This is a genomic window from Leptospira yasudae, from assembly GCF_003545925.1.
Taxonomy (GTDB): Bacteria; Spirochaetota; Leptospiria; order Leptospirales; family Leptospiraceae; genus Leptospira; species Leptospira yasudae.
In genome coordinates this window covers 171,887-222,500 of record NZ_QHCU01000006.1, presented here as the reverse complement: position 1 = coordinate 222,500, position 50,614 = coordinate 171,887, and the positions used below count along the sequence as shown (strand labels likewise).

The window sequence follows — 50,614 nt, the reverse complement described above, 5'->3', positions numbered from 1 at the left end:
GGAAAATTGATGGAACTTTGGTTAGACGAAGCATTAGAGCTTAAAAACGGACGCGCATTAAAGATTAAGGTAAAGGAGTTTCTGCATTCCAGAACCACTCCTTTCCAAAAGATCGACGTATTTGAATCGGTAGGTTTCGGAAGAATGTTCACTCTCGACGGAGTGGTCATGATGACCGAAGCCGACGAGTTCGCTTATCACGAGATGATCGTTCACGTTCCTATGATGAGCCACCCGAACCCGGAAAAGGTTCTGGTGATCGGAGGAGGAGACGGGGGAACGGTTCGTGAAGTCCTCAAACATCCTTCCGTAAAGGAAGTTCACCTTTGCGAGATCGACAAAGGCGTCATCGACGTATGTTACGAGTATTTTCCCGAAATCGCGAACGCGATGAAGGATCCTCGCGTAAAACACGCTTACGAAGACGGCGCGAAATACGTGAAGGACTATCAGAATTACTTCGATTGCATTATGGTCGATTCATCGGATCCCGTAGGCCCGGCGGAAGTTCTTTTTAAAAGACCTTTCTACGAAACGATGGCCAACTGTTTGAAAGAAGGCGGGATTTGTACGACGCAAGGGGAAAGTTTTTACTATCACGGACCGATCATCCGCGAGTTGTTCAACTTCATTCCTGAAATTTTCAAACACTGCGGTTACTATTACACGGTGGTTCCGACATATCCTTCCGGGATCATCGGATTTACCTATTGCTCCAAAGGTCCGGACCCTTACACGGTGGTTCCCGATCCTAAGAGAGTTCCGCAAGGATTGAAGTATTATTCTGCAGAAATGCACAAGGCTGCATTCGTGCTTCCTCAGTTCGCGCAGAAACATATCGTTCGCAAATAAACGTCTTACCGGGGAGGGAATATGAATTTCCAAAGTAAATTCCTGACCCGGAGCCAATCTCTCCGATCGCTTCTTTGTGTCGGACTTGATCCCGACTACTGTAAACTTCCCGAAACGATCAAACGAAGTCCCGAACCTCTCGTGCATTTTTGCAGGGAGATCATCGACGCGACGGCTCCGTATGCGGTCGCATATAAACCGAACATCGCGTTCTTTGAAGTCTTCGGTTCTTCGGGCATCCGTCAGTTCGAGAAAGTGATCGGACATCTCAAAAGCAATTATCCGCATATCCCGATCGTAGCCGACATCAAACGAGGAGATCTGGATAATACCGCGAGACAATACGCGCGTTATTACTTCGGAGATCTGCAGGTGGACAGCCTAACGTTGTCTCCTTATATGGGCCTTGATTCTCTTCGTCCTTTTTTAGAATATCAAGATCATCTCGTATTCTGGTTGTGTTTGACTTCCAATCCCGACGCCAATCAGTTTCAGAAAAAACGATTCTCCGAAACCGGACGCACTTTGTATGAAGAAGTCGCGTATGTAGCGAGTTCGATTTCTCCTTTGAACTTGGGCTTTGTCGTAGGCGCGACCAATCCGACCGAACTCGGAAATCTTCGCAGACAAAACCCGGATCGAGTTTTTTTGATTCCGGGTTTCGGGGCGCAAGGAGCCAAACTCGAAGACTTATTGCCCGTTTGCGGCCGTTCTTCCTTGATCAATTCGTCCAGAGGGATTCACTTCGCGTCGAACGGACTCGACTTCGCGACGCGCGCGGGTCAAGAAGCGGAGAAGATTCACAAGATGATGCAGTCTCAACTCGCTCATCTTTCCTAACCTCGAACCGTTTCTTCAAGATCTCTCTTCCCATCGCATTCAAAAATTTTAAAATTCCACCCGCAAAGAGTTGGATTTCATTCGATTGATGATAGGATACGTTGAATCCTGCGGCGAGGTCGGCGTGATGAAATCTTTTTCTTTTCGAGGACGATCGATCCTTCTTATATCGTTCGTTTTTTGTTTTGTCATTTTTTATCCGAATGGATCTCTCGTTGCGGAAGATGTAAGGGAGAATCCAAGTTGTCCTCCGGCGGATCGAGGGGATCTTGTTTTGAACCTGCATCTGTTTTGCAAAGAGAAGAAGATCGAAATTCTTACCGTAAATTTGAACAAGGACAAGATTCGAATTTTAGGAATCGAAAAAGAATCCAAACGTTCCACGACCGTTAAGATCGAAATCTCCGAAAAAGAATTCGGAAGAATCTTTTCCGGTTCTATGGAATACCGACTCGTGGAGCGTTCTTCCGGTCCGGGGCTGTATTGCCAGCCGTATGTAAAAACGTATCGAATTCCGAAACGGTATCAGCGCTGCGTTCGTACGATCGAGATCCCAGACCCTCAATTGGAATAAGCAGATCGTGTTTTTCCGATGCAACGATCTCAAAAGACCGTGAGAAGAGATCGTTTGCGATCGCGATCTCTTTTGATTGAACCGAAGGGTCTTTTTAAAACGAAGTCGAACCCGCGGTCGATTCCTCTTTTTTGGGAGGTTCGGTTGTTTCATCTCCGCCGCCGAAATGGAAGCCGAGTCCAATCATACCGGAATAATCGTTGTAATTGATTTTCATTTCGCGACTGTAATAACGATTGATTGCGGAACCCTCGGCTTCCGTAAAAACGAAAAACCGGTCGAAGTTGAGTTTAAAACCCAAACGGGCAAATCCCCGATACGAAGCGAATCTGTCGAACCCGGTGGTTCCGGCTCCGATCGAGATATACGGGTCGAACGTCTTGCCCGGTCTCATGTGAAACGTCGGCCCGATGTCCAAAAAGGTCATGGAAAAATTATTTCTTTCCTGAAACCGATTATCCTCGAGCGCGCCGTTGAAAAAAATCTGATTGGAGATGTCCCGCATATTGCTGTTGATGTTATAACCCGCCTGAAGAAGCAGAATAGGAAAGGAATCCTCCCAACGATCCGGAATGTTTAGGGAAAAGATTTTACGAGTGAGTCCGAATTCGAATCCGAAATATCGCGGATTGTATTCCGCCGAAACTCGATAGTTGTTCGTTTGACCTCTATTTTCATTGTATCGCGCTTCGTTTGCCTCGCCTAAGCCTCCGCCCGCTTTTAAACTCCAAGGGGCATACTGCGAATTCGATTCCGTTTCCCCTTCGGCAAAAACGGTCGCGCCGGGGTATAAGGCGCAAGCCAGAAACATTAGTAAAATTGAATATTTTTCTTTCATACAGAACTCACTTTGTTGATTGATGCCGCTAGGACCGAAAGGGTTTCAAAAAAAGTTTCAATCAAAAGCTTGTTTTTCGAGATGAATCCGTTGCAGATGATAATTTAGGAACGATATAAGTTGGTAGTTGTTCGTTTCGCCTTTGTTTTCCCTGTATTCGGTTTCTCCTATCCTCCGGCCTTCAGTGACCAAGGCGCAAATTGAGCGTCGGGCTTAGAATTCCATTGTGCGAAAAGGGAAGGGCCGGTAAACATTGTACAAGCAAGTTAAATTAGTAAAATGGAATATTCCTTTTTCATTGATCGGTTTCTCCTTTAACGGTGCCGCTGGGGCTGTAAGAAGTTCCGAACCTTTCCCATTCCCAAAAAACGGATTCTATCAGAGGATAAAATTCTGAAATATCCGGCTTGAAATCCGCTTGATCGCAGTGAACTTGATACTTTATGCGGCATTGAATAAGAATTGATTCGAAACCATCCGATCCCTTTTAACTTGCTTCCGAAAAAATGTCTTCCTCCGAAGCGGAATCGGATAGAATCAATTTTTATCAACGTTCTCTTGAATACGGGTAAGACCCGCGAGGAAAGAGTAAGTTTCCAGGCAAACAGAAGAAGCGCCTGGCTTGTGATTTCTCCTCGATGGAAATCGTTAAAAAATCAACGACGGAAATTTCGATTTCGAAAACTCTGGAAACCGATTTCAAATATTGAAGGTCGGGGATCGAATTGGAACTTGCTCTTTGGGAAAGTCTTTCTAAGCTCATTCCGCTCTATGGCGGTCCGGGTCTCGCAGTTGTTTCCTTCGCCGCCGCGACTATCTTCCCGTTCAGCTCCGAAGCGGCGCTCGCACTCGCGATTGTATCCGGACTTCCCCCGCTCGAAGCGGTGATTTGGGCTTCGTTCGGAAATTGTGGGGCCTGCCTTTTCAATTACGGACTCGGTTACGGATCGGAAACGTTTGTTCACAAAAGGCTCGATTCTTCTCCTCTATTTCATACGCTTTTCGAAAGAATGCAAAGCATGGGATGGCCGATTCTATTCCTATCGTTCTTACCGGTGATCGGCGATCCAATCACGATCCTTTCCGGCTTTTTTAAACAAAGATTGCTTTTGTTCGTGAGTGTAGTGTTCACTCTACGGATCGTTCGTTACATTCTTCTCGCGTACTTCTTCTTAAAAGTGTAATCATATTTTTGTAATCCCATACACTTGTTTGTTACGGACTTACAAGCGAACAAATTGTCATCTGTCAAAAACTTTTTTTCACATCCGAACGGGTCCGCGCTGTCTATAATACCAAAATGAAAAAAGAATCTCTTGCGATAGTCGGAACGGGAATATCGGGAATGGGCTGCGCTTATTTTTTACAAAAGGATTTCGAGCTTACAATCTATGAAAAGGATTCGTATATCGGAGGTCATACTAATACCGTAGACGTCGACGAGGACGGTAAAACGATTCCGATCGACACCGGATTTATCGTGTTCAATCACGTGACCTATCCGAATTTAAAACGTCTTTTCGAGGAGCTGCAGGTTCCCACGAAAAAGACTTCGATGTCTTTCAGTGTGCAACACGTCGCAAAAGGACTTGAGTTTTGCGGTTCAGGAATCGGCGGACTTTTTGCGCAGAAAAGAAACTTTTTGAACCCGCGATTCTTGCGACTTTTGTACAATATAAACCGATTTAACAACGAAGCGCCTCGAATTTTAGAAGATTCAAAATATCTACATTACGCTTTGGACGAATACATTGAAGCGGAAGGGTATCATCGGGATCTTCTGGAATATTATCTCGTTCCGATGAGTTCCGCGGTCTGGTCCACGCCCGACGATCGAATGGAAATCTTTCCCGCATACGCGCTGGTTCGTTTTTTTCTGAATCACGGGTTTATGGGTTTAAATACGCAGCATCAATGGTATACGGTTCACGGCGGATCGAAGGAATACGTAAAACGTCTGACCGCGCCGTTTCTAGATCGGATTTATACGAAAACGGCGGTTCGCTCGGTTGAACCCGAGGGTAAGAAGGTTCGCATAACACTGAATAACGGGCAATCGAATCTTTTTGATAAGGCGATTCTCGCGACGCATGCCGACACTTCGTTAAAGCTTTTGAAAAAACCTTCTTCTTTGCAAAAAGAACTTCTCAAAGAATTTGAATACCAGAAGAATATCGCGACCCTGCACACGGACCGAAGTTTTATGCCGAAAAAGAAACTCGCCTGGTCTTCCTGGAATTACCGGATGCAGAACGTGGAAGGAAGGATGAAAGCGTTCACCGTTTATTGGATGAATTGTCTGCAGGGTGTGAGCGACAAAAAGGATTATTTCGTATCCATCAACGATCCGGGGACCGTCGATCCTAAAAAGGTCATTCAAGAAATTGAATATCATCATCCTCTCTTCACTGTCGGTTCTTTTCGGGCACAGGCGCGTCTTCCCGAACTCAACAGAGAAGGAAATGTTTTCTTTTGCGGGAGTTATTTTCGGAACGGATTCCACGAAGACGGACTTTGGTCGGCGAGAATGTTGAGCGAAACCCTTTTGAACCGGAGCGTTTGGGATTGAATTCCTGCATCTTTCAGGCAAAGGTGATGCACGATCGACGCTTCCCGAAGCGAAATCGTTTCCAATACGGTATTTTTACGTTTGCACTCGATCTGGACGAACTCGAGGAATTGAATTCGAAGTTTCGTTGTTTCGGTTTTGAAAAACGGGCCTTATTCCGTTTTTCAAAGGCGGATCATCTCGATTTCGGAAAGAGGAACGTCAAAGAAAATATATTAGAATATTTGCAATCGAATGGAATCACGGACCCGATTGCTAAAGTGATTTTGGTTACGAATCTAAGAGTAACGGGATACGTCTTCAATCCGGTGTCGTTTTATTTTTTTTACGGACCGGAGGATTCTCCCGTTTGTGCGGTGGCGGAAGTGGGAAATACGTTCGGAGAACAAAAACCGTTCCTGCTCGGAAAGGAAACTTGGAAGGACGGCGCTTTTCGGATGAAAACCGGAAAGTTCTTTTATGTTTCTCCCTTTGTCGGATTAAAGTCCGAATTCGAATTCGTTCTGAAACCGACGAACGACGGGTTGAACATTCGAATCGACGCCTTGGAAGAAGGACAGACCGTGATGGTGACCACATACGTCGGAAAAAAGCTGGAGTTTAACGATTGGAATCTGATCTTTCTATTCTTCCGTTATCCGCTGGTTACGGTTCAAGTGATCGCTTTGATTCATTGGCAGGCCTTCAAGTTATATCTGAAAGGTCTTCCTTATATTCGAAAAGATGAAAATATAAATTTGCAAAAAGGAGTTCACATTGGAAAGAACCACTGAATCCGAAATCAAGTTTCCAGATTCGGGAATCGAAATCCCTTCCTCCGAATCGAATTCTTTTAAATTTTATAGGGGCGTGTTTTTCAAAGCGCTTTCCAAAATGCGAAAGGGTTCGATCCGATTGGTCCTTCCGAACGGGGAAAAAGCGTATCTAGGCAATCCCGAAAGCGACGATCCGACCGAGTTTCACAAAGGGATCATTCACATTCACAATCCGGTTTTTTTTAAAAAGACCGTGTTAAACGGGGACCTCGGTTTTTCCGAATCGTATATGGACGGGGATTGGGACACGGACGATATACGGGGGATCATTTCCTGGTTTCTGTACAATTTGGAGGATTCTCCTTCCGTGAGCGGAAGCAGGAATCGCTTCGCACATTTGAGTTGGACCAATCTCGGAAGCAGACTTCTGCATCTCTTTCGAAGAAACTCGATCGCGGGAAGTAAAAAGAATATCGTGGAACATTACGATCTTGGAAACGATTTTTATAATAAGTTTCTCGATCCTACGATGACGTATTCCTGCGCTTATTTTAAAACGATGGAAGAATCTTTGGAAAAGGCGCAACTTGCAAAGCTTGAAATCCTTTGTAAGAAACTTCGATTGCAAGAATCCGATCATCTTTTGGAAATCGGAACGGGATGGGCCGGGTTGTCGACCTATGCCGCGAAACAGTACGGCTGCAAGGTGACGACCTATACGATTTCGGAAGAACAATATCGTTATGCGAACGAAAAAATCCGCAAAGAACATCTATCAGATCGTATCGAGGTTCGTCTTGCGGATTACCGCAAAGTGGAAGGGCAGTACGATAAACTTGTAACGGTCGAGATGTTGGAGGCAGTGGGGCATGAATATTTCGAGGACTTCTTCGCGATGTGCAATCGCGTTTTGAAGAAGGACGGAATCATGGCGCATCAGATCATCACGTCTCCCGATTCGCGCTATGAATCCTTCCGCAAAGGAGTGGATTTCATTCAGAAACATATCTTTCCGGGTTCTCTTTTGCCCTCGATCGCGAGAATCAACCAAGCGATCAATCGAACGAGCGACTTTCATCTGCATTCTTTGGAGGATATCGGAATCAAATACGATCATACTCTGATGACTTGGTTGAAAGGGTTCGATTCCAATATCGCTCTGATCCGCGACATGGGTTTTGACGAATCCTTTATCCGTAAATGGAGATATTACTTTTCTTATTGCGCGGCCGCCTTTTCGATGAGAAATATCAGCGTCGTTCAAGTCGTTTATACAAGACCGAACAACTTGAGTCTGCGCTCTTAATCGATCGGATCAGAGGAACTCGGTGGAAAAAGAAACAACCTCGATGAATGCGGATCATACTGGAACGAAACGGAAACCGATTTTCCATTTTCTCAAACACTTTTCCCCGAAGAACGTGATGGACATCATCAAGAGGGAACTGAAATCGGGAATCACACCCGAAAAGATTTCTTTGAGTATCGTCGTAGGTGCGGGAATCGGCGTCTTTCCTCTGATCGGAACGACGATGACTTTGTGCGGGATTGCGGGCGTTCTGCTTCGTTTGAATCCTGTTTCGATTCAGCTCGCCAATTATCTCGTGTATCCTCTGCAGATTCTTTTGATCTTTCCGTTTTTAAAAACGGGATCGGCCGCTACGGGAACCTCTCTCAATTTGGATTGGGCGGAAACTATTTCCGTGGATAACGTTTCCGCAATCGCAAAAGGAATCTTCGACGTCGCGGGTTTTGCCGTATTGGGTTGGTTGATCTGGGTGCCGGGAATTTCGCTGGTTCTATATTTTCTGCTTCTGCCTTTTATGAAGAAGGCGAGCAAATTGTTTCAATCCAAAAAAGATCGATAACGTTTTCGAAAGGATGCTGCATTAAAATGATATTACAAATTCTTACTTTGATGTTAAGCGCATGGGGCGTGGTCGCCGTTTTGATGTCGCTTCTTTGGTGGATCGGTAAAAAGGCGAAGAATTATGCGATCGTCGACGTGGGCTGGGGACTTTGTATTTCGACCGCCGCGATCGTTTATTATTGGTTAGGCGACGGATTTCCGCTCCGCACCGCGCAGATCACTTCGATCGTCGCGTTTTGGGGTTGGAGACTTTCTCTTTTTATCCTGGTCACGCGCGTTTTCAAAGGTCACGAAGACGCTCGTTACACCGCCTTTCGCGCGGATTACGGCGACCAAGTCGATCGCAAGTTCTTTACCAATATCTTTCAGTTTCAGGGAATTCTCGCGGTGTTGTTGAGTATTCCGTTCGTGTTCCCGAACTTAAACGATAATCCGAATCCAAGCGATTTTGAACTCGCGGGGCTTGCGCTTTTCGTTTTGGCGGTGATCGGAGAATCGTGGGCGGATTTTCAGTTGAACGAATTTAAAAAGAATCCGAGCAACCAAGGAAAAGTCTGCGACGTCGGACTCTGGAAGTATTCCCGTCATCCGAATTATTTCTTTGAGTGGTTGATCTGGGTCGCTTTCGGTTTGTTTGCGCTCGGTTCTCCGTTCGGGTGGATCGGTTTGATTTCTCCGATCGTTATGTTGATTCTTTTGACCAAAGTCACGGGCGTTCCGTTGAACGAGGTCGGTCAGTTGAAATCCAAAGGCGATCTTTATCGGGAATACATGCGGAAGACGAACGCATTCTTCCCCTGGTTCCCGAAGGCTTGATCGAGTCGAAATGATCGTCTCGCGTTCGGTCTTTTTTAGTCCGATTCGTATTTCGATGGATCGGATTGGAACGGACGGATGAGTAAAGTAGAATTAGAAAAATTGAATCTTTTAAATAGGAATGGAGCCTCGCAATGAAGTGGATGTATGATCTGATGGAAAAGGATGTTTTTCCCGATTGGCTGATCCGTTTTCAAATTCGCCGACTTCTGAAACAAAGACTCGAGCAGGAAGATCAGGGTTCTCTGGAAGCCGATCAGAAACGATTGATTTCCTACGTGGAAACGCTTAAAAAATCCCCGATCGCCGTTCATACTTCCGCGGCAAACGAACAACACTACGAGGTTCCGGCCGATTTTTTTAAGCTCGTAATGGGAAAACACATGAAATACAGTTCGGGTTATTGGGAAAATCCGAACGTTTCTTTTGATGAATCCGAGCGAAGAATGCTCGAGATCACTTGTCAACGGGCCAAGATCGAAAACGGTATGAGTGTATTGGATCTCGGCTGCGGTTGGGGTTCTCTATCGTTGTATCTCGCGGAAAACTTTCCGAAATCATCGATTACCGGCGTTTCCAATTCCAAAAGCCAGAAGAAATATATAGACGAACAGGCAAAGAAACGCGGTCTGAAAAACCTAACGATTCTTACCGCCGATATGAACGAGTTTCGGATTTCGAAAAAGTTCGATCGTCTCGTTTCGGTGGAAATGCTGGAACACATGAAGAACTACGAAAAGCTCTTCGAGAAGTTCGCTTCCTTTCTCAAGCCGAAGGGTTACTTCTTCGTTCATATTTTTACGCATCACAAATATGCGTATGCGTTCGAAGTCGTGGACGATACGGACTGGATGTCCAAATATTTCTTTACCGGCGGTCAAATGCCTTCTCACGATCTGTTTTTATACTTTCAAAAAGATTTTCAAATTCGGGATCAGTGGGTCGTCAACGGGAAACACTACGCGCTCACTTCCGAAGCGTGGCTGAAGGGAATGGTTCGGAACCGCGATGAAATCTTGGAAATCTTTTCCAAAACGTACGGGAAGAATCAGGCCTTAAAGTGGTTCGTTTATTGGAAGGTGTTCTTTCTTGCCTGTGCCGAACTCTGGAAATACAAGAATGGAGAAGAATGGATCGTCTCCCATTATCTGTTCTCGAAACGTTAGACGAAATAAGAAGAGTTTGACTCCGAGTCGTACGATCGCTTGAATTTCAGGAAGTCAAAAGCGATTATACGCACGATTTTTAATCGTTCCGACAAATCCTCTCGAACAATGAAGGATGTTTTTGAAAGCAATGGGCTTTCAGAAAACCCATCGGATTCCGCGGATTTTAGTAATTCAGTTTGAGAATCTTGATTTCCTTTTCTTCGAAACGAATCGTATCCTTGAGGGTCTGGAACTTTTCGGCGGAAAAAGGATTTTGATGATTTCGAATCTCCGTCTTCAACTTTAGAATTTCCTCATAGAGTCCGAGGATTTCCAAAGTGTTTTCGTTCGCTTCCTTGCGATAGAGTTCGCGCACCATCGAAATCAATCGCGTCGGGATATCGGCGTGAACCACTTCGATCCAACTCAAATCTTCGATCTCGCGGAACATCCAATTCTGAAGATACAGAGCCACGAGTCTTTCCATTCTCATGATCTCTTCTTTCGTGCTGCGGGGAGAAATACTTTTATAAAAACGATATCGTTTTCTGAGATGTTTACCGGCGGCCACCGAATCGATGGGCTGGTTCTTGAGTTTCGTCCATTCTCCCATTAAGGAAGGGAAGGATTCTTTGCCGTAGAAAGGTTCGCCAAGTTCACAGATGTGGACCGCCGAAGGTTCGAATACTCTGAGTCTTGCAAGAAATGAATCCGTGTCCGCCGTGACGAGATGCACCGGTGCGATCTCTTCCAATGGACTTAGAATCGCGTTGATCTCTCTCAAAAACGTGCTTTTGAGTTGATCGCTCGGATCGGCCAAAAGAAAAAAATTATAGTCGGACGAATCTCTGAAATCTCCCCTTTGTCTGGATCCGTAAAAAAGGACCTCAAACGGTTTTAGGGAAAATACGGTTTGCAGATTTTGTTTGATCGACTCCATCTTCCCTCTCTATTCAAAAAATAATTTCATTCGTGATAAATTCTCTAGAATCGCGTCGTATGCCCGGTCTCTTTCTTCCGGATTTCGAAACGGTAAGGATTTGATATGGTTGAGATCGTTGTAGATAATCTCGATGGCGTTGGAAGAGGGGCTCTTTTTGATCGTGGATATATAATCCAGGTTGATGATTTCAGAATCTCCCAGCTTCAACCACATACCAGATCCTTGCAAAGGATAGGATACGGACCTGTACCGAATCGGTCAAGAAGACTAAAAAATTCTGAGACCTTTGCGGATATTTTCATGAAATTCTTTTCCAAGGGCGGCCGGGGATTCTCCCGAATCGTTTTTGGAAAGAGTTTCAAAGACGAAAATGAAGGATTCTTTCTGCCATTCCCAGCGGATATAATATTTCCCGTTATGAATTCCGGTTAAAACGCTGGCCCTTGAGTCGTTGGGCATGGAAAAATATTGATATTGCTTATTCTTAAGCGAACCGAGTTCGTCGGCGGTCAGGATATGTTTGAAATCGATCTGATTGTCTTCGGTATAGGAGGAAGCGCGAATTCGATCGAATTTGTGCGCCGACGAATGGATCGAAAAGTCGTAAAAAAGTCCTCTCGCAAACAACCTGCCCGATTCGTAAAGGGTGATCCCTTCGGAAGTATCATAAACCACGTCGTAATTGAGCCGGAGGTAACGGGGAGTTTCCGCCGAGGAAGCCGTTCCCTTGCTTTCCTGAGTTTTGCATTGCAACGTAACCGCAAAGAAGATCACGAACAAGATCGCGAGAAACAGGCCGATCCAGGTTTCCGAAACGGCTTGGCGGAGGGATTCTCCCGTGAAAAACGCACTTCGCTTAATAACTGATTTCATAGAGTTCGTCCTGATAGTTCCGGAATACGTACGAATGATCCGTCTTTTCCGCGAGATAATCGGTCGGAAGAGGAACCTTGCCCCCGCCTCCGGTCAAGTCGACCACGTAGAGAGGAACGGAAAGCCCCGAAATTCTTCCCCGAATCTGCTTCATGATTTCGACGCCCTTGGAGATCTCGACCCGGAATCCGCCGCTTCCCCAAACCTCGTCGCACTGATGGAGGTAGTAGGGTTTGATCCCGATCGCGGTCAATCCGTAGAACAAGTCCTTCAGAGTTTCGGCGGAATCGTTGATCCCTTTGAGCAGAACTCCTTGGTTCAAGACCATCACGTTTCCTTCCTGGATCAGAAGCGCGATTCTTTCCTTTACCAAAGGCGTGATTTCTTTCGGATGATTGAAATGCGTTACGAGATAAATCGGAAAGTGCTTTTTCAACACAGCGCATAACGAAGCGTCGATGCGCATCGGAAGCGTCACAGGATATCGGGAATGAATCCGTACCTGATTGATATGCGAAATGGATTTTAATTCTCCCAAGAGATAATCCAATTTATCGTCCGAAAGATTGAGAGGATCTCCTCCCGATAAAATCACTTCCTTGATTTCCGGGTGCGATCGAAAGTAAGCAAGAGCCTGATCCCATTCTTCTTTGCCCGGAGTGTGAAAGGATTTACTGACCTTTCGTTTGCGCGTGCAGAATCTGCAATACACGGCGCATACGTGCGATAAGTACCAAAGAGCGCGATCGGGATAACGGTGCGTAACGCCTTTGACGGGCATGTGCGATTCTTCGGCGAGAGGGTCCTGTCTTTCAAAACCGTTTCGGATTAATTCTTCCTTGTGCGGAACGATCTGCAAACGGATCGGACAATTCGGATCTTTTGGATCCGCGAGACGTAAGTAATACGGAGTAACCGAAAATTCGAAGAACTCGGAACAAGCGTCGAAGGAAAGTTTTTCCGTCTGCGTCAACTCGAGATGTTCGGACAACTCGCTTTGTGTTTTGATGCGATTTTGAATCTGCCACTTCCAATGCAGCCATTGAGGAGAAGTTGTTTCCGAGCCGAAGGAAGGAGATAAAAGATTTGTGAATGAAGAATTAGACAGAGGTTTGACCCCGAGAAACGGTTCTACTGAAATCCTGCGATGAGAACTCCTTGCGTCAACCAAGAAGTGAAATCCCTTCTTTCTAAAAAAAACCGGAAGTAGGACTTTCGAAACCTCTTCCGGCAATCGTTTTCTATTGCATCTCCGATTGGGAAATTCTCACTTTTTTAGGAGATTCAGGACAAGAATGAGAAGAATCCGAAGTGGAGATTCTGTTTACATTCGTGGATGAAATTCTTTTTGCCCAAAGAACGTCCATCCGTGAACGGGGAGACTTACTCCCTCGATACAGAATTGAATGTGTCCTTAAACAGCCGTCGGAGGAGGTAGAGAAAGGTAACGAAAGGAAAGAGAACCTCTACCGGATATGATTTCGATTTTTGGAACGGAATGGGTAGGTAAGAATTTACCGGAGAAAGAATCGATTCTTAAGAAATCGACAAGCCCTTTATCGTCGTCTCCCGAAGAGAGATTTTTGGTAAAGGGATTGGAAACCTGTTGAATGGTTCTGGATTGGGCCTTGACTCGAACGACCGGTTTGTAGGATTCCAATCGGCTTTCCGCAAAACTATCCGCAAGAAAACATCCTGCGACCAGTAACGCGACGACTGCGAGTATAGCACGGCCCATATCGATTTATTAGATCCCGAGAATGCCGAAAATCAATCGTTTTCTGCGAAAAAAATCCCGGGATTTTTTCGTTTTTTATCCTATTTTTTGACTTCCACTTCCACAGTAGGAAGGGTTCCTCTCAAATACCCGCTTTTGAGGATCGTCTTTTGTCCGTCTTCGCTCGTAACATACGTGATGAAGTCGTCGATCTTTTGTCCGTGATCGGAAAGATAAAAGAGATACAATCCGCGGGAAAGTTCGTATTTTCGATTATATACGTTTTCGATGCTCGGAACCACGAACGGTTCCTTTCCACTCAAGGAATATTCCAGCGCGCGAACGCGTCCCTTATTTTCGAAGAGGGCGCTTCCCATTCCCATAAACCCGATCGTGTTTTGGTTTCCGTCGATTGCGGCGGCCATTGCGTCGTTGTCCGCGACCACCTTGGCGGTCTTTGCGTAACCGACGTTCTTTCTCGCTTCAAAGTTCTTCATTCCCAAATCCTTTTGTTTCAGGACGTGGGTTTCAAAGTAAGCGGCCGTTCCCGATTTATCGTTTCGAATTACCACGTCGATCTTCCCCGGTTTCCCACCGACCTTGGACCAATCGGTAATTTCTCCCGCGAATATTTTAGAAGCGTTTTCCAGGCTGATCTTGCGAACCGGATTGGATGGATGAACGATGATTGCGATTCCGTCGTAGGCGACCGCGAGGGATTCGAACTTTCCTTTGGAATCGAATTCCTTCAGTTCGGTTTCGGTCAGAGGTCTGCTCGCCGCGGCGATATCCGTTTTACCTTGAAATAACTTTTCGATTCCTTCGATCGAACCTCCGCCGTGAACTACGACTTGGACTCCGGAGTTTTTGCGGGAATATTCCAATCCGATCATCTGCAACATTACGTGCATCGTTTCCGAACCCGTGACGGTGATTGTTTCTTTCGGTTTGCAATTTCCTGTAAATGCCGCAGCAAGGATGACCGCGGATAGAATTATGGATCTTAATTTCATACGTCTGCTTTTACGTTCCTATGGAATTCTCCGGGAGCTTGCCGTTTGCATCCAAAAAGTCTATTACAATTCGCGCGTGAATTATTACAAATTGATACGGCCGTCCGGGCGCGTTCGAAGCAATCCAGTCGAACGCTTCCAAACTCAAATTTTGCTTCCGGATGGGTCCCCGTTCGATCGATTGCGGATCGTTCTAAAAGCTCAGCCGAACCAGTGGCCGGGTTGGATTTGGGTTTGAGACATTTCTTAGATTCGGGTTGCGGTTTCCGGTTTATTTTTCCGCTTTGTTTTCTTAGCGTCGGTTTGTGATTTCTGGTGTGTTTCTAATTGTTTTCCAATCGGTTCTTATTTCTTAGCTTCGCTTGATGAGTTTGAGTTTCTTAGCGTCGCTAAGAGCCAATCGCTTTTCGCTCCGCGGCTTTTGGCCACAACGCTCCCTATGGGTCGCGTTGTGGGTTCTTTTTCTTGACAGGGGGCCAGTTTGAAAAGAAATAGAAGGAGGTAAATTATTCTTAGGAAATTCCATGACTCTTGGCATCACAGAAGTAAAAAAAGGTATGGTTCTCAAAGTGGAAGGGGATCTTTATTCGGTAGTCAAAACCGAATTCGTAAACCCGGGAAAGGGTTCTGCGTTTATCAGAACCAAACTCAAGAATCTCACCAGAAACAGCTCGATCGAACGCACCTTCAAGGCGGCGGAAAAACTGGAAAGCGTCGAGTTGGAAAAAAGAAACATGACCATCTGCTACACGGAAGGCGACGACATCATCTTCATGGATTCCAACGACTTCGAACAGATGCCGGTGTCTAAAGAATATGTGGAAGATATTCTTCCGTTCCTAAAGGAAGAAACCGCGATGGAAGTTACGTTCTACGAAGGCAAACCGATCGGAGTCATTCCTCCGAACTTCTCCATCTTGCAAGTTACCTATGCGGAAGAAGGTCTCAAAGGGGACACTTCCGGTACGGCTCAAAAAAGAGTCACCGTCGAAACCGGCGGAGAAATCAACGTTCCGATTTTCGTAAAGCAGGGCGACGTTATAAAGATAGACCTGCGCGATCTCACTTACGTAGAAAGGGTCAACAAATAACAATCTGCGGAGGTATCTATGGCAACGATAGTAAGACAAAACGGACAAGCTCCGATTCAGGAAAAGAACGAAGTAAAATCCTTTCTCAAAGAGAGAGGAATCGACTACGATCATTGGGCGGTTCCGGCTAACGCGGCAAATCTTACCGATAAGGAAGTGTTGGCCGATACGGAAAAAGAAGAACTTCTGAAAAAACTGGACGATCGTTTTGAAACTCTCAAGGCCAAAGAAGGTTATCAATCCCGCGATTTGATCGTGCTTCATCCGAACGTTTCCGGTTTGAACGAGATGCTCGCGAAATTCGACCGAGTTCATTATCACACGGACGAAGAGGTTCGATACATCGTGGACGGATCGGGGGTATTCGGTTTCGCGTTAAAGGGCGAGAAGTTTCTCGTTCACGTTTATAAGGACGACTTCATCTCCGTTCCAAGAAACACGAACCACTGGTTTTATCTCGACGATAAAAAAAGAATCAAAGCGGTTCGTTACTTTCAGGATATGAGCGGCTGGGTTCCGAACTACGTGGAAGAAACGAACACTCTGGACTGATATGTCCGTTAAAAAACAATTGGAGCGGCTCTCGGAATTGGGAGCCGTCTATCACAAAAACGGATGGATGCCCGGAACCGCCGGGAATCTTTCCATTCGTGTTCCGGAAGAATCCGGGTTTTGGGTCAGCGGTAGCGGACTCGACAAAAATCTTCTCAACAAACGCAATTTTCTCTACGTGGATTTGGAATCGGGAAAACCGGTGGATTCCAAAAATTCCAAGGCGACCAAAGGATTAAAACCGAGCGCAGAAACCTCGATCCATCGCGCCGTATATCGCGCGCTAGACGGGGTTGCCTGCGGTCTGCATGTTCACACCCTTGAATCGAATTTAATCCGCGCGAACACTTCCAAAAACGAACCTATAGCTCTGCTTGAACTTCCCGCAATCGAAATCCTGAAGGCGTACGGAATCTGGGAGGAGAATCCCAAGGTTTACGTTCCCGTAATATACAATTTTCCGAATGTACAAGACATTTCCGATTGTTTGGAAAAGTATCTCAAGGAATACAAACCCAGAGTCCCATTCTGCATCATAGAAAAACACGGGATTACCGTTTGGGGTAAGGATACGGTTCAGGCGAATCGGAATCTGGAAGCGACGGACTTTATCCTCAAATACATGGTATCTTGGAAAAATCTTTCCTATCCGGGAGAAACGAAAAATCTGCCTACCGACGCATCGGAACTGGATCGTCAGGAAGTATTCTCCACCGAATTTCCGGTTTATCCCGCGACTTTCTCTTAAGGGGAGAATTCTTTGTCCTCCGAAAAAGAATCAAAGCCCATCCTTGTAGCCGGGGCCGGCTCGGGAATCGGAAAATCCGTATTAGAAAACTTGAATTTACTTTCGAGGGACGCGATCGGGATTTCCCGAACCGGCGCCGTGTGGAAAAACGCAGGCAACGGGAGTCCGTTCGAATACGGAAAGAATTTTCAATGCAATCTTTCCAGGCAATCCGAGGTTCTCGAGTTCGTGGGCGCTCTGAAGTCCCAGGTGAATTCCTTGTCCGGCGTCTATTTCACCTTCGGAAGCGGACTTTTTAAATCCGTGGATCAAATCGCATTAGAAGAATGGAATGCACATTTCGTTCTCAATCTGAATTCTCTCTTTTTGCTCACCAAAGAGATTCTACCGCTGTTGCGGGCCGGTTCCTTTTTGTGTTATCTTTCTTCCACCGCGGGCTATCAGGGTTTTCCGAACTCGACTGCGTATTGTGCGAGCCGTCATGCGATCGCGGGTTTTGCAAAGGCTCTGCGGGAAGAATTAAAATCACAGGGAATTCGGGTCATTACGGTTTATCCCGGAGCGGTTTATACGGATATCTGGAAGGGAAGAGAGGGATTCGAACAGGACGACATGATCCCCGTGGACGATTTCGGGAAATGGCTCGCTACTTTGGCGACTCTTCCCGATGCGGTCTATCCGGACGAGATCCGATTATTGCCGCGCAAAGGAATTTTGTAAAACTGGAATATTCAGTTTTTATGATGTATTAACGGTAGTTTTACCGTAAATACCGTTTTTCCCGGCTCGGATTCGTAGGAAATCGTTCCCTTATGTTTTTCGACGATTTTCAGGCAAATATCCAAGCCGAGTCCGCTTCCTTCTCCCGGAGGTTTGGTCGTAAAGAACGGATCGAAGATTTTCTCTCGCAAAGAATCCGGAATCCCCGGTCCCGAGTCTTCCACTTGAACCACCGCAAAACCGTTCTCTTTGTTCCCGCTGATATTGAGCTTACCGGAATAATTCATCGCTTGCACGGCGTTCATGATGAGGTTCGTCCAGAGATGGAGCAGGTCGTCCCGGTAAATCGGAATTTTCGGAAGTTCCTCGAAGTTCACGGAAAGATCCACTCCGTGGCGGAACAGGTTTTGATAAAGAGCGAGAACGATTTCCACATTCTCCCGTAAATTCGATTCTTCTAATACGCTTTTGCTTTCAAAATGCGCCAAGCTTTTCAAAGCGTACAGAATTTTGGAGGACCGTTCGACTGCGGTTTGGATCGTCTGAGAATTTCTTTCCGGTCCCAAAAGATCCGTGATCAATTCCAAAATCGGAATCGCTTCCTTGTGTTTGAGAAGTTCGATATATTCCTCTTCTCTTCCGTAAAGACCGCATTCGAGCGCGACCTCGCAGAGTTCGTTGGAAGGCGACGAGATGCCGAGTTCTTCCAGATTCGCCCGGACTTCTTTTATCCTTTTCCTTCTTTCCAAACCCAAGACAAGGTCGGAGTGAGTTCCCGCGACGTCGATTAACGAGGAAATCTGATCGCGTATCCGTTCGGGTAATTTTTTCAAAAGGCGGAAATAGTCCTTCGATTTTTCCCGAAAGGATTTGGTGTAGTGTTGAATGTTTTGGTTGGAAGCGAGAATGGCGCCTAACGGGTTGTTGATTTCGTGTGCGATTCCCGAAACGAGTTGTCCTAAGTCCGCGAGCTTTGCGGTTTGAACGAGTTGCGCCTGCGTCTTGGTGAGAGTGTCGATGATCTGTTCGAGTTCCTTTTTTTGATCCTCGATCATCTGATTCTTTTTGGTGATTTCCTCGTTGGCGGTTTTGAGATTCGCGATTTCGTTTTCCGCATTGTAAACGTCCGTCAAATCCGCGCCCGCCGTGATGATGTAATTCGTTCTCCCGTTTTTATCCTTGATCTCCCGGTTTTCCCATTGGATCACCTTCCGTTCTTTGAATTTACCGATCCATTGTTCCTGGGTTTTCGGAAGAAACTTTCCTCGGATCATTCTAAGATACACTTTCTTGATCGATTCTTTCTTGTGCGGTTCCACGAAGATGTCCCAGAACGCGTGGCCTTTGACCTCGTCCGAACGGTAACCGAACGCGTTTTCGCAGGCCTTGTTGAATCGAAGAATTCTTCCTTCGCGGTCGAGGGCGACGAATAGAACCCGTGTCGAATCCAAAATCATATTCAGGAAGTTCTTTTCCTCGATGGCTCGTTCCTCGCCTAACTTGCGTTCCGTGATATTTCTCAGGGAAAGAATCCAGAAATCGCTCCGTTCCGACTGATTGGAAAAATTTCTGAGAATAACTTCGTAATACCGAAGTTCTCCTTTGATGAACAGCCTCAGATCGGGGATCGAGTCGATTTCGTTTCGTTTGTATTTCTCGATAAGATAGTTCAAATCGGGATACACTTCCTTCAAAGTGATTCCTGCGGTGTTCAATTGTCCTAGGAAGAGATTGATCGCCGCTTCGTTGTAATCGAGAATAATATTTGTTTTATCTAATATAAGAATTCCGTCTTGGATCAGATTGAAAACCTTGTCCCTGGCGACTGGAATCAGATCCATCATTTTGAAGTAAAAAAGACCGTAAGCCCATACGAGGGAAGTCACGCATCCGGTGATCGGAAAAACGTCCAAATGAGGATTGATGAACGGGAATAAACCGGCGACGGTCATCAATCCTCCGAGAAACGGAAAAAGGATTCCCACTAAAAGGAGAAACATCTGTGCTTTGCGGAATCCGGTCAGCGTAAAGAACTTCCAGATAAGAATCCCTATGACTGCGGTTTGCGATCCGAGATAATAAACGATGAACAACTTCATCCAAGGGCCGTAATCGTATGTGAGAGCTTTCCAAGAAGTATCGGTAAGAAACCGAACGTTCGTCCGGATCAGTTCTGGCCGATAACCGGACCACAAAAGCAGTTCGTTGGAAATCGGAAATAGAACTAGGAATACACTCAAAGGGAAACGAAAGAGGAAGTTTAGAGAAGTGATTCTCGGGATAAAGAAGGAAATTCCGATCACGATGATATCGTTGCCGATAAACTGAAAGTCGTCCCAGAATAAGATCCACTTTTCGTTTCGAGAAAGAATCTCGAAAAAACTGCCTAAGGAATATAGGGCGAAACCGCATATAACGAAAAGGAATTCTTTGCTTCCCTGTACTTTAAGATTTTTGTATGTGATGTATAGATTAAACGAGAAGACTAGGAACGAAAAACCGGAATAGAACGCAAACGGGGACCAGGAGAGATCCATTGTTTCGTGCAGAGGCGGTAGATTCATTGGCGTTTCGCTCCGGGCAGGCAGAGTGCAACCTTCTCCGGATCGGTTGTAGCCTAAGCCAATTTAGACGAAGTGAAAAGTAGAAAAACGATTTCGGTTTAAAAATCGGAATTTTTTATTTTGTTTTTCGACTCTTCCGCCCATTCCATAAAACTTTTAGCGGTCGCGATGCCGAAGTCGAGAGTGATCAGGCTCAACATCTTGTTTACCTTCGGATTTTCATGCTGATCCAAAAAGTTTCGGATGTTCGCATATATTTCGGTGAGGCGTTGCACTTCTTCTTTCGTATGTTGCAGATGTCCTATAAGTATTTCCTTTTCGACATGATTGCCGAAAAAAAGCTTTAAAAGAAGTTCGTTGCGATACGGAAAATTTTCGACCGGTTTTTCCAACCACTCCTTAAGTTCTTTTTTTCCCTTGGGGGTTATCTTATAGATCGTCGATTCCGGACCGGTTCGTTTTTTCTCTTTGGACGACTTAAGACATCCTTCTTTTTCGAGCTGTTTGAGAATCGGATAAATTTGTCCGAAACTTTCCTGCCAGAAAAATCCGATGGTTTGTTCGATCGTTTTTTTGACTTCATAAGCGTTTTTGGGGCTTTGTGCGACGATACCCAAGAGCGCATAACGCGTTTTATTGATACGGGCCATTATTCGGGATTTTGAACCTTATTATTAGATAAGTTTTGCGATTTCTGATTTAACAATTGAGAATTGAGTTTTTCCGGAAATTTCATGGAAAACCGAGACGGCAAAAATAAGTCACGCAATCTATAGAATGAAAAATGTATCTTTCAGATACTATCTGGTAGATAGAGAGATCAAGCAAAATTTATGATTCTGTTGGATCGGATCTGCGTGCGAAGCTCGACGATTTTTTGAATGTGAGCAAGTGGTCGCATTTAAGATTCGATTTGTCGCCGTTTTGCGGAAGGTCGGAATGATTTGCGGGCGACTTCTCCATCGATCAAGTACGTTGAATAACGGAGAAGGAGTTCCTTTGGGATCTAAAGGATCGGAAAGAAGGGTATGTACTAGTTGAGTTGTCGCGAGGACTTTGCAGGTTCAGTGCAATCGGATGTCGTGCATGTACGACGGAGGAAAAGAAAAAGCCGGGTTATACCCCGACTTCTTCCGCCGTTTCCGATTCTTCTTCGTCGTTCATCAATTCCTTGAGTTCGTTGTATGCTTTTTCTTTTTCCTGAACTCCGGTCTTTTTGATCGCTTTACGAAGCACGTTTTCCCACTGTTTTGCAGGGAGATTTGCTTGAATGTCTTCCAGTAATTCCAAGATCGAGATGTCGTCTCCCGTGTTGAAGATTTCGGTCGCGTCATAACGAAAGAGAGCGGACAACTCGTCGATGTACTCTCCTACGCTAGTTCCTTTTCCGGAGGCGAGCCTCTTTTCTTGAAGCTGTGTCTTTTTTTCTGCCTTGCGGAGGTCTCTTTCTCTTCTTTCCAGTTCGGTGCGTTTCATAGAAAAACCCTCAAGTATAGCTGATAAGCCAGTTTTTTACGGGGGCTTTTCATGTATAGGAGATTCCCGGGAAGCCTCCGAGACCGGTTGTAAAAACGCTTGTTATAAAATCCATTCTCTCTGTACTATAGACGGACCGAACAATCGTTATGGTTCATAGAATCGATATAGGAAGAGAAAATAGGAGAATTTGAAATGGCAACGAGTGCAATCGCAGAAACAAAATCGAAAACAAACGGAAATTATACGGGAAGCGGGTTCCAAGTCTCGCAAAACCCGGCTACGTTGGAAGAAATCGGAAAAGTTCCGAACACGGATCTGGCAAAAATGCCCGAGATTTTCAATAAAGCCCGCGAGGCCCAAAGAAAGTGGGCGCAGACAAAATTCGCCACCCGCAAAAAGCACATTCTCAAAATGAGAGATTATATCGTGGAACACGCGGAAGAACTGGCGGACATCGTAAGCAAGGACAACGGCAAATCCAGAATGGACGCGCTTGCTACGGAAGTTCTTCCTGCCGCTCTTGCGGCGGATTGGTATGCGAAGAATGCAAGACATCATCTTCAGCCGAAAAAACTTCCGATGTCTACATTCTTATTTTTTAATAAGAAGAACGAACTGCATCGCGTTCCTCTCGGCGTCGTCGGAATCATCAGTCCGTGGAATTATCCTCTTTCGATTCCTTTCGGCGAAATCGCGATGGGACTTATGGCGGGGAACGCGATTCTTTTGAAGGTCGCACAGGCTACGATTCTCGTGGGGCAAGCGATCGATAAGATCGTCGCCGCCGGAGAATTACCCGAAGGTCTTTTCTATCATATCGTTGGTTCGGGCGGAGCGGTTTCCAAATCCTTCTTTGAAAACAAGATCGATAAGATTTTCTTTACCGGTTCGGTTGCGACCGGAAAAACTTTGATGGCGGCCGCGGCTTCCACCTTAACTCCCTTGTCTTTGGAGTTGGGCGGCAAGGATCCGATGATCGTTCTGGAAGATGCAGATCTTGAACGCGCTGCGAACGGAGCGGCATGGGCCGGTTATCAAAACGCGGGTCAATCCTGCGGCGGCGTGGAACGCGTGTATGTGCAGGATAAAGTATATGATAAATTCGTAAACTTGCTCGCGGCCAAAACCAGAGCGATCCGTCACGGGGCCGACCAAGACTTCGAGGTGGACATGGGTTCGATGACCACGGAAGAACAGCTCAACACGGTCAAACGTCAGGTGGACGGCGCGGTGAAACAAGGCGCTAAGATCGTAGCGCAGTCGCAGCCGAGCGGAAACACGAAGGGATTCTTTTATCCCGCCACCTTGATGGTGGACGTGAATCATCAGATGGAATTGATGAAAGAAGAGAACTTCGGTCCGATCATTCCGGTGATGAAGTTCAAAACGATCGAAGAAGCGATCGCTCTTGCAAACGATTCTTCGATGGCGTTGACTTCTTCCGTGTGGACTAAGAACTTAAGTCTGGGCAAAAAGATCGCGAAGAAACTCGAATCGGGTGCGACGACGATCAACGATCATCTTTATACGCACGGTCAATCCGAAACTCCTTGGGGCGGTTGGAAAGAATCGGGCTTGGGAAGAACCCATTCCGGTCTCGGTTTCGACGAGATGACTCAGCCTAAACTCGTGAACTGGGACATCATTCCTTCCAAGAGAAATATTTGGTGGTATCCGTTTAACAAAACCTCGTACGAAGCGATTCTCGCCGCGATGCGGTTTAACTTTTCCAAGAATCCGATTTCATTACTCGTCAACGGAACGAAGCTGACGATCTTTATGATCGGCAAGATGTTCACTTCTTGGAAGGTTTGAATTTCGTTTGAGGATTTATCGTCGAGTCGGTTTTCTATTTTTCTTTTTTCTCTGCGTTCCTTCGTTTCTGTCCGCGGACACCGTTCTTCTCAAGGACGGAGGAGCGCTCCGAAACGTAAAGGTCACGATGGGAGGCGAAGAGATTCTCGTCGAAGACGAATCGGGGAATATTAGAAAAATTGAAACTAAATCGGTGAAACGGATCGTTATGGCGGAAGTGAAGTCGGAATCCGAACCTTCCGCGCCGAACGTTCCGAAAAACCAAGGTTCAAAAAAACCGAATTCTTCCGGGTCCGGTAAAGTGACTTATTCTTCGGGGGTTTCTTTCTGGGAAACCCGCATCGGAGAACCGGATCGAGTCGGAGATTTTTCGATCCGTGTTCAGTCGGTGTTTCTTCAGGCGGAAACCAGATTCGAAGGCAGATACGGAATTACTCTGGGATTGGAAAATTCCCGTTTCGATTTTCGCAGTTCGTCGAACGCATTCTTGAATCCGAGAATTGCCGCGTTGGTTTTACCCGGCCCGGACAATATTCAAAAAAATGAATCTTCCACGACTCTGCTCGCGTTGTCCTCGCTTGGCGAAGGATACACTCCTTTTAGAACCGCGAACTCTTTTCGGGTGGAAACGGTTTCGTTTCTGCCGGGTGTGAAATATTATCTGATCGACGGGGAGAGATTTTCCTGGTTCGCGCAGTTTGCGTTCGGATTCGGACGAAGTTATCGAAGCGGAATATACTCCGATCCGTTTTTTCAAGGCACCTTATTGCTTGGAACGGGGGTTCAATGGAACAGCGATTCCATCATGATCGCTCTCGCGGCTCAAATCCGGAATACGCTTCTTTCCAATTCGAACGTTTCGTATCGTTTTACGGAACCGAGTCTTCAGTTTTCTTTCGGAATCCGAATCTGATCGATCCGTTACGGAAAAATCTTTCGGAAACCTTCCGGAAGATTTCCCAACTTGCGCGTTGAATAATCCATAAAGACCACTCCGGTTTTCGCTTCGCAGATGATTTTGCCGTTGGCCGGTCCGTCCGCGTGCGTCATTCGATAATAGATATCGCAGCCGCGTTGACTGAAATCTCCCGCTGTGATTTCCACTCGGATCTTATCCCGAAAGAACGCTTCCGCTTTGTAGACGACGGCGATATCGGTCATGATGATTCCGAGGCCGTCCACGTTGAGTTCGTTGTAGTTGTGTTCCAAAAAGAAACGCGCTCTCGCTTCGTGAAGAAGTGAAATCACGCGATCGTGCGCGAGATGATCCGCGAAATTGATGTCGTAGATTCGAACGTCGAGGTCGACGGACCAGACGAATTTATTCGGGAGTTCTAATTGAATTCTTGCCATAACTATTCCTGAGTTTCGTGTCCTTCCGCTTTCGCTTTTTCCATCGCCTTACGGATGATCTCCGCGGCTTCTTGTTCTCCATGTTCTTCCTCTTCTCTTGTGAGGGGTTTGTGAGAATTCATACTCTCGATCATCTTGTAATCGTTGATGTACGAGGAAACTTTAGAGTATTGCAAATAGAGAAGAATCGCCGCAAAAATCGTAAGCACGATCGCGGTTCGCTGTACGGGAGCTTTGAGATACGAAGTCAAAGCGAGGTAAAATAGAATCGGGACGTAGGCGGTAAACGCGATTCCAAGTCCGATTCCGAGATACGGATGGATGAGTCCTCCGAAACTCTGCAAAAGCAAAGCGACCCAAAAAATTCCGAGGACCGCGGTGCTGGCTCGGAAGTTCGACTTCCAGTTTTTATCTCCGCCGCAAATCCAGGAGAAAAACATATAAAGAAAACCTAAAGTAGGAAATACGATAAAACTCGCGAGAAAGTAGGCGAGCGGCATTTCCAAAAATAAGAAGGAGAGGGGAGGATTGGAAAAACCGTCCGGAGTCAAGACGGTCATGCTGAGTACGGCGATCCCGTATAAGAAGCCCATAAAGATCAGCGAGCGCAGATACAACGGAATCAGAGATTCTTCCGGGGCTTTGGAAAGTTCTTTGAAAAATGAAACCGGTCTGATCAGAACGTCCCGCGCTTCTTCCAGGACGGTTAAGAATGAAAAAGAAAACTGAAACATGAGATCTCCGCTTTCGCACAGGATTTAATGCAAAAGCGGGATTGCAAGTGGTAAATTGTGCGTCCATAGGAGGCAATTTCTGAGCTTGCAATTGCGACAGAACTCAGCGAAAGCCTTCCTTTAGGTCGGCTTTCAGGAAGCGAGCCGTAACCCATTGAACGTTGAATCGCTTTGACGCGAATGATGTGTTACTTCGGATGATTGTTCGTTGCGTGATTCGGGTGTTCCACTTTGCTGACTCCCTGCATGTATTCTTCCAAATACGTGTGATCGGTATAATCGAGCATCTTCGTAAAATGAACGTGATCTCGTTCGTAACCGAGAATGGTTTCCAACGTCTTGAAGATATTGAGTCCTGCACTGATCTCGATATCGCTTCCTCGGAACTGAAGAGGATGTTCGTAACCCGCCGCGTGCGTAACGGACAAAACTTCTCTGCGGAGTCCTTTGATGTAATTCGCGTTCCGTTCCGCTTTGAGATCTATATCGAGTCCGGCCTGCAGCCAGCGGTTTTGCGTAGCGACTCCAGCGGGACAATGATCCGTATGACAACGCTGCGCTTGAATGCAGCCGATGGACATCATCGCTTCCCGTGCGACGTTGATAAGATCGCATCCCATCGCGAAGGCGACGATGGCTCTATCAGGAAATCCTAATTTACCGCTTCCGATCCAGGCCATTCTTTCGGAGAGTTTTTCCTTTTGAAAGATCTGATAAACTCGCGCGAATCCTACCTTGAACGGAAGAGAAACGTGATCTGCAAAGGCGAGGGGAGCCGCACCGGTTCCTCCTTCTCCGCCGTCGATCGTGATGAAATCGGGTCCTTTGTTGGTTTGTTTCATCCGTTCCGCGAGTTCGTTCCAAAAATGGATTTCTCCGATCGCGCTTTTGATTCCCACCGGAAGTCCGCTCGCGGAATGAAGCCGTTCGATAAAGTCGATCAATTCGCTCACCGTTCCGAATTCGGAATGCGCGTTAGGCGAAACACAATCCTGTCCCGCCGGAACTCCTCGAATCGCAGCGATTTGTTTCGTGACTTTTTTTCCGGGGAGAATTCCTCCTTTGCCCGGTTTTGCGCCTTGCGAAAGTTTGATTTCGATCATTCTGATTTGGGGGTTTTCCTGGATCTTTTGTCCGAAAAGATCCAAGGAAAAATTTCCGTTCGCGTCTCTTGCGCCGAAGTAACCGGTTCCGATCTGCCAAACGATATCGCCGCCTAACTGGTGATAGGGGCTGATCCCGCCTTCTCCCGTATTCTGATAACAATGCGCCATCATCGCGCCTTTGTTCAAAGCGGAGACCGCGTTCTTCCCGAGAGAACCGTAGGACATTGCGGAAATGTTCACTACGGAAGGGGGACGAAACGGTTTTTTGCGGTTATGAAATTCTCCGATCACCTTCAGACAAGGGATCATCGAAGTATCGTTCTTTAAATGTTTTACCTTGGATTCGGGGAACGGAAACGCGCTGTGTTTGATGATCGGATAACCCGCTTCGTATAAAAGTTCGGTCGTTCCGAATCCGAAGTTGTTGTTTTGTTTTTTTGCCGTCGCATAAACCCAGGAACGTTCCGCGCGATTGAACGGCATTTCTTCTTTGTCGTTCGCGACCCAGTATTGCCTTAGTTCAGGTCCGATCGTTTCAAATAGATATCGGATTCTTCCCACAAGCGGAAAGTTATGTTTGATTGAGTGTCTTCTTTGAACGATGTCGTGAATGAGCGCGATGAGAGTGTATGTTCCCAACGCGTAAAAAAAAGAAGACCAAGGATTTTCCGAAATGAACTGCAAGATCGTAGAATAACCTGGAATTTGCATCCGGCAATTCTGCACCTTTTGAAAAGGTTAAGCAAGAAATATTTTTACTAAACGGAGGAATCTTCCTTGTGTTTGTAAACGAATTCTTTGGAGAATTCTCCCCGTTTGTTCATCTTGGCTCCGATAAAATGAGATCCGTCTTGTAATACGAAGCTGTTGCTTTTCACCCAATCCCCCGTGTTGATGATTCTTAAATGAGGAATGCAGAGAAAATCGTGCGTGTGACCCGAAATCAAAAGACGATCTCCTTGGTGCGTGATTCTGGATAGGCGTTCGTAATACCGCAGAATTTCCTCGGTCGTACTCGGATCCTGTCTGTTCAGATGTTTTTGATAGAAAGCTTCCGAATATCGGAAAAGGTTCGGAATCAACACGGCAATCGCATGCAAAAAACGTAATAGAAAGATCGATCCGATCCAGGTGAACCGGTTGTATTGTCCCTGATGGCCGTGAACCGCGATCAGCGTTTCGTTTTCTGTTTTTTCGCAGACGTGCCAATCCCTTTCCTTCAGATACTTTTCGATCTTGGGAGGAAGGCTCATCAGATACGAAGTCGAGTCGTGATTTCCTACGATGTAGATTTTGTCGCCGCCCCGCGCCGATAAAGAATCGAGTCTGTCGAAGAGTTTGTTGAATTTCTTTTTACTGCGGCGGAGTTTGCGAGAGGCGCTGAAAAACCAATTTTCGATGATGTCGCCCACGAGATAGATCGTTTGAAAGCGGACGTTCTTTTTTTCAAGATGATCGAGGAACTGAAAGAGTTCTTTGTGTTTGTGGGATTTTATTTTTTTATTGAGAAGGTAGTGAACGTCCGAAAGAAAAATTCCTTCATAGACTTTATCCCTTTCAAATTTCATCGGATAGTCGTTTCAAAAACAATCTGACGAAAAACGACGTTTTCGTCAAACGATTCCGATGCGATTCTTTCGTATAAAAGATAAAATTCGATTACAACAGGGATGGTTTCTTGTGCGTTCGAACTGCGACCGAACGGTCGACGATGGAAATTCTGCCGCCGACCGAGAAACCGTCGGCCGATCCTTCCGTCGGAAATTCTTCAAAGAACTCGAAATCGTTCCCGAGCTTCTCGTTCGAGTCTTTCTCTGTGATTCGGATGCGCGATCTCGATTAAGGCCTTCGCCCTTTGTCGTAGATTCTTCGCATACAAATTCGCGATTCCGTATTCGGTCACGATATAGTGAACGTGCGCGCGCGTTGTGACCACGTCGGCGCCGGGTTTCAACATCGGAACGATTCTGGATTCTCCCTTGGAAGTGGAAGAGGGTAATGCGATGATGGGTTTGCCTCGTTCCGAAAGGGACGCGCCTCGGATAAAGTCCATCTGACCTCCGACTCCGGAATATTGTCGTGTGCCGATCGTGTCCGCGCAGACTTGTCCGGTCAGATCCACTTCCACCGCGGAATTGATGGCGGTGACTTTCGGATTTTTTCGGATCACGTGCGGATCGTTGATGTAGCCGATGTCGAGCATCGCGACTTGGGGATTGTCGTCGATGAAGTCGTAGAGTTTGCGGGTTCCCATCACGAAGCCGGAAACGATTTTTCCGGGATGTTTCTTTTTATGGATTCCGGTGATGATTCCTTTTTGAACGAGTTCCATCACTCCGTCCGAAAACATCTCCGTATGAATTCCCAGATCTTTGTGTGACGTTAGACACGTTAGGACGGCATTGGGGATCGCTCCGATTCCCATCTGCAGCGTGGCTCCGTCTTCCACAAGAGAAGCCACGTTTTTTCCGATCGCAAGTTCCACTTCGGACGGCGTTTCGGAAACGTGTTCGTACAACGTTTGATGTCCTTCCACCAAAGAATGAATTCTGTCCACGTGGATGATTCCGTCTCCGTGCGTGCGGGGCATGTTTTCGTTGACTTGCGCGATCACCACCTTTGCGGTTTCCACGGCGGCCTTGCTGATGTCCACCGAAACTCCGAGAGAACAATAGCCGTGTTTATCGGGAGGCGAAACCTGAACCAAAGCTACGTCCAAAGGGAGAATTCCGTTTCGAAATAAGGAAGGACATTCGCTTAAGAAAATCGGAATATAATCGGCCCTTCCTTCCTCAACGGCCTTACGCATATTGGCCGCCACGAACAAAGCGTTCGTGAAGAATTTTCCTTCCATTCCCGGTTTTGCATAAGGAGCGTCGCCTTCGGTATGAAGGTGAATCATTTCCACGTTAGACAACTCGTCCGCCCGTGCGGTCAACGCTTCGATCAGAAGAGTTGGGACCGCAGCCACGCTGTGAACGAAAACCCGTTGACCCGCTTTGACGGTGGAAAGAGCCGAATTTGCGGAAATAAATTTAACTTTCATACGGTGGAATTTCCTTTTTTGTGAGGATTCTTATGCGGGAATTCCAGTCGTTCAATCCATTTTTCCCGTTTTTCTATCTACAGGAAACTGACATTTCTCATGCTATCCAATATCTATGTCTTCGCATCCTTCTCGCAACATTCATGTAAAATCCGAACCGATGCTGATCTTCGTATTAGCGGCCGTTCAATTCACTCACATTCTCGACTTCGTAATCATGATGCCTCTCGGGAGCTACTTTCAAGAAGCGTTTCATATCAATCCTAGAGAATTCTCCTTTCTGATTTCCGCATATACGTACAGCGCGTTCGCGGCGGGAATCGTAGGCGCGCTTTTTATCGATCGTTTCAACCGAAAGTCCGCCGCAATTTTCTTATATACCGGTTTTATCGTAGGCACCGCATTCTGTGCCGTTGCGGATTCGTACATTCTTCTTTTATCGGCGAGAATTCTTTCCGGAGCGTTCGGAGGAATTTTGAGTTCCGTCATCTTTGCGATCGTAGGAGACGTGATCGCGATGGAAAGAAGGGGAAGGGCAACCGGTGCGATCATGGGAGCGTTTTCCGTTTCTTCGGTGGTCGGGATTCCGTTGGGACTGAAAGTCGCCGAGTTTTACGGATGGAACATGTCCTTTGCGGGAATCGTTTTATTGAGCCTTCCGATTTTGGTTCTGATGTATTATCATCTTCCGAGCATTCCTCCGTTTCAATCCGCGGGCGAAAATCCGGTTCAAAACTTCGTACGGATTCTCACATACAAACGATATATGGCTTCGTATATGCTCATCATGTTCGTGATTCTCGGCGGTTTTACCGTCATTCCGTTTATCGCGCCTTATATGGAACACAACGTGGGGATTCCTAAAGAAAGTATCTCTTGGATTTATTTCTTCGGCGGGCTTGTTACCTTTTTTTCTTCGAGATTGATAGGGATCGCTTCCGACAAGATCGGAAAACACAAGGTATTCTATATTCTGGTTCCGTTATCCTTTATTCCGATCTTTATCATGACCAATCTCGGAAAGGCCGATCTTGTGACCGTCGTAACGCTGACCACGGCCTTCATGGTGATCGTATCGGGAAGATGGATTCCCGCCTTGGCTTTGATTACATCCACGACCGAACCGAAGGACCGGGGACGTTTTATGACCGTGATCTCCGCCTTGCAAAACCTGGCTTCGGGACTCGGGGCTACGATCGGGGGAAGCATTTTGGTCGCGGCGACTCCGACTTCTCCGTATCAAAACTACGAGGTGGCCGGTTTTCTCGCAATGGGGTTTAACGTGATCGCGATGATATTGATTTCCAGAGTGAAAGCCGTTTCGTAAGAAGCCTTTTTGATCGTCGGTTTGGCGCCGTTCGAGGCGGCGTGAACCGCGGCGTTTCGTTTAGGAAAGAAAATTCTCAAAAAATTCGCTCTGTTCTTGACATTTTAATGAGACAGAATATTCTGCGGCCACACGAAAAGGAGGTGGTCTAGTGAATGATAGTTGTTGTAAACAATTGACCGGTGAGGTGGCTGAGCAATAGCCCGGGTTTCACTTGCAATACAGCCGTAGTCGGGGCATTGCAATCCAATCAGACCGCTGACCTTTCTGAGTTTCGAGAACTGGTCATTCTCGAGCTTCCGATCTCGACAGATGGATGTCGACGAAACGTTGCAGTCGCTCAGGAGGTTTCCCTCTTTCGAAAAAATCTTTCTCCTTGAGTTCCTTCCGACAAACCGAAAATTCTTCACTTTTTTCCAACCCTTTGAGATTCAGGTAGAATGAAACGTGCCCTTATCTTGTCCGGAGGCGGAGCCAGAGGCGCTTACCAAGCGGGCGTTCTCCGATATTTGGAAGAAATCCAATTCAAACCGGATATCATCTGCGGTACTTCCGTAGGAGCGATTACCGCTACCGCCATGGGTTGCGGGATGAACGCGATGGAGATCACAAAGTTGTGGAAGTCCATCGAAGCGAAGAAGGTGATGCGTTATTCGATCTGGAACGATCTCGTCGACATCTTCGTCAAAAGCTATTCCCCCTTAACCGATACGACACCCCTTAAAAATCTTTTGTATTCTCATCTCGACTTCCGCAAACTGCGGAAGAACCCCGTGGAAGTCATCATCACAGCGGTCAATATTCTCACCGCGGAGCTCGTATTTTTTAGAAACAAGGAAATCGACATCGAACACGTAATGGCATCTTCCGCGATTCCGATGTTCTTTCCTTGGCAATACGTCGACGGGAAACCGCATTGGGACGGAGGCGTTATGGCTAATACTCCGATTCTTCCCGCGGTCGAGCGGGGCGCGACGGACATCGTCGTAGTTCTTTTGTCGCCGGTCGGGGGAATCGATATGGGTTTGCCGAAAACGAGACGGGAAGGTTTGGAGCGAGTCTTCGAACTTTCACTCATCGGTTCGTATCAAACCGTGATGTCCAATTTGAACTTTGAAAAGAAAACGCGGAAGCGGAAGAAGTCGAGACTTTCCTCTCTCTTATCCATACCCAGCGCGAACAAACCGGATTTAAAGATCAGAACGATCGGACCGAGAACCTCGCTCGGATTCGGAAGTATTTTGAACTTCTCGCAGGTGCAGGCGGATTATCTGATCAGCCGCGGCTACGAGGACGCGAGAATTCAATTCGGAGAATATTAGAATATTATGGAAGAATTATTCGTTAAGAACGGACATTTCACCGGAAAAGACGGCGCGATCTATCAACTGAGAGGGGTGAATCTTTCCGGTTCGGCAAAACTTCCGTCCAAACCGGACGGAACCACGCACTTCGATCAGACCTTAACTTTCTTCAATCATAGAAACGTTTCGTTTGTGGGAAGACCTCTCGAAGAGGATCAGGCGGGGGAACACTTCGATCGTCTGCGCAAATGGGGATTCAACTTTTTACGGTTTCTCATAACCTGGGAAGGGATCGAACACAAAGGTCCCGGAAAATACGACACGGAATACATCGATTACGTGGAACGAATGGTCGCGCTCGCGGCGCAAAAAGGATTGTATCTGTTTATCGATCCGCATCAGGACGTTTGGTCCCGATTTACGGGAGGAGACGGTGCGCCCGGTTGGACCTTGGAAGAACTGGGGATGGACATTTCCAAGATCCGCGATTCGGAAACCGCGATCGTACATCATCATCAGGGAAGAAATTACCGAAGAATGTCCTGGCCTCTCAACTATCAAAAATACGCGTGCGCCACGATGTTCACACTGTTTTTCGGGGGAAGAGAATTCGCGCCCGATACGAAGATCGGCGGAAAAAACGCGCAGGACTTTTTGCAGGATCATTATATCGAATCCGTACTCAAAATCGTACGCAAACTCAAGAAGTATAAAAACGTGGTCGGCTTCGACTCGTTAAACGAACCGTCTCCCGGTTGGATCGGGAAAAAGAATCTCGGAGAATTCGACGGATTCGGATTCGGCAAAGTGATCAAAACTTCTCCGTTTAAGGAAATGTATCTTTCCGAAGGACGCGCGGTTTCGGCGGAACAAGCGTATATGCTCGGGTTTTGGAGTTTACCTTGGGGGAAGGTCCGTTTGAACAACGGCGGCGTTCCTCTTTGGAAGCGCGGACATCAGTGTATCTGGAGAAATCACGGCGTTTGGGACTACGATCCGAACGGAGCGCCGATGATGCTTCGTCCCGAATATTTTTACAAAAAGAACGGAAGAAAATACGAATTCTATTCCGACTTTATGCAGCCGTTCATCAAAAAATTCAAGGAACGCGTGCAGAAGGTGGAAAGCCGATTTCATATCTTCATCGAAAGCGATCCGTCCCGACTCGAACTCGAATGGAAGGAAACTCCGAAAAAGAATCACGGTTCGATCGTGAACGCGACGCATTGGTACGATATTTCCGTGCTGATGCTAAAACGCTATTATCCTTGGTTCGGGGTACACGTATTTAAACAAAAACCTATATTCGGAAAAGAAAATATAGATAAGGCCTACGAAGAGACGATCCGAATGATCCGCGAAATGTCCGAACGGCACATGGGCAACTGTCCGACCGTGATCGGGGAAACCGGAATCCCGATGGATTTGAATCAGCGCGCGGCCTATCTCAAAAAGGACTACGGAGTTTTGGAAAAGGCGCTCGATCGGGTGATGAAGGCCGTGGAAAAAAATTTCGTGCATCTTGCGTTGTGGAATTATACGCCCGATCACACTCATAGTTTGGGGGATCGTTGGAACGAGGAGGATCTTTCGATCTATTCGATGGACACTCCGACTTCTTACGATGAAAACGGCGGAAGGGCGGTGCGCGCTTTCAGCCGTCCGTATCCGATTCGAACGAAAGGATTGCCGATTGCATTGACCTTCGATATGGAACGATCCCTGTTCAAGTATTCGTTTCGGCAGGAAGGGGATTTATTTCCGGAAACCGAAATCTTTCTCCCCGAGATTCATTATAAAAACGGGTTCGAAGTTTTGGTCAACGCGGGTACGTATCAATATGATTCCCGCGCCAAAATATTAAAATTTAAGGGAGAAAAGGGAATTCAACACTACGGAATAACTATTCTCCCGTCCAAAAAATCACTTTTCAGGGAACAAGATCGGGTTAAAGTGGTTCCCAATACTCAAAAGAGGAAGATTAGATGAAAAAAGTTCTCATGATTTCCCTAAGCGCTCTTGCAGTTCTTTCATTAACTGTAATGTGCGGCGGACCAAAACATTCAGCGGAAGAATGCGCTCCTATCGTTGAAGAAATGTTAACCAATCTGACTGCTGGACAAAAAGCGGACGATACTGCAAACATCGCTACTATGAAAGCGACTTTGGTTCCTGTATTACAAAAAGAATGTATGTCCGGAAAATTCGACCTCACTTGTCTTAAGTCTGCAAAAAGCATTCCTGCAATCCAGGCTTGTAAGAAATAAGATTTTTCCTACTTCTCGCCTCGCGGACCTTAGGGATCGCGGGGTGCTGAACTTACCCAAGTTCGCTTTCATTTCCCTTGGGCGTTTGCTCCAATTTATCCTTTCAACGACAGTTTTCAAAAAAATCGCATGCTTAGGTCAGGCTTGTTTCGAGCCGCAGCTTCGTTTTCGGTCGTTTCCAACGGGTCGACTTCTTTCGTCCGCAACCGAGCGATCGTAGAAACAGGGTTTGCGTTTTCATTCTTGCGCTATTCATCCATCAGAAAAAAACCTTCTTCGTCCGAATAGCAACCGTGTTCCCGATACGGTCCCGAAGGATAAAAGTGAATCTTCTGCGCGTATCTTCTCCCGATCTTTAGGCAACTCATACAAATATCCCAACGAATCGCCCAGTCGCATTCTTCCTTTCGAAACGAAGGAAACACGCGGAGGAGCGGTTTGGTTTCGGCTTGTTCCTGTTGTTTCGGTTTTTCTTGAGAAAATAGAGACGAGTGAGTTCCTGTCCCGGTTCCGTGAAACGATCCGAATAACAGAATCACTTCTCCCCAAAGGAAAATCGATAAAAGAAGGCTTCGAATTTGTAGGATCATTTTGGTTTGGTTGGAATCCCGCCGCCGAAATTTTTGAAGTCGATTTCGATGAAGAAGCGCCTAAGTTTTTTATCGAAAAAAGGGGCCCATTTTGGAAGTAGAAAATGTGATTTTTCTTGTTGAGGCGGTCTCGGTTTTCGTTCGAAAGAACCGTTTGCCTATATGGGAAATATCATCTTGGCTGAAACTCAAAAAGTTCGAAAACGTTGGATCGTCGACGGAGAATCAAGCGTGGAAACGTTTTTGATTCCCGAACGTTATTGGACTGGATTGAATGAGAAAGATCGGAAGAATTTGCCGAAACGGATTCCGACGCTGATCCGCAGATATGCAAAGTATATCGTTGCGATGCCGCGTTTGAATTCTAAGCCGGGAAAGACGATGTATCAGAAAGATCAAGGTCCTTTGATTCGGATGAATATTAGAATGGGAACGGGAATTGTTTCCATTCTCGCTTCGTTTGCGGCGTCTCACGGAGTGTCCCGCTGTTTTTTAGTGAATTATCTGCTTTGGTTGGATGAGATCGGAGTCGGGAATTCTATTGTGGAAACAGTTTCTGTGGGAACTCCCACCTTTCACGATGTTTACAGGAATATTTTGACCCTCGATTTCAACTCCAACACGATTACTCGCGAATTTCAATTCGAACCAAACCCGATTTACGCACAGGATTTGGACTATCGGAATTATTTTTCTCGAAAAATCTTCGAAGATAACTAATTCCAACCAAACGCGAATACGCACACATTCAAATCTTAAATAGGGAGAATGGGACCGGCCGTCTTTGGGGCGGTTTACGCATGTCTGCATGACTATTCCGAAAAGAAATCATTGCAATTCACTGTAAATCATATCAAGATTACACAGTATCACTATCGCACGAAACCCATACGAATACAAAGGAACAAGTCGACTTCATGAAAGACGCATGTATACTAGTATATTTTAAAATTCTAAAATATCTCCGATGGCTGCACCAAACCGACAAACGCGATCCATCGAACGATTTCGCATCGGAAAACAAACGAGGACGGACCCGCCGAACCCGTAGCCAAAATCGATTGTCATTGTCTACAACGACCACGATCGTTTTGATCCTTCTCGTTTGGATCGGTTCGGGCTTTACCGGCCGCGCAGGCCTGTCGGCCTTTGATCATAAACACGGTTCTTTTAACGCCGAACTCAAAAAGTATGTCAAAGAAGGTTCCGTCGATTATGCATCTTGGAAAAACAACCGCGCGGCTCTGGATTCTTACCTGCAAACGTTGAGTTCCGTTTCGGAAACCGAATATTCTTCCTTTAGCCAAGCGGAAAAACTGAGCTTTCTGATCAACGCGTACAACGCGTTCACGATCCGGCTGATCCTGGATCATTATCCTCTGAAAAGCATCAAGGAACTCGGAGGACTTTTGACGGGACCGTGGAAAATGGAATTCTTCTCTTTGTTAGGATCTAAAAAGAATTTGGATTGGATCGAACATCAAAAACTCAGAAAGGAGTTTCAAGAACCGAGAATTCATTTCGCGATCAACTGCGCTTCCAAAGGATGTCCGCCGCTTTTCGAAGAGGCATTTCAACCTTCTAAGCTGGAAAGCCAACTTTCAAACGCGGCAAAACGATTTCTTTCGAACCCAAACTACAATCGATACAATGCGACAAAAAACGTACTGTATCTTTCGAAAATCTTTCAGTGGTTCCAGGAGGATTTTACGCGCAAATCCGGAAATCTCGTGAACTTCTTCAATTCCAATTCGGGACTTGCCCCGATTCCGGCCAATTCGGAAATCGAATATTTGGATTACGATTGGAATTTGAACCAAAAGAAATAATCTTCGAGAACCTTCAAAAAAAACCTCGGATCTGAAAAAAAACCGGAATCGTTCTGTTAACTCAGGATAGAAGGCAGGAGCGGCAAAGGAATTTACTTGAAATCGGGTTCTCACTCTTCAACTTAGTTCCAATGACCTCCCGGAAAGATTTTATGGATGCTCTCTATCGAGAGTACAGTGGAAAGATCTTTGATTTCCTCTATAAATACAGCTCCGGGAATCCTGAAGTCGCGATGGACCTCATGCAGGACACTTTCCTGAATTTTTTTAGGAAGTATGCGGACACGGATATAGATCGGGAACAGGCGATCCGTTTACTTTACACGATCGCCAGAAATCGGTCCATCAATCACTCTCGGAAATTTTCCACGGTAAAGGAAAGTGGAAATCCGGAGATGCAGGACTTTCAGGAGAAAAAGCTTTCTTTCGTCAGAAAGACAGAACTCAAGGATTTGGAAGAACGTCTTCTCGTCTGCTTGGATGAACTGGAAGAGGACGAGAAGTATGCTTTGATTCTTCGGTTTATGGAAGATTACAATCTGACGACCATTGCGGAAATTATGGATATTTCGGTTTCGACCGCTTCTCGTTTGATCGTAAAGGCGACTGCGAAGGTGACCGAAATCGCGGAAAAGAAGAATTTGAAACCCTGATTAAGAGTATCGATAAAAATGGAAGAATCGGGAATGGAAAGGGAAGAGAAGATTAAAGAAATTCTGCTCGATGGGAAGCGGAACGATTTGAGTCCTTCTGTGGAATGGCTGGCCAAAGGCTTAAGCAATTCCTGGGTTGAATATTCGCCCCAAGGAAGAGACTTCGAGTCCCTCTATGCCCGCGCACTTTCCGAAAAATCCGATGATTCTTTCTTGGATCGCTCGAATGCGGGGAACGAAATTACGGCGACCCGCAAAAACAACGTTCTATCTTTTCCCGATTTCGCAAAGAATAAGCTCGTAATTGGGCTTTCCGCCGCGGCGATCTTTTTGTTCGCGGTTACATTAGGATATTATTCTATTCTAAAAGATAAGTCTCCCGTCGGTTCCGAAAAAGGCGGTGTGGAAATTTCCCAGGTGGAAGGGGAAGCGTATTTGACTTCTTCCGATCCGAAGGATAAAATTCTTTTGAAACCCGGTGTTCGAATTCAGGAAGGACAAAGGGTCGTTACCGCTCCCGGTGCGATTCTGAATCTGAAAGTTTCCGATGGAATCGCGGTGAGAATTCTGCCCGACTCGGAAGTTTCGTTCCGTTTGATCGATCTTTCCACACATTATAAGATAGGAATCGATCTGGAAAAAGGCGAACTGCTCGCACACATTCATAAGAATCTTAAAAAAGAGGAATTCATCGTTCGTTCCGAGAACGTAAGCGCCGAAGTCCGGGGAACCAGCTTCAGCTTTCAAAACGTTCCGGGAGAAGGGACTCGGGTTCGGGTTCTCGAAGGGCGCGTAGCGATCAGCGCTCGAGAAGAATCCAAGAATACCGCGCCGGAAGGCGAACAGGTTCTTGAACCGAATCAGGGAATTTTCGTAAATCAAAAAGGTTTTGTTCGTAGCCGTTTGAACGACGCGGAAAAGGAACGTCTCGGAACGGAGTTCGAAAAACTTCCCATCGATGCGATTCCTCGCGATAAAAACCGGGCGTACGCGAGCAAACAAGAACTCCTAACGGAGTTTCAAAGAATGGAACGTATCGTTTTGGTCGATGGGAAATCGATCGAAGGCGTGATCGTCGACATGGATGAGAACGCGATGTATGTTCAGACTTTGGAAAAAGAAATCACGATCGAGAGGGCGTCCGTCTCCGAAGTGATTCAACTCCACTAAAATCAAATTCTCTTTGACAGTCGGCCGGTAAATCGGGAAATTTAGTCCCGAGGACCTTGCATGACACAGAACGACCCCGGTAAAAAAAGAATTTTCAGCAATTACATTATCGACCGGGACTTCCAACTCAAGTTTTTATTGAATTATTCTCTGCTGATCGTTTTCGGCTTACTCTTAACCGTGGGATTTCTCTATTGGCTGAACTACACGAAGTTCGATAAGGGAGTCGTTTTCCGTTTGAGAAACGATCCGGTCAAGGTGTATCAAAAGGGATTCGAAGATCAGAACGGAGTGGAAAAGGAAAAGTTCGTGGAACGCGAAATCTTTCTGCCGGATTACGATCACAGACTGGACATGTTTACGATTCAGGTGAACGGAATTCTTCTTTTATCCGGTTTGTTTCTCGGAATGACCGCGATCTTTACGGTGATCTATTCTCACAAAATGGCCGGACCGGTTTACAATATCAAAAACCATCTCAAAAAAATGGCGGCGGGCGAAGAACCCGTTAAGAAGATCAAGATCCGCAAAGGCGACGAGTTTCAAGAACTCGCCGATCTTCTCAATCAAGTCATCGAAAGAAGAATCAACAACGGCAAAGGCTGAATTTCTCCCGAGCTCCCTTACGCCCGATCGTCTTACGATTGAAACGTCGACGTAAGGGAGCTCGGATATAGAAAGAAGTTTGATCTTTGCGAGAACCGATCTTTCAAACCGGGAAATTTATTGTGGATTTTTTCAAGAACCCGTGTAAATTTCTCCGGTATGATTCGTAAGGTTTTCTTTTTTCTTTCTATCCTTTTCCTTGTCCCTCAAGTCCTATCGGCCGACGAAGAAGTTGCGATCGCTTTATTCGTCACGGGAAAAGTTCAGTATTCTCAAAGCGGTAAAACGGAAGCGCTGAAAAAGAACACGGTTCTTACCAAAACCGCAAAGGTCGAAACAGGAGACGGAAAGGCCGATCTTCAGTTAGGCGCGAACGCCGTGATCCGTTTGGCGCCGTTTACGAAAATCGAAATCGCGGAACTCTTGTCCGATAACTCTAAAAACACGGCCAAAGTGACTTTGGTTTCCGGAAAACTTTTCGCCAACGTTCAAAAATCGAATAAGAAGGAAGATCTTCAGGTTAGCTCCACATCCTATACCGCAGGCGTTCGAGGAACTCAGTTCGTCATCAGCGAAGAGAAGAACAAGGCTCCCCGCAACGAAGATTCGGACATACCCGACGGAGTTTTCGTGAATGAAGGTGAAGTTGCCGTCAATTCTTCCTCGGGTGGGGAATTGGATTTGAAAACGGGAGAACAAGCCTCTTGGAACGGCAAGGAGCTTCTTCTCGAACCCTTAAAGGAATTCATGAAGGAAAAGATGAAGATCATCCAAAACTTCAAAGCGATCAAGGCCGAGAATTATCAGATGCTCAAGGATCAAAAACTCAAAAACAAAGAGCTTCTGGAGAATTTTCCAAAATCGTAATATTCAATTTATCTTAAGGATTGGCCGAGATAAAGGTTTTTACGACTTCGGCCAATTCTTCCCCTTTGTCCTCCTGTAAAAAATGTCCTCCGTTGGCGATCGTGACGTGTTTTTGTCCTTTCGCACCGGGAATCAACCTTCTAAAAAAGATATCGCCTCCCTTTGTGATCGGATCGCTGTCGCTGAACGCGGTGAGAAAGGGTTTCCTCCAAGTTTTTAGAATCTCCCAAGCCTTTCGATTCGCTGCAGATGCGGGATCGTCCGGCGTGATCGGAACCAACGCGGGAAACTTCCGCGCAGCCGCCTTGTAGGTTTCGTCGGGATAGGGAGCGTCGTAAGCCGCTACGATTTCTTTCGTGAGTTCGGAGGCGCAACCGTTTTTTACGATCGTTCCGATGGCCAGTCGTTTCACGTTCTGCGAAAAGTGTCTCCACTTTAAGAAGTCCTCTTTGGGTGGAATATCGCCCGTCGGTAAAAACGTGTTGGCCGCCACGATTCTGGAAAAGCGGTCCTGATTTTCCGCCGCGAGTCGAAGTCCCAAAAGTCCGCCCCAATCTTGACAGAACAGAGTGATCTTTTTCAGATCCAGTTTTTCCACGAATTCCTTTAACCAATCCATATGCGTTTGGTAGGTGAAAAAATTCGGATCGTCGGGTTTGTCGGATTTTCCGAAACCGATGAGATCGGGAGCGATCACTCGGTAACCCGCGGCTGCAAGCGGGGGAATCATCTTTCGATAGAGATAGGACCAGGACGGTTCTCCGTGGAGGAGAAGAACGATTTCGCCTTTGCTGTTTCCTTCTTCAACATAATGCATTCTCAGATTTTGCACTTCCACATAGTTGGGTTTGAAATTGTATCCGGGCAGATTTTCAAAAGCGGAATCCGGTGTTCTTAGAATTTGCATGGGACAGCAGGATCTTTTACACATTCAATCGGGGAAGCATTTTTCTCGGAGTTTGTCGATTAATGAGGGAGCTGCTTGCACAAGGCGTTGAGAATTTAGTACCTTTTAAACGAGGAAATGAGGGACTTCCGATAATGTATCTTATGTCTCTTGAAATTATGAGCCAGATTTTGTCTCATTAAATCGTAAAACAAAAATACGTATTACCGGAAGTTTTCATATTCATCACCGGTTTTTTGCAACCAGCGACCGTTTATCGTAGAATTCTGCTTTTTCGATAATTGCAGATTCGACGATGTCTTTTATAACAGGTTTAGCACCAGTCGCTTTTTTAAATGCTTCTACAAGTCGACTAATGGATTCTTCACTTACGTGAATGTTTCGAGTTTTTTCGGCCGCCATTTCCATGTATCACCCCCTCTTTCTAAGGATGAGATTTTTCTATATTTTTGAGCAGAAAAGTCAATACAAAAATCTCGAAAGTATAGAAAAATATACTTAGAATAAATTCAACGGAGTCCGCGGATCGGGTTTCTTAATTAGAGATCGTTGAACCTTGTGTTAGGAAACAGCCTTTCGTCTAAATGGTCCCAAATTTAGAGCAGAATGGACCGTATTGCGAATACTTGAAGGTTTAGGATAGGACAAAAATGTCGTATTTTTACTTGCATTTTTGCAAACACTGCCGACTAATACTGTACAAGGATTTGACTGGTTTAAACCAGTCAGTTCGGTAAATCCCAATGTCAACAGCCACTGTCTTAAAATCAAATACTTTAAAACTGGTTCCTTTCGTAGTGGAAATGGAAACTCGTAAAAATACAATTTCGAGTCCAGTCTCAAAAGCATTTCGAATCTTTCTTTTTCCCTTTATTCCATTTTTGCGATTGCTCGATAAAGTATTTCCGATAACAGAAACTCTTATCGACTATTTTTATTCATTAGAAAAGCGACTCATAGAAAATCTCGAAAATTATGCTAATGTGTTGCATTTAATGACTATTGAACAATGCGATAGTGAATATCATAGATTTATTAACATTTTAGAAGTATATGAAAGAATTCTAATTGAAATGCGTGATCGCCTGCAATCGCAATCGGGTTCTCATTTTGAACAAAAACACTATGAGCTTTTAATTCAAATTGTAGAGAAGATGAGATCGATCGAAGCAACTCTTGATTTACTTTCGATTCCTGAAACACGGGAAGTTCTATTCAAAAGATTAAACGCGGCTTAATTTAAAAAGGCATATTGTTCTGTCTACACATTCCTTTTCAATAGCCAACGAAAATATTATAGATAAGGAAACAAAGAACTTTCCGAAGCCAGATAAAGAAATGGTAGATGTTGCCATTAAAGATTTGAAGAAAAATGGTTTAAACAATCTTAATATAACGCCAACTACCGGAAAATTCAAGGGCGCATATCGGTATAAATTAAAAAAAGATTATAGAATAATCTTTTACATCGACGAGATTAAAAAAGAAATCACTATTGAACGAATTGGTCAACGAGAAGGTGTTTACAAAAATCGTTAAGCCCACTTTAAACGACCCCCGAGAATCAAAATCAAAAGAATCGAAATCATAAGCAAGACAACCGGAGTCAACTGTTCAAAAGCTTTGTTCATACAAAACTCGGTTGCTTTTTCTTCCAACCAATCGAACGGCCAGAAACCAAGTTCACCGCTTAACGATTCAGATAAATTAGAATGAGAACTGCAATTACAAGCCATACCCAATAACCCCCATCGATGATTTTTTCTTTGAGAGAAAGTCCTTTACTCCAATTTCTGATTTGAAAGTGCGGAGGATCGGAAGCCTTCCAGGTAAGTCCCCATTCAATTTCCGGGTGATTTACTAGTACCGCTTCGATCCGTTTCCGGTCCCTTTCTGCACTGAATCCGTTTATATCAAGCGCGCGCCCGTATTGATGAGCGGAAGAACCCGGAGGAGCCGCCGGACAAGATCCGGTTCCGGCTCTGCAAGCCGCGTAAAGTTTCGCTTGTCTTGCGACCGAACGACGAGACTCGTAAACATAAACGGAAGGAAGATTCTTTTTTAGATCCCGAAAGAAAGATACAAGTCTCGGATCGACCTTTTCTAAAGAGTTTACGACGGCCATACGTTACCGTTTTCTCTTTCCGAGAATGTCGTCTCCAAAGATCTTCCAAGCGATAAAGACAGAGACTCCAACGATTAGGATCGTTTTGAAGTCCTTGAAAAGTTCTTCCGCTTCTTGTTTGAGACGTTCGGGAATGATCGGGATGTTTGTTCCCTTCGTATCGTAGTCATAAGTTCGAACTGCGTTTGAAAAATTCGGTATCTGCGAATTTGCTTTAGAAAAAATTCGATTGAATTCAGAAATCTGCGGATCTTTGGAATAGATTGTAAAGGAGAGTTGTTCTCGGTAAACGGTCCCCGTTTGAACGATAAAAGAGACTCTACGTTTCTCCGGTTCTTCCAGGAATCCATAGAAAAGCCGCAGCGTTTCGGGAATGTTTACCGTCCCGGAATAACCGGACCAATCGATGACGTGCCTAACGTCACCGGAAGGTTTGTAGATTCCATCGAAGGCCAAAACTTACCGCCTTTTCTTTTTGCCAAACTTCGCGATTACGATAACGGCAACGATTGCAATTCCAACATACAAGAGCGTATTGTCTTCTTTTTTCTCAGGAGTAACGGTTCCGGTCGTAGTTGTCGGAGAAGGAGGCTTTGGAGGGTCCATTCCGCCGGTTCCCGGTGTCACATTTCCACCCGTAACGACCGGTGGTTTTGGCTGGGAAACGGGTTGAGAAACTGCATTCGTAATTTTGAATTTTGTAGTATTCAATCTTTGGAAATCTTGGATAAACTTCCCGATTTGTTCTTGCGCTTTGCTCTTATCCGACGGAAGCAAAAAGGACATTCTTTTCGCGTCCGGGTTATGAAGAAAGCCGGAGTAACCGGAAGGTTTGGCGACGGTTCCCCCCGAACCGGTGGAAGAATAATAAATATAGTAACGATCAGCCATTATTTTAACACTCCTAAGAAAAGGATCAAGAGAACGATTCCGATGATGATATAGGAAATCGGAACACCTTGTTTAGAAATTCCGAATATTGAAAGAGGAACTTCAAACGGATCAAAGGAACCCAAAACTTCCATATTCAAAGTTACGGCTTCCTCGACAAGACGCAACACTTGAGTTTTTGGCTCGGTCTCGTCTGGGACCATATAGACACCTTTGATTTCAGGATGATTCGGAACTTCGAATCCCTGCCAAAGATCGTTTAAGCCATACGCTTCAAATTTTTCGAGGAGAGTATTTTCTTTTTCGATACTCCAATTTTTAAGACGGAAAAGATGAACTTTCAACGCACCGGGATTAGGCATCTTCCTTTCCTCCCTTAGTAAAATTTGAAATCAAAGAAAACAAAGAGAAGGACTTAAATTTAAGAACGAGTAACGCAATGAGTCCCATGACAAAAAGAGAGATATACAGCCATTTGTTAAAAAGGTAGTCTCTCCATTTGTCCGCAAGACGAGACTCCGAAACCCCTTTGTCTAAAAGTTTCTTACTCTCTTTAATGACCTCTTTCACAAACGTTTTGTCTTCTTCGGAAATGTCTTCGGAATCGGAAACGATTTGATCGACTCTATCTAAGCCAGCCTTGTTCTTTTCAACTTTAGATTGATACGAAGCACAAGAGAGAAGGGACAAGATAAGGAAGAATGATAAAAACTTTTTCATCTTCGTTTCCTTACATTGACGGATTTAGAATCAGAACGAGACAAAAGTTTTCTCACATCGATTTCGAAGTCTTTTAATTGTTTCCCTTTAAAAGCCAGGACCAAATAAACGCCGTTGTTTGCTTGAACGTCTTCGATAATCTCAAAAATACAATTTGCAGAATAGGGGTTTACCAAAAGCGTATTAGTGAAATCGAGTTCGAGAGAACGAGATTCAATCGAAAGTTCCCTTACCGACGAAATGATATTTTCTAAAAGGTCTTTTAATCCGTCTTCGGTTCTCGTTCTCATATACGAGGGAAATTTTAAAGAGATACCTTTCTCCGAAGATTGAAAGTCAACAGACGTAAAAAAAAGTCCTCGGATTAAATTAAGAGAGGCGTTTAGAGTAGGTTGGACCTCCTCCCCTATTCTCTCCGAGGTTTTTTTGAGTGAAAGCGTGCGTAAGGCTTCTTCGATAACAGCCGGATTTCTATACCAAAGAAGTCCCACACCCGCAAGGAGTAAGAATGAAAAAAGAAAAAATAGAACAAGAAGGACTCTAAAGATAGAACCCTCGTTTAAGAATTTTAAAATTTCGATATATACGGTTTCCACGTTCTTATCCTATTGAAACCCTTTGGTATTTCATCTTTCCGGAAACACCGAACGCATTTAGAAATTCTTTCTTTGGTTTAACTCCTTTGGGAGCGATCGAGACGTGAACCCAGGTCGCGCCCGAAGTGGTTCCTTCGTTTATCAACTGATGAAACGGAAGATCCAAATCAACGATCTTCTTGCAGATTTCAGACTTGCTCATTCCTTTGATTCCAAAGTCTACCGCCTGTCCTTTTGTGTGTTGGCTCGTTGGGGAACCTTTGATTTTACGATTGATCTCCGGGGAACGGTATCCCGAGGAAATGCTGATTGGAAGTTTTACGTTTTCGTAAAGAGGTTCCAGAATCGTTTCGCAGAGAACTTTTAGGTTCCCGATTGCGTTTTCATCCGGCGAATTCTTTAATCCGGTTTCCGTGATAGTGAGTTGTTCTAATGTAAAATTTTTGGAAAGATTCATAATGAATTCCTTATATATATTCAACTTCGATTCTAAAGTAAAACGGTTCGTCGATCGGGTTTGCGGTGAAATAGAATACGTTTAAGTTATTTACTCCCGCTTGAATAATTCTGGCCGGATAGTTGTTCGTTATATCAAAGGCAAACATGACACCGGCTTCGGTTAAATACGAAACAGAAGCACGAAGAAGTTTGAAATTGGAAGCGATATTTCCGGGGATTCCGTGAGCGAAGGACTCACCGGAAAAACCGTTTGTCGCATATCTCAAAAAGGTTTCTTTAAAGTAAGGGGTTCCGTCTTCTAAGAACCCAGCCGCATACTTTCCGTTGTATTGAACCCCATTCCCTACCGCGAAATTTATATCTTGATCGAGTGGGTTTGTAAGACCGCCGCCCGGACTGTCCGGAAGTTGCGATTCTAACTCGAAAACAATGTCGTCTATTTCCAGTTTGGTATAATAGCTTTCGTTGTGGTCGTGATTTTCGAACGAGTTCCAAAGTGCGATTTCTAAATCGGAAACAAAACGATGATCTTCGTCCTCAATTACTTCCAAGGCCGGAATGTTTCCCACGTCTCTTTTGTCTGAAAGAGCTAAATCGATTTCGGGTTTTGTATAATAACTTCCGTTGTGATCATGCTCGGAAGGTGGAAACTCATCGGGAAGATTTTGGATACTCGCCCAATCAATAAAAGACGAAGTGATTTGAATCCAATTTACAAGGGCGGTTGAGTCGTCCAAGGCTAAGATAAAAAAAGCGGGACCGGGAAGGTCCGTTCTGATTGCAATGTCCCCGCGTTGTGCGTTTAAAGAAAGCATCGAACTCTCACTCGAAACGACAAAAACGTCGCTGATTGCGAGGGATGGAATGAGTGATACCGGAATCTTTCCGGTATCTGGATCGACCGTAATTACGGAAGTTCCCGGGTTTCCGAATAAGTCATTCAGTGGAAGAAATGAATTTGGAAATTCATCTTCGATTTCTTCATGGTAAAGAATCCAACCATGACCGGCGTCGAGTTCTAAAATCCAACTGTTACCGTTCTCAAATTTGTTTGGTTCGAACTCTATCCAAGACATTATTCTTCCCTAATATTCAGAGATATGATCGATGAAACGGAAATTTTGGAAGAGGTTTGAGAAAGGCTTACAGGCGTTGGACTGGAAGCATACGGTAAGATGACTAAGTATTCAGATTGTTCGGGAATCCGAACCTCAATGTTAGAATCTAAGTGTTCCGTAAAACTACAGTGATAGAATTTCCGAAGTCCGGAAAAAATAGTTCTTCCGGTATTGTATCTTGGAGAAAATAGAAAATTGTAATCCGGCGCGAAGGTTTTGAATTCAACGATATTTTGAGGGATCTTGTCAAGATCCGAATCCACTGTCAAATCAATCCCTTGCGCGACGTCCGTATCGTTTACCAGCGTTCCGTCAAATCTCAATTCGGAAGAAGAGAGTTCGGACGAACTAAATTCCTTTATAAACTGATAGAGGGTTTTTTCACCCGTAACAAAGAAGTTCAGGGTTTGAATGGGAAGATACGACTTTCGAACGTAGCTGTAATTCTGGGAAAGGGATGCTAAAACTTTCGTGATCGTTTGAATCCGGTCCGGTTTCAAAGCGATCATTATCGCCGAGAACTTCATAATTCCCGGCAATCCGTATGCAGATTTTTGAACGTCTTTTTCTAAAAGGACATTATCCGTCGAAGGGTTGAGAATGTTGGAAACCGAAAAGATCGATTTTTTAGATACAAATCGGCTGTCCATCGATTACTTTTTGTTTTCCCCAAGATAGTCTTGAGCAAAGAAAGAAACCGCAACGTCACCCGCCGCTATGTCCCCACCTCTGGCAGAAATGGAAATTTCGATTTCCTTGTTCCCAGAAATGATGTAATTTACAGGAAGAGTTTCCGAAGAGTCCGCGGAGTCGCGAGCGTCCCCCAAAATTCCGACCTGAGTTGCGCCATACATTACGTCGGGCTGGCCGGTGAGTTTGATCGTAATCAAGGATTTTGAATTCGCTTGATTGAATTTCATTCTCATGCCCCAACAGATTACGGGTTTTGAACTTGGATTTTTGATAACAAATTTCTTTGTCTCGTTATTCGTAATCGCTCCCGATTCGTTCGAAAGAATGTATTGTGCAATTTTTTCTTTGTTCATGGTTTTCTAATATACCCGGAATTTCTTCCGGGTTTTTCTTTTGATTATCTGGAAACTTTGTTGCCGGACATTTCGTTTTCGGTTCCGATTCGAACAAGGATTTTGTAATCCTGGATCAAAGTAGAAATTGTGGGTGCGTTTTCCATCGGGCGAATTTCGAGAGAGAAAACCTCGTCACGAACTGGAATCGGCTTCTCAAATGGAATCACGAGCTGACCGGAACGTTTCATCCAGATCGAATCCGACTTTCTCGGAACGGCTTGAATGGCCGGACGAATCGCAAAACCGGAAGGGGAACCGACATCGGTCGTCTTGAAGATGATCGGAAGGGGTTCCAAGAGAGTCGAAACAAGATCCTCGTGGATCGTTTCGTTTCCGATTTTAAACTCCATTTCGTGGGTATTTCGGAAAATCTCGAGGGCGTTCAAGACGTCCACGTTCGCGGAATCAAACTGCAAGATCCCGTAGTCGTTCGCAACAAGCTGAGCGTGCATAACGATCACGGTTCCTTTTTTTGTCGGAAGAGGACTGTCCCCTTTGGCGTGGTTCAAAACAAGCGTATTGCTTGCTTGAAACAACTTGATCGAGGAACCCTTGAGGTTCGCGGTCGATACGAGGGTTTTTTGATAAAAGTCTTTTTGAACGGTTACTTGTTTTCCCGTTTTGTCTTTTGTTTTTATATTGCGAGTTCTTCTCATTTTGTTTTTACCTTGAAAAATTTAAAAAAAATTCCTTTATACCATTCCGCCGGAAAGACTTAGCTCTCCCTCTTCGTCGCCGAAAAGATCGGAATCCTCATCCCCTGCAAGACCCTCTTCCGTACTAGTCACGCGGCCTTCGTCCTCTGTGTCTCCGTAAAGCCCGGATGGAGAAGCGGGAGTTTTTTCGTCTGTTTGAATCAAACTGACCTCCGCGTATTCTTCTCCGTTTACGCTGATTGCGTTTGCGAAGTTTTGCAGTTCTTCAACCGTATCGAATTGGATCTCTTGTCTATCCCCGGAAAGAGAAACCCCGAACACTTTGTTCGCGATTTTTTTGTCAGTAGACTTTTCCTCATCGAGCAGCTTCAAGATTCCCAGGATGAGCATCAAAAAAGCGCCCATGAATGCGTAAGGCTTGTATTCGTTTTTCTTTACGACGAAAGCCGAAATGAGTGCGATCACGATCGGGATAGCGATCGGTCTTAGCTTTTTCTTTGTATCCAAGGATTCCGGAACAAAGTTTTGAGCAAGGTTCGACGCTGAAAAAGTGGCGGCTCCGATTGCGATACCGATCCAAGTCTTTTGATTAAAGTTTTTTAATATTGTCTTGAGCATCTTCGTTTACCCGTAAATCTTTCGATTCAGTTCTGCGTCGGTTTTCTTGCGTCTTTCGAATTCGGATTCCCGAGACTTGTTTTTTTTGTCAATGTCCGCGAGCCTTTCCAAATACTTCTTTTTAGTTTCAGGGCTTGCGCTCCGTTTCGGTTTCTTTGGGTATTTAAGTTTTTTAGGTTTCCTTAATGCCATGTTACTTTCCTTTAAATGCGATAAATAGAACGATTGCGATCACGACGGCAATACCGCCATACATAAGCATTTTGTTATCTGCTGGTTTTGTTTCGGGAGTAGTTGCCCCGGCGTCATTGGAACGATACGAGACACTGAGTTTTCCCTCGGAAGTTTTAGATACTGCCGGTTTTGAAAAACTTGGATTTGGTGAAACCGCTCGTTTGACTGGTTGCGCTTTTGCTTGAGGTTTGAAGATATTTGAAAGGGCGTTCATTTGAGCGAGTTTAGCGTCGCTTTTTAGTTTTGCTTTTCGTTCGTTTCTTGCGTCGAGTGCGCCAACGATGGAAGTGATTCCTTGAACTCCACTTTGAACCGCCGCCATTTGCGGGAAAAAACCAAGTTCGCCGTTCATTTCCTCTTCGGTATATTCTGTTTCTTGCATGGATTCTTCCTCTGGTAAAGATTCCGGTTCGGGTTCCAAAGATTGCTCTTCGGAGATTGTTTCCTCCGAATAGGGTTCCTCCTCCTGAATCGGTTCCTCTTGTGGTTCTTCTTCCGGCATTTCGCCCCCTGCCCCACCTTGAGAAAGGGATTGCAGAACGTCCGGCAATGCTTGCGCCACATTCCCGAGAC

Annotated in this window: 61 protein-coding genes (1 of these 61 only partly in view); 28 read left to right on the top strand and 33 right to left on the bottom strand. The window is 45.4% G+C overall.

Annotation, left to right across the window (positions count from 1 at the left end; all coding sequences use genetic code 11):
- The first annotated feature begins 9 nt into the window (after positions 1–9).
- The 3 genes from speE to DLM76_RS17485 all read left to right on the top strand — a co-directional run bounded on the left by speE (position 10) and on the right by DLM76_RS17485 (position 2,266).
- Complete coding sequence (gene speE, locus DLM76_RS17495) at positions 10–852, top strand: polyamine aminopropyltransferase (protein WP_100746198.1); 843 nt, start codon at positions 10–12, stop codon at positions 850–852.
- A gap of 21 nt (positions 853–873) precedes the next feature.
- Entirely contained in the window at positions 874–1,692 is an 819-nt protein-coding gene (gene pyrF / locus DLM76_RS17490; protein WP_118957032.1) for an orotidine-5'-phosphate decarboxylase, read from the top strand.
- 127 nt (positions 1,693–1,819) lie between these two features.
- A complete protein-coding gene (locus tag DLM76_RS17485) occupies positions 1,820–2,266 on the top strand; it encodes a hypothetical protein (RefSeq protein WP_425528937.1) in 447 nt (148 codons plus the stop codon).
- A 94-nt stretch (positions 2,267–2,360) separates the two neighbouring features.
- Here DLM76_RS17485 and DLM76_RS17480 read toward each other — a convergent pair whose 3' ends face one another.
- Positions 2,361–3,104, bottom strand: a complete 744-nt coding sequence (locus DLM76_RS17480) for a hypothetical protein (protein WP_147455805.1) — start codon at positions 3,102–3,104, stop codon at positions 2,361–2,363.
- Between the two features lie 725 nt (positions 3,105–3,829).
- On the opposite strand from DLM76_RS17480, the gene DLM76_RS17475 reads away from it, so the two are divergent.
- The 7 genes from DLM76_RS17475 to DLM76_RS17445 all read left to right on the top strand — a co-directional run bounded on the left by DLM76_RS17475 (position 3,830) and on the right by DLM76_RS17445 (position 10,280).
- Positions 3,830–4,288 (top strand): YqaA family protein, encoded by a 459-nt coding sequence (locus DLM76_RS17475; RefSeq protein ID WP_118965997.1) that lies wholly within the window; start codon positions 3,830–3,832, stop codon positions 4,286–4,288.
- A gap of 116 nt (positions 4,289–4,404) precedes the next feature.
- Positions 4,405–5,673 (top strand): NAD(P)/FAD-dependent oxidoreductase, encoded by a 1,269-nt coding sequence (locus DLM76_RS17470; RefSeq protein ID WP_118965996.1) that lies wholly within the window; start codon positions 4,405–4,407, stop codon positions 5,671–5,673.
- On the top strand, positions 5,670–6,446 hold the full coding sequence (locus DLM76_RS17465) for a DUF1365 domain-containing protein (RefSeq protein ID WP_118966091.1): 777 nt from the start codon (positions 5,670–5,672) through the stop codon (positions 6,444–6,446). Before DLM76_RS17470 ends, DLM76_RS17465 begins: the two co-directional genes overlap by 4 nt.
- Positions 6,430–7,734: an SAM-dependent methyltransferase gene (locus tag DLM76_RS17460; RefSeq protein WP_118965995.1), complete on the top strand. Its 1,305-nt coding sequence runs from the start codon at positions 6,430–6,432 to the stop codon at positions 7,732–7,734. Before DLM76_RS17465 ends, DLM76_RS17460 begins: the two co-directional genes overlap by 17 nt.
- Before the next feature lie 43 nt (positions 7,735–7,777).
- Positions 7,778–8,296, top strand: coding sequence for a DUF2062 domain-containing protein (locus DLM76_RS17455; RefSeq protein ID WP_118957040.1), 519 nt, complete (start codon positions 7,778–7,780; stop codon positions 8,294–8,296).
- A gap of 26 nt (positions 8,297–8,322) precedes the next feature.
- Complete coding sequence (locus DLM76_RS17450; RefSeq protein WP_118965994.1) at positions 8,323–9,114, top strand: DUF1295 domain-containing protein; 792 nt, start codon at positions 8,323–8,325, stop codon at positions 9,112–9,114.
- Between the two features lie 134 nt (positions 9,115–9,248).
- Positions 9,249–10,280 carry an SAM-dependent methyltransferase gene (locus DLM76_RS17445; RefSeq protein WP_118965993.1) on the top strand — a complete coding sequence of 344 codons (1,032 nt, stop codon included), beginning with the start codon at positions 9,249–9,251 and terminating at the stop codon, positions 10,278–10,280.
- Positions 10,281–10,446: 166 nt separating this feature from the next.
- Here the strand turns inward: DLM76_RS17445 and DLM76_RS17440 are convergent, their stop codons facing one another.
- The 6 genes from DLM76_RS17440 to DLM76_RS17415 all read right to left on the bottom strand — a co-directional run bounded on the left by DLM76_RS17440 (position 10,447) and on the right by DLM76_RS17415 (position 14,808).
- On the bottom strand, positions 10,447–11,202 hold the full coding sequence (locus DLM76_RS17440) for a hypothetical protein (protein ID WP_118957043.1): 756 nt from the start codon (positions 11,200–11,202) through the stop codon (positions 10,447–10,449).
- A gap of 9 nt (positions 11,203–11,211) precedes the next feature.
- A complete protein-coding gene (locus DLM76_RS17435; RefSeq protein ID WP_118957044.1) occupies positions 11,212–11,418 on the bottom strand; it encodes a hypothetical protein in 207 nt (68 codons plus the stop codon).
- 54 nt (positions 11,419–11,472) lie between these two features.
- The gene (locus tag DLM76_RS17430) at positions 11,473–12,078 is read right to left on the bottom strand and encodes a hypothetical protein (protein WP_241548282.1); all 606 of its coding nucleotides are present in this window, start codon (positions 12,076–12,078) and stop codon (positions 11,473–11,475) included.
- Positions 12,062–13,186 carry a KamA family radical SAM protein gene (locus tag DLM76_RS17425; protein WP_118966089.1) on the bottom strand — a complete coding sequence of 375 codons (1,125 nt, stop codon included), beginning with the start codon at positions 13,184–13,186 and terminating at the stop codon, positions 12,062–12,064. Before DLM76_RS17425 ends, DLM76_RS17430 begins: the two co-directional genes overlap by 17 nt.
- Before the next feature lie 306 nt (positions 13,187–13,492).
- Positions 13,493–13,816 (bottom strand): hypothetical protein, encoded by a 324-nt coding sequence (locus tag DLM76_RS17420; RefSeq protein ID WP_118965992.1) that lies wholly within the window; start codon positions 13,814–13,816, stop codon positions 13,493–13,495.
- 80 nt (positions 13,817–13,896) lie between these two features.
- Positions 13,897–14,808 (bottom strand): phosphate ABC transporter substrate-binding protein, encoded by a 912-nt coding sequence (locus tag DLM76_RS17415; protein ID WP_118965991.1) that lies wholly within the window; start codon positions 14,806–14,808, stop codon positions 13,897–13,899.
- A 524-nt stretch (positions 14,809–15,332) separates the two neighbouring features.
- On the opposite strand from DLM76_RS17415, the gene efp reads away from it, so the two are divergent.
- From efp to DLM76_RS17390, 4 genes are read left to right on the top strand one after another with little or no spacing between them, the layout of a single operon-like run.
- Positions 15,333–15,899: an elongation factor P gene (efp, locus tag DLM76_RS17405; protein WP_020772460.1), complete on the top strand. Its 567-nt coding sequence runs from the start codon at positions 15,333–15,335 to the stop codon at positions 15,897–15,899.
- Positions 15,900–15,917: 18 nt separating this feature from the next.
- Positions 15,918–16,451, top strand: coding sequence for a 1,2-dihydroxy-3-keto-5-methylthiopentene dioxygenase (locus DLM76_RS17400; RefSeq protein ID WP_118957048.1), 534 nt, complete (start codon positions 15,918–15,920; stop codon positions 16,449–16,451).
- 1 nt (position 16,452) lies between these two features.
- On the top strand, positions 16,453–17,199 hold the full coding sequence (gene mtnB, locus DLM76_RS17395; protein WP_118965989.1) for a methylthioribulose 1-phosphate dehydratase: 747 nt from the start codon (positions 16,453–16,455) through the stop codon (positions 17,197–17,199).
- Between the two features lie 12 nt (positions 17,200–17,211).
- Positions 17,212–17,919 (top strand): SDR family oxidoreductase, encoded by a 708-nt coding sequence (locus DLM76_RS17390; RefSeq protein ID WP_118965988.1) that lies wholly within the window; start codon positions 17,212–17,214, stop codon positions 17,917–17,919.
- Between the two features lie 11 nt (positions 17,920–17,930).
- On the opposite strand, the gene DLM76_RS17385 is transcribed toward DLM76_RS17390, so the two are convergent.
- From DLM76_RS17385 to DLM76_RS17375, 3 genes are all read right to left on the bottom strand, one after another.
- Positions 17,931–20,483, bottom strand: coding sequence for a histidine kinase N-terminal 7TM domain-containing protein (locus tag DLM76_RS17385; RefSeq protein ID WP_118957051.1), 2,553 nt, complete (start codon positions 20,481–20,483; stop codon positions 17,931–17,933).
- A 98-nt stretch (positions 20,484–20,581) separates the two neighbouring features.
- The gene (locus DLM76_RS17380) at positions 20,582–21,133 is read right to left on the bottom strand and encodes a PadR family transcriptional regulator (protein ID WP_118957052.1); all 552 of its coding nucleotides are present in this window, start codon (positions 21,131–21,133) and stop codon (positions 20,582–20,584) included.
- A 466-nt stretch (positions 21,134–21,599) separates the two neighbouring features.
- Positions 21,600–21,959, bottom strand: a complete 360-nt coding sequence (locus DLM76_RS17375) for an LB_289 family protein (RefSeq protein WP_118965987.1) — start codon at positions 21,957–21,959, stop codon at positions 21,600–21,602.
- A gap of 195 nt (positions 21,960–22,154) precedes the next feature.
- Between DLM76_RS17375 and DLM76_RS17370 the strand changes: the two genes are divergently transcribed.
- Positions 22,155–23,777, top strand: coding sequence for an aldehyde dehydrogenase family protein (locus DLM76_RS17370; protein ID WP_118965986.1), 1,623 nt, complete (start codon positions 22,155–22,157; stop codon positions 23,775–23,777).
- Positions 23,778–23,784: 7 nt separating this feature from the next.
- The gene (locus DLM76_RS17365) at positions 23,785–24,690 is read left to right on the top strand and encodes an LA_0442/LA_0875 N-terminal domain-containing protein (protein ID WP_118965985.1); all 906 of its coding nucleotides are present in this window, start codon (positions 23,785–23,787) and stop codon (positions 24,688–24,690) included.
- 8 nt (positions 24,691–24,698) lie between these two features.
- Here DLM76_RS17365 and DLM76_RS17360 read toward each other — a convergent pair whose 3' ends face one another.
- The 5 genes from DLM76_RS17360 to DLM76_RS17340 all read right to left on the bottom strand — a co-directional run bounded on the left by DLM76_RS17360 (position 24,699) and on the right by DLM76_RS17340 (position 30,016).
- Positions 24,699–25,130 carry an acyl-CoA thioesterase gene (locus DLM76_RS17360; protein ID WP_118965984.1) on the bottom strand — a complete coding sequence of 144 codons (432 nt, stop codon included), beginning with the start codon at positions 25,128–25,130 and terminating at the stop codon, positions 24,699–24,701.
- A gap of 2 nt (positions 25,131–25,132) precedes the next feature.
- Positions 25,133–25,864: a Yip1 family protein gene (locus tag DLM76_RS17355; RefSeq protein ID WP_118957057.1), complete on the bottom strand. Its 732-nt coding sequence runs from the start codon at positions 25,862–25,864 to the stop codon at positions 25,133–25,135.
- Positions 25,865–26,052: 188 nt separating this feature from the next.
- Positions 26,053–27,681: an FMN-binding glutamate synthase family protein gene (locus tag DLM76_RS17350; protein ID WP_118965983.1), complete on the bottom strand. Its 1,629-nt coding sequence runs from the start codon at positions 27,679–27,681 to the stop codon at positions 26,053–26,055.
- A gap of 47 nt (positions 27,682–27,728) precedes the next feature.
- Entirely contained in the window at positions 27,729–28,538 is an 810-nt protein-coding gene (locus DLM76_RS17345) for a UDP-2,3-diacylglucosamine diphosphatase (protein WP_118965982.1), read from the bottom strand.
- Positions 28,539–28,738: 200 nt separating this feature from the next.
- Positions 28,739–30,016 (bottom strand): acetyl-CoA hydrolase/transferase family protein, encoded by a 1,278-nt coding sequence (locus DLM76_RS17340; protein WP_118957060.1) that lies wholly within the window; start codon positions 30,014–30,016, stop codon positions 28,739–28,741.
- A gap of 115 nt (positions 30,017–30,131) precedes the next feature.
- Here DLM76_RS17340 and DLM76_RS17335 point away from each other — a divergent pair, with 115 nt between their 5' ends.
- From DLM76_RS17335 to DLM76_RS17315, 4 genes are all read left to right on the top strand, one after another.
- Positions 30,132–31,343, top strand: a complete 1,212-nt coding sequence (locus DLM76_RS17335; protein ID WP_118965981.1) for an MFS transporter — start codon at positions 30,132–30,134, stop codon at positions 31,341–31,343.
- A gap of 440 nt (positions 31,344–31,783) precedes the next feature.
- Entirely contained in the window at positions 31,784–32,665 is an 882-nt protein-coding gene (locus DLM76_RS17325) for a patatin-like phospholipase family protein (protein ID WP_118957062.1), read from the top strand.
- A gap of 6 nt (positions 32,666–32,671) precedes the next feature.
- Positions 32,672–34,636: a glycoside hydrolase family 5 protein gene (locus tag DLM76_RS17320; protein WP_118965980.1), complete on the top strand. Its 1,965-nt coding sequence runs from the start codon at positions 32,672–32,674 to the stop codon at positions 34,634–34,636.
- Positions 34,633–34,914, top strand: coding sequence for a TIGR04454 family lipoprotein (locus DLM76_RS17315; RefSeq protein ID WP_100764322.1), 282 nt, complete (start codon positions 34,633–34,635; stop codon positions 34,912–34,914). Before DLM76_RS17320 ends, DLM76_RS17315 begins: the two co-directional genes overlap by 4 nt.
- 248 nt (positions 34,915–35,162) lie before the next feature.
- On the opposite strand, the gene DLM76_RS17310 is transcribed toward DLM76_RS17315, so the two are convergent.
- Positions 35,163–35,504, bottom strand: a complete 342-nt coding sequence (locus tag DLM76_RS17310; RefSeq protein WP_404820667.1) for a hypothetical protein — start codon at positions 35,502–35,504, stop codon at positions 35,163–35,165.
- Positions 35,505–35,666: 162 nt separating this feature from the next.
- Here DLM76_RS17310 and DLM76_RS17305 point away from each other — a divergent pair, with 162 nt between their 5' ends.
- From DLM76_RS17305 to DLM76_RS17280, 6 genes are all read left to right on the top strand, one after another.
- The gene (locus tag DLM76_RS17305; protein WP_118965979.1) at positions 35,667–36,224 is read left to right on the top strand and encodes a DUF1564 domain-containing protein; all 558 of its coding nucleotides are present in this window, start codon (positions 35,667–35,669) and stop codon (positions 36,222–36,224) included.
- 347 nt (positions 36,225–36,571) lie between these two features.
- The gene (locus DLM76_RS17300; protein ID WP_241548280.1) at positions 36,572–37,333 is read left to right on the top strand and encodes a DUF547 domain-containing protein; all 762 of its coding nucleotides are present in this window, start codon (positions 36,572–36,574) and stop codon (positions 37,331–37,333) included.
- Between the two features lie 152 nt (positions 37,334–37,485).
- Positions 37,486–37,986: an RNA polymerase sigma factor gene (locus tag DLM76_RS17295; protein ID WP_167450790.1), complete on the top strand. Its 501-nt coding sequence runs from the start codon at positions 37,486–37,488 to the stop codon at positions 37,984–37,986.
- A gap of 18 nt (positions 37,987–38,004) precedes the next feature.
- A complete protein-coding gene (locus tag DLM76_RS17290) occupies positions 38,005–39,156 on the top strand; it encodes a FecR family protein (protein ID WP_118965976.1) in 1,152 nt (383 codons plus the stop codon).
- Between the two features lie 60 nt (positions 39,157–39,216).
- On the top strand, positions 39,217–39,762 hold the full coding sequence (locus DLM76_RS17285) for a HAMP domain-containing protein (RefSeq protein ID WP_118957068.1): 546 nt from the start codon (positions 39,217–39,219) through the stop codon (positions 39,760–39,762).
- A 159-nt stretch (positions 39,763–39,921) separates the two neighbouring features.
- Complete coding sequence (locus DLM76_RS17280) at positions 39,922–40,629, top strand: FecR family protein (protein WP_118966088.1); 708 nt, start codon at positions 39,922–39,924, stop codon at positions 40,627–40,629.
- A gap of 13 nt (positions 40,630–40,642) precedes the next feature.
- On the opposite strand, the gene DLM76_RS17275 is transcribed toward DLM76_RS17280, so the two are convergent.
- Complete coding sequence (locus DLM76_RS17275; protein WP_118965975.1) at positions 40,643–41,536, bottom strand: haloalkane dehalogenase; 894 nt, start codon at positions 41,534–41,536, stop codon at positions 40,643–40,645.
- A gap of 225 nt (positions 41,537–41,761) precedes the next feature.
- Positions 41,762–41,944 carry a globin family protein gene (locus tag DLM76_RS17270; RefSeq protein ID WP_082293457.1) on the bottom strand — a complete coding sequence of 61 codons (183 nt, stop codon included), beginning with the start codon at positions 41,942–41,944 and terminating at the stop codon, positions 41,762–41,764.
- Between the two features lie 335 nt (positions 41,945–42,279).
- Between DLM76_RS17270 and DLM76_RS17265 the strand changes: the two genes are divergently transcribed.
- Together DLM76_RS17265 and DLM76_RS22180 are read left to right on the top strand one after the other, a co-directional pair.
- Positions 42,280–42,774 carry a hypothetical protein gene (locus DLM76_RS17265; protein WP_118965974.1) on the top strand — a complete coding sequence of 165 codons (495 nt, stop codon included), beginning with the start codon at positions 42,280–42,282 and terminating at the stop codon, positions 42,772–42,774.
- 13 nt (positions 42,775–42,787) lie between these two features.
- Positions 42,788–43,075, top strand: coding sequence for a type II toxin-antitoxin system RelE family toxin (locus DLM76_RS22180; protein WP_429946434.1), 288 nt, complete (start codon positions 42,788–42,790; stop codon positions 43,073–43,075).
- On the opposite strand, the gene DLM76_RS21960 is transcribed toward DLM76_RS22180, so the two are convergent.
- From DLM76_RS21960 to DLM76_RS21945, 15 genes are all read right to left on the bottom strand, one after another.
- Positions 43,072–43,272 (bottom strand): hypothetical protein, encoded by a 201-nt coding sequence (locus DLM76_RS21960; RefSeq protein WP_118966087.1) that lies wholly within the window; start codon positions 43,270–43,272, stop codon positions 43,072–43,074. The two genes, DLM76_RS22180 and DLM76_RS21960, sit on opposite strands and share 4 nt — an antisense overlap.
- Entirely contained in the window at positions 43,227–43,661 is a 435-nt protein-coding gene (locus DLM76_RS17250) for a M15 family metallopeptidase (protein ID WP_118965972.1), read from the bottom strand. Before DLM76_RS17250 ends, DLM76_RS21960 begins: the two co-directional genes overlap by 46 nt.
- Positions 43,662–43,664: 3 nt before the next feature.
- Positions 43,665–44,117: a hypothetical protein gene (locus tag DLM76_RS17245; RefSeq protein ID WP_118965971.1), complete on the bottom strand. Its 453-nt coding sequence runs from the start codon at positions 44,115–44,117 to the stop codon at positions 43,665–43,667.
- Between the two features lie 3 nt (positions 44,118–44,120).
- A complete protein-coding gene (locus tag DLM76_RS17240) occupies positions 44,121–44,552 on the bottom strand; it encodes a hypothetical protein (RefSeq protein WP_118965970.1) in 432 nt (143 codons plus the stop codon).
- A complete protein-coding gene (locus DLM76_RS17235) occupies positions 44,552–44,914 on the bottom strand; it encodes a hypothetical protein (protein WP_118965969.1) in 363 nt (120 codons plus the stop codon). Before DLM76_RS17235 ends, DLM76_RS17240 begins: the two co-directional genes overlap by 1 nt.
- The gene (locus DLM76_RS17230; RefSeq protein ID WP_118965968.1) at positions 44,907–45,272 is read right to left on the bottom strand and encodes a hypothetical protein; all 366 of its coding nucleotides are present in this window, start codon (positions 45,270–45,272) and stop codon (positions 44,907–44,909) included. Before DLM76_RS17230 ends, DLM76_RS17235 begins: the two co-directional genes overlap by 8 nt.
- Positions 45,269–45,868: a hypothetical protein gene (locus DLM76_RS21955; RefSeq protein ID WP_118965967.1), complete on the bottom strand. Its 600-nt coding sequence runs from the start codon at positions 45,866–45,868 to the stop codon at positions 45,269–45,271. Before DLM76_RS21955 ends, DLM76_RS17230 begins: the two co-directional genes overlap by 4 nt.
- A gap of 4 nt (positions 45,869–45,872) precedes the next feature.
- The gene (locus DLM76_RS17220; protein WP_118965966.1) at positions 45,873–46,325 is read right to left on the bottom strand and encodes a D-Ala-D-Ala carboxypeptidase family metallohydrolase; all 453 of its coding nucleotides are present in this window, start codon (positions 46,323–46,325) and stop codon (positions 45,873–45,875) included.
- Between the two features lie 10 nt (positions 46,326–46,335).
- Positions 46,336–47,403 carry a hypothetical protein gene (locus tag DLM76_RS17215; protein WP_118965965.1) on the bottom strand — a complete coding sequence of 356 codons (1,068 nt, stop codon included), beginning with the start codon at positions 47,401–47,403 and terminating at the stop codon, positions 46,336–46,338.
- The gene (locus DLM76_RS17210) at positions 47,403–48,095 is read right to left on the bottom strand and encodes a hypothetical protein (RefSeq protein ID WP_118965964.1); all 693 of its coding nucleotides are present in this window, start codon (positions 48,093–48,095) and stop codon (positions 47,403–47,405) included. The genes DLM76_RS17215 and DLM76_RS17210 overlap by 1 nt, the downstream gene beginning before the upstream one ends.
- Positions 48,096–48,098: 3 nt before the next feature.
- Entirely contained in the window at positions 48,099–48,365 is a 267-nt protein-coding gene (locus DLM76_RS17205; protein WP_241548279.1) for a hypothetical protein, read from the bottom strand.
- 170 nt (positions 48,366–48,535) lie between these two features.
- Entirely contained in the window at positions 48,536–49,189 is a 654-nt protein-coding gene (locus DLM76_RS17200) for a hypothetical protein (protein ID WP_118965962.1), read from the bottom strand.
- Between the two features lie 36 nt (positions 49,190–49,225).
- Complete coding sequence (locus DLM76_RS17195; RefSeq protein ID WP_118965961.1) at positions 49,226–49,807, bottom strand: hypothetical protein; 582 nt, start codon at positions 49,805–49,807, stop codon at positions 49,226–49,228.
- Between the two features lie 6 nt (positions 49,808–49,813).
- Positions 49,814–49,999, bottom strand: coding sequence for a hypothetical protein (locus DLM76_RS21950; protein WP_118965960.1), 186 nt, complete (start codon positions 49,997–49,999; stop codon positions 49,814–49,816).
- Position 50,000: 1 nt separating this feature from the next.
- A protein-coding gene (locus tag DLM76_RS21945; protein ID WP_241548278.1) for a hypothetical protein crosses the window boundary here: on the bottom strand, positions 50,001–50,614 show its 3' portion. 106 nt of this gene lie beyond the right edge of the window; the window shows 614 of its 720 coding nt (coding positions 107–720); its start codon lies off the right edge, out of view; the stop codon is at positions 50,001–50,003.

Excerpts from the sequence above, each read along its gene's own strand:
- DLM76_RS17285 (WP_118957068.1), top strand. The coding sequence starts at position 39,217 with ATGACACAGAACGACCCCGGTAAAAAAAGAATTTTCAGCAATTACATT.
- DLM76_RS21950 (WP_118965960.1), bottom strand. The coding sequence starts at position 49,999 with ATGGCATTAAGGAAACCTAAAAAACTTAAATACCCAAAGAAACCGAAA.
- DLM76_RS17380 (WP_118957052.1), bottom strand. The coding sequence starts at position 21,133 with ATGGCCCGTATCAATAAAACGCGTTATGCGCTCTTGGGTATCGTCGCA.
- DLM76_RS17350 (WP_118965983.1), bottom strand. The coding sequence starts at position 27,681 with ATGCAAATTCCAGGTTATTCTACGATCTTGCAGTTCATTTCGGAAAAT.
- DLM76_RS17335 (WP_118965981.1), top strand. The coding sequence starts at position 30,132 with ATGTCTTCGCATCCTTCTCGCAACATTCATGTAAAATCCGAACCGATG.
- DLM76_RS21960 (WP_118966087.1), bottom strand. The coding sequence starts at position 43,272 with ATGGCTTGTAATTGCAGTTCTCATTCTAATTTATCTGAATCGTTAAGC.
- DLM76_RS17310 (WP_404820667.1), bottom strand. The coding sequence starts at position 35,504 with ATGATCCTACAAATTCGAAGCCTTCTTTTATCGATTTTCCTTTGGGGA.
- DLM76_RS17385 (WP_118957051.1), bottom strand. The coding sequence starts at position 20,483 with ATGAATCTACCGCCTCTGCACGAAACAATGGATCTCTCCTGGTCCCCG.
- DLM76_RS17290 (WP_118965976.1), top strand. The coding sequence starts at position 38,005 with ATGGAAGAATCGGGAATGGAAAGGGAAGAGAAGATTAAAGAAATTCTG.
- DLM76_RS17305 (WP_118965979.1), top strand. The coding sequence starts at position 35,667 with ATGGGAAATATCATCTTGGCTGAAACTCAAAAAGTTCGAAAACGTTGG.
- DLM76_RS17370 (WP_118965986.1), top strand. The coding sequence starts at position 22,155 with ATGGCAACGAGTGCAATCGCAGAAACAAAATCGAAAACAAACGGAAAT.
- DLM76_RS17220 (WP_118965966.1), bottom strand. The coding sequence starts at position 46,325 with ATGAATCTTTCCAAAAATTTTACATTAGAACAACTCACTATCACGGAA.
- DLM76_RS17205 (WP_241548279.1), bottom strand. The coding sequence starts at position 48,365 with ATGAAATTCAATCAAGCGAATTCAAAATCCTTGATTACGATCAAACTC.
- DLM76_RS17210 (WP_118965964.1), bottom strand. The coding sequence starts at position 48,095 with ATGGACAGCCGATTTGTATCTAAAAAATCGATCTTTTCGGTTTCCAAC.
- DLM76_RS17315 (WP_100764322.1), top strand. The coding sequence starts at position 34,633 with ATGAAAAAAGTTCTCATGATTTCCCTAAGCGCTCTTGCAGTTCTTTCA.
- DLM76_RS17355 (WP_118957057.1), bottom strand. The coding sequence starts at position 25,864 with ATGTTTCAGTTTTCTTTTTCATTCTTAACCGTCCTGGAAGAAGCGCGG.
- DLM76_RS17325 (WP_118957062.1), top strand. The coding sequence starts at position 31,784 with ATGAAACGTGCCCTTATCTTGTCCGGAGGCGGAGCCAGAGGCGCTTAC.
- DLM76_RS17485 (WP_425528937.1), top strand. The coding sequence starts at position 1,820 with ATGAAATCTTTTTCTTTTCGAGGACGATCGATCCTTCTTATATCGTTC.
- DLM76_RS17195 (WP_118965961.1), bottom strand. The coding sequence starts at position 49,807 with ATGCTCAAGACAATATTAAAAAACTTTAATCAAAAGACTTGGATCGGT.
- DLM76_RS17270 (WP_082293457.1), bottom strand. The coding sequence starts at position 41,944 with ATGGAAATGGCGGCCGAAAAAACTCGAAACATTCACGTAAGTGAAGAA.
- DLM76_RS17200 (WP_118965962.1), bottom strand. The coding sequence starts at position 49,189 with ATGAGAAGAACTCGCAATATAAAAACAAAAGACAAAACGGGAAAACAA.
- DLM76_RS17215 (WP_118965965.1), bottom strand. The coding sequence starts at position 47,403 with ATGTCTTGGATAGAGTTCGAACCAAACAAATTTGAGAACGGTAACAGT.
- DLM76_RS17280 (WP_118966088.1), top strand. The coding sequence starts at position 39,922 with ATGATTCGTAAGGTTTTCTTTTTTCTTTCTATCCTTTTCCTTGTCCCT.
- DLM76_RS17375 (WP_118965987.1), bottom strand. The coding sequence starts at position 21,959 with ATGAAACGCACCGAACTGGAAAGAAGAGAAAGAGACCTCCGCAAGGCA.
- speE (WP_100746198.1), top strand. The coding sequence starts at position 10 with ATGGAACTTTGGTTAGACGAAGCATTAGAGCTTAAAAACGGACGCGCA.
- DLM76_RS17275 (WP_118965975.1), bottom strand. The coding sequence starts at position 41,536 with ATGCAAATTCTAAGAACACCGGATTCCGCTTTTGAAAATCTGCCCGGA.
- DLM76_RS17400 (WP_118957048.1), top strand. The coding sequence starts at position 15,918 with ATGGCAACGATAGTAAGACAAAACGGACAAGCTCCGATTCAGGAAAAG.
- pyrF (WP_118957032.1), top strand. The coding sequence starts at position 874 with ATGAATTTCCAAAGTAAATTCCTGACCCGGAGCCAATCTCTCCGATCG.
- DLM76_RS17240 (WP_118965970.1), bottom strand. The coding sequence starts at position 44,552 with ATGGCTGATCGTTACTATATTTATTATTCTTCCACCGGTTCGGGGGGA.
- DLM76_RS17450 (WP_118965994.1), top strand. The coding sequence starts at position 8,323 with ATGATATTACAAATTCTTACTTTGATGTTAAGCGCATGGGGCGTGGTC.
- DLM76_RS17345 (WP_118965982.1), bottom strand. The coding sequence starts at position 28,538 with ATGAAATTTGAAAGGGATAAAGTCTATGAAGGAATTTTTCTTTCGGAC.
- DLM76_RS17340 (WP_118957060.1), bottom strand. The coding sequence starts at position 30,016 with ATGAAAGTTAAATTTATTTCCGCAAATTCGGCTCTTTCCACCGTCAAA.
- DLM76_RS17455 (WP_118957040.1), top strand. The coding sequence starts at position 7,778 with ATGAATGCGGATCATACTGGAACGAAACGGAAACCGATTTTCCATTTT.
- DLM76_RS17230 (WP_118965968.1), bottom strand. The coding sequence starts at position 45,272 with ATGAAAAAGTTTTTATCATTCTTCCTTATCTTGTCCCTTCTCTCTTGT.
- DLM76_RS17360 (WP_118965984.1), bottom strand. The coding sequence starts at position 25,130 with ATGGCAAGAATTCAATTAGAACTCCCGAATAAATTCGTCTGGTCCGTC.
- DLM76_RS17235 (WP_118965969.1), bottom strand. The coding sequence starts at position 44,914 with ATGCCTAATCCCGGTGCGTTGAAAGTTCATCTTTTCCGTCTTAAAAAT.
- DLM76_RS17295 (WP_167450790.1), top strand. The coding sequence starts at position 37,486 with ATGGATGCTCTCTATCGAGAGTACAGTGGAAAGATCTTTGATTTCCTC.
- DLM76_RS17445 (WP_118965993.1), top strand. The coding sequence starts at position 9,249 with ATGAAGTGGATGTATGATCTGATGGAAAAGGATGTTTTTCCCGATTGG.
- DLM76_RS17440 (WP_118957043.1), bottom strand. The coding sequence starts at position 11,202 with ATGGAGTCGATCAAACAAAATCTGCAAACCGTATTTTCCCTAAAACCG.
- efp (WP_020772460.1), top strand. The coding sequence starts at position 15,333 with ATGACTCTTGGCATCACAGAAGTAAAAAAAGGTATGGTTCTCAAAGTG.
- DLM76_RS17435 (WP_118957044.1), bottom strand. The coding sequence starts at position 11,418 with ATGTGGTTGAAGCTGGGAGATTCTGAAATCATCAACCTGGATTATATA.
- DLM76_RS17265 (WP_118965974.1), top strand. The coding sequence starts at position 42,280 with ATGTCAACAGCCACTGTCTTAAAATCAAATACTTTAAAACTGGTTCCT.
- DLM76_RS17320 (WP_118965980.1), top strand. The coding sequence starts at position 32,672 with ATGGAAGAATTATTCGTTAAGAACGGACATTTCACCGGAAAAGACGGC.
- DLM76_RS17420 (WP_118965992.1), bottom strand. The coding sequence starts at position 13,816 with ATGGGCCGTGCTATACTCGCAGTCGTCGCGTTACTGGTCGCAGGATGT.
- DLM76_RS17415 (WP_118965991.1), bottom strand. The coding sequence starts at position 14,808 with ATGAAATTAAGATCCATAATTCTATCCGCGGTCATCCTTGCTGCGGCA.
- DLM76_RS17470 (WP_118965996.1), top strand. The coding sequence starts at position 4,405 with ATGAAAAAAGAATCTCTTGCGATAGTCGGAACGGGAATATCGGGAATG.
- mtnB (WP_118965989.1), top strand. The coding sequence starts at position 16,453 with ATGTCCGTTAAAAAACAATTGGAGCGGCTCTCGGAATTGGGAGCCGTC.
- DLM76_RS17250 (WP_118965972.1), bottom strand. The coding sequence starts at position 43,661 with ATGGCCGTCGTAAACTCTTTAGAAAAGGTCGATCCGAGACTTGTATCT.
- DLM76_RS17430 (WP_241548282.1), bottom strand. The coding sequence starts at position 12,078 with ATGAAATCAGTTATTAAGCGAAGTGCGTTTTTCACGGGAGAATCCCTC.
- DLM76_RS17480 (WP_147455805.1), bottom strand. The coding sequence starts at position 3,104 with ATGAAAGAAAAATATTCAATTTTACTAATGTTTCTGGCTTGCGCCTTA.